The organism is Archangium sp., assembly GCF_057119385.1.
Genome location: NZ_DBNGVP010000028.1, coordinates 113668 through 171338, shown reverse-complemented (window position 1 = coordinate 171338; position 57671 = coordinate 113668). Strand labels below are relative to the sequence as shown.

Sequence of the window (57671 nt, the reverse complement as noted above, 5' to 3'; positions counted from 1 at the left end):
GCCCGGTGCTGGAGCCGAGCGCGGGCCGGGAGCCGGTGCCGGGGGGCGCCACCATCTCCCCCGTTGCGCCGGTGGGAACGCGCGTCGCGTTGCCCGAGCCCGTGCCCGAGACGCTCGGATGCGAGCCGGTGGAGCCCGCCGAAGCGTTGTTCGTGGTGGGCCCGAACTCGGCGAGCCGGTCTCCCAGGGTGGCCTTGAAGAACTGGGCCACCGCCGCCGGCGACGAGTTGAGCCGGTGGTGGGCCATCACCGCTTCGATCTCCTCGCGCATGGCGGCGGCGGAGGGCGTGCGGCGCGCCGGATCCTTCACCAGGGCGCGGAGGATGAGATCCGACACATCCTGGGGGATGTTCGGCTTGAGCTGGGAGGGCACGGGCGCCGGCTCGCGCACGATGGCGTTGAGCGTGGCGGCGTCGTGGTCCCGCTTGAAGGGCAGCGTGCCGGTGAGCAGCTCGAAGAGCACCACGCCCAGGGCGAACACGTCGTTGCGCGCGTCCAGGGCGCGGCCCGCGGCGGCCTCGGGGGAGATATAGGAGATCTTCCCCTTGAGCACGCCGGCCTGGGTGTTCTCCTCGCCCTGCACCTTGGCGATGCCGAAGTCGCTCAGCTTGATGGCGCCATCCAGCGAGATGAGGACGTTGTGGGGGCTGACGTCGCGGTGCACCACCGGGTGGGGCACGCCGGCCGGGTCCACGTAGCTGTGCGCGTAGTGCAGGCCCGCGGCCGTCTCGGCGACGATGCGCAGCGCGTGCTCCAGCGGCAGGGCCAGGCCCTTGCGCCGCAGCTCGTTCATCAACTTCTTGAGATCCGGGCCGCGCACGTACTCCATGAGGATGTACGCCACGCCGTCGTTCATGCCCACGTCGAACGTCTGCACGACGTTGGGGTGCGTGAGGCGCGCGTTGGCCCGCGCCTCGGCGAAGAGCATGTCGACGAACTCGGCATTCTCCGCGAACTGCGGGAGAATCTTCTTCATCACCACGAACTTCTCGAACCCCTTCACGCCCACCTGCTTGGCGAGGAACACCTCGGCCATGCCGCCCTGGCCCAGCCGGCGGATGATCTGCAGCTTGGTGGCGCTGATGGAGTTGCTGATGTCCGAGCCGCCGCCCTTGTTGGCGTTCGGATCCACGTTGGTGGAGCCGAAGAGGTACTGGCTGAGGGCGCGGGGCTCGAGCGCCTCGATGTCGTCCAGCGGCTTGTCCACCAGCGACGAGCGGCTGAGCAGCGGCACGAGCTGGGGGATGGCGGGAAGGCGCGCGGAGCCGCCGCAGATGGGGCACTCGCGCTCGGGGCTGGCGTTGGCGCGCAGCTTGGCGAGGTACTCGGAGGCCAGGGCGCGCTGCTGGTGCTCATGGCCGCAGTTGCGGCACTCGCAGGGCAGCCACAGGGTGCCGATCTGCGCGGTGAGCTGCCTGGTGAAGCGGTTGAGCGCTTGGAGCACCGGCGGGGGCACGCGGCACAGCACCACCTTGGCGCCCTGCGCGGCCGTGGCCAGCACCTGCTCCAGCTTCGCGACGGCCTCGGGCTCCACCTTGCTGACGTGGGAGAAGTCGAAGGCGACGCGCCCCTCCAGGCCCGAGGCCAGCCGGCGCACGTTCAGGTCCGCCTTCAGCTCGCTGGCCAGGGAAACGTACGTGATGTCGTCCTGGACGATCTTCAGGTGCGTGGTGAGCGCGCTGGGGGCGCTGGGCGTGGTGGCGCGCAGGTAGCGCATCACCACCGGATCCACCGTGCCGAACTGCTGGCGCTGCGCGTAGTCGAAGAACTCGCTCGGCAGATCCGCGAACTCCAGCTTGCCGGCGCACACCGGGCAGGAGTGCTCGGGGGCGCGGCCCTCGGCGATGATGGGCGCTTCCGACTGCAGGTCCACCAGGCGCAGCCGGTCCTCTCCGCAGGCGCGGCACGTGTAGGGCGCCAGCACGGACAGCACCCGCGCCACGCCGGAGAAGCCCTCCACCATGTTGAGCTGGTCCACCATCACCGGTGGCGCGTTGACCACGTACAGCGCGATGCCGCCCGCGGGCAGCTTGCTGGCGAACTCGATCCACCGCCGCACGCCGAAGGAGCTGATGCGCTCCACCTGGCCGAGGTCGACGATGAGCAGCCCGCCCATGTCGGGGGACGAGGACGTCAGCGGGAACGTCTCGTCGATGATGCCGGCGATGCGGACGTGGTGGATGGTACCCACGCGCACGCGGCTGATAGTGGCATTGGAACCCTGCGTCTCCACCGTCCCGCTCCTCATTCCGACTGGAAGTACAGCAACGACTTGGGAAGCGCGGCCCGGCGGCGCGCCTCGCCCAACCCGACCACGCCCAGCATCCGCGTCTCCTTGCCGGGAGCCACGCGGACGGCGATCAAATCACACGCCTCCAGGATGCGCCGCATGCCCAGGCCCGCCCCACCGCCCGAGGCATTCACCTGCATGCGCCCACCCAGCGAGGCCAGTGCCCGCGCGATGGGCCCGGGCGTCAGCCGCCCGAAGAGATCCACCGCCTCCAGGAAGATGCCGCCCTCCCCCACCGCCAGGGACACCTGGCACACGTGCTCGGGCGCCACCGCCTGCACCGACTCGCGCCGGTGGGCGTACAGCGGCGTGCCCCGGGCATCCACGGGCGCGTCCAACAGCGCGTTGGCGGCCAGCTCGTGCATCACCTCGGCCGCGAGGTTCGCCGCGCTCCGGCTGCCCTTGGAGGCCTCCACCAGCGCGGCGGCCTCGGACGAGGCGCCCTTCAAGTCCACCACCCGCTCCAGCCACAGCTTCGCGACCGCGGCCCCCGGGGGCATCAACGGCTCACCCCGCAGGAGCGAGCCCAGCACCCGCATCTCCCACGCGGACGGGAGGCCACCCGGCTCGCGCGTGGCCAGCAGCAGCGCTGGAGGCTGACGCTCCAGCATCGCCGCGTGGGCAGGCCCCAGACGGCCGTCGAAGAGGACCAGCTCGCGGGCCGGGGCTCGCGCGGTGCCCCCTCGCGCCACCACCGGCAGGCCACTGCGCACGAGCGCGGGGGTGGCCTGCTCCAACGTGGCGGGAGCCAGGGAGGCATCTGCGATGAGATGGAGGCCAGTGGTGGCCCCCGCGTGGTGGGCGGCTCTCACGATGACGGCTCAGTACTGGAACTTGATCTCGCTGAAGAGGCTCAGCGGAGGCGCGGGGAAGCCAAAGGACTCGTCGTACTTCGCGTTGAAGAGGTTGGAGCCGACCACGGACACCGTGAGGCCCTTGGTGACGTTGGCCCCCACGCGCGCGGTGGCGGTGAAGTAGCCCGGCAGCTTCACCTGCTCGAACTTTCCGGTGGCCGGGTTCTCCAGGGAGCCCGAGTCGAGACGCTCGCCCACGTACAGCGCGTAGAGCTCGGCGAAGCCGAACTTGCCGAAGTTCGTCCGGCCGCGCGCGTAGATGCGGTGCTGGGGCGCGTAGTCGAGCGGCCGCTCCGGCCGGTTCTCGAAGGCGAGCGCCCGCGCGTCCAGGAACTGGTACGACACGTCGAAGGAGGAGTTGATGGCCGCCACCTGCGCCGCCGCCTCCGCCTCGAAGCCCAGCACGCGCGCATCCCCCACGTTCTTGAACTGCGAGGTGGCGCCGAAGAGGAGCTCCTGGTTGATGAAGTTCCTGGCCAGGTTGTAGAAGCCCGTGCCCGTCAGGCGCACCGTGCGATCGAAGGGCCAGAAGTCCACCGAGGCCTCGACGGTGTCCAGCGTCTCGGCGCGCAGGGTGCTGTTGCCCAGCAGCGTGGACGCGTACATCTGCTGGTTGATGGCCAGCTCCGCCAGCGTGGGCGCGCGGAAGGCGCGGCCGTAGTTGGCGCGGAAGGTCAGCTCGGGACGGGCGTGGAACACCACGCTGGCGCGCGGGGAGATCTGATCCGTGCGCGTCTGCCAGACCTTCTCCGGGATCATGTACTTGTCGTAGCGGGCGCCCGCGCTCAGCACGAGCTGGCTGAAGGGCCGGTACTCCGCGTCGAGGAAGCCGCCGAGGATGTCCTGGGTGGTGTCCTCCATGGTCAGGCCGGGGAGGATGTTGGGGTTGTTGACCAGGTCGTTCTTGTAGTCACCGCCGAAGGTGACGGTGAGATCGCCGAGGGTGAGCAGGCCGCGGGCCTCACCGCCGATCCGGCGGCGCTTGCCCAGGGGCATCTGGGGGCTCTCCTCGTCGAAGGCGTTCTCCATCTCCACCTGGCGGCGCTTGAAGAAGGTGTACGCCTGGGCGAACACGCGCAGGTTGTCCGTCACCTGCTGGTCCAGCTGCGCGCTCGCGTTGAAGTTCTGCACGCGCTCCACGTCGTTGGGCGTGTAGTGGCACTTGCCGCAGTTGCCCACGGTGGCGAGCTGGTGGCCTCCGGGGCGGCCGATCTCTCCGCTGGTGAAGCTGGCATCCAGCGTCACGCTCTTGATGTTCACCCGGCCGGTCACCTGGTGCACCAGCGAGTCCTCGTTGGTGTCCACGCGGCCGATCTTCGGATCATTGAAGAGCTGGGGGCCGTCCGAGCCGAAGCCGTAGTAGCTGACGAGCGCCTCCACCGGGCCGCCGCGTCCGGCCGCGGTGGCCTGCGCGCGCCACGTCCGGTCCTGGCCCAGCAGCAGCCGCATGTCCGAGCCCCAGTCACGCCCGTCCTGCATCAGGTCCTTGGGCTGGCGGGAGATCATGTTGATGACGCCGCTGAAGGCGTTGGAGCCGTACAGCGTGGAGCCGGGGCCCCGGATGACTTCGATCTGCTTGAGGTTGGTGAGCGGCGTGGTCTCGTCCGCGTAGAACTGGCCCGTCCAGGGGTCGGTCAGCGGGCGGCCGTCCTGCAGCAGCAGGAGCCGGTTGGAGAGGTAGTTGGAGCCCAGGCCGCGCGCGCTCACCGCCGCCTTGCGCATGGCGCCCCGGCGGCACTCCATGCCGGGGAAGTACTGGATGGCCTCGCACAGGGAGAACTGGCCGGTGCCCTCCAGCTCCTCGGCGGGAATCCAGGAGATGGTCATCGGCACGTCGGCGATGCGCTGGCTGCGCTTGGAGGCCGTGGACACCACCGCCTCGCTCAGCAGCTGCTGCACGGAGTCCTCCAGCGAGGAGGCCTCGGGCGTGGCGAGCGGATCCGGGATGTCCACACCGGCCAGGGCCGAGGGCGGAGGCAGCGGCCGCGAGGCCGCCGGGCCGGTGAAGGGCGCGCGCTGCGGCACGTTGGAGGACGAAGCGGGCGGAGGCAGCGGCAGCGGCTTGCGCGCCTTGGGGGCATCCGAGGCCGTCGTGCCAGTGCCCGTGCCAGCGCTGGTGCCAGTGCTGGTGGTGCTGCTGGGCGCCGGCAGGGTGGACTTCGTCTGCGGCGTTCCAGCGTGGGCGGTGAGGCCGCACATGAGCCCGACGAGCGCCGGGAGCCAAGCCATTCGAGTCGAGTGCATCGTTCTCTACGTCCCGCGATTTGGAGAAGGAGTGTAGCGGTTCCAGGAGGAGAAAGTCGCCCCCGCTCTGTCAGTCATCCGGCTGCTCGGCGGACACATCCAGTGCGTCCGCGAAGGACGGGAGCACCGGCTGGAGGACGGCGGGCTCCAGGAAGGCCCGGGTGTCCACGCGCAGTGCGGGTACCTCCACCAGCACGGGCTGGCGGCGGGGAGGGCCGCTCTGCAGCAGCTTGCGCAGGTCCTCCAGCTCCTTGCCCTGGATGGCGACGAAGGCACCGAAGGGAGCCACCGGCTCGAGCTTCTTGAGGTTCTCCGTCAGGTCATCCGCGTCGCCGCGCATGCCCACCAGGACGGCGCCGGGCACCTTGCTGCTGCGGTAGAGGACGCGCACGCCTTCGGGCACGTGGGCCAGCGGCACCAGCGCGGCCTCGGCGCCCTTGGCCTCCAGCATCTTCAGGGCGGACTCCACGTTGGGCACCGGGGTGAGCTTGAAGTGCTTCCTGGCGTCCAGGTCACCGGCGAGCACCACGTTGGTGACGAACTTGGGGTCCGCCGCGCCCGCGCCCTTGACGATGGCGAGCCGCTTGCCCGCCAGGTCCTTCACGGAGCCGCGCGAGGTGGAGACGATGGCCCAGCGCTGGGCCGTCTCACCGGACAGCGGCGCGAGCGCCACCGGGGTGGCCTTGTTGCCGAGCTGCACGGCGGCCCAGGAGTCCAGGACGGCGAAGTCGACGATGCCCTCGCCCACGGCCTTCGAGAAGTCCTCGTAGCGGGCGAAGCTCTTGGCGGCGGTGGGCCGGCCGGTGGCCGCGGTCAGCTTCGCGGCGAGCGCCTCGGCGTACTGGAAGCGCTGCTGGCCATCGGTGAGCGTGGTGGGCAGGAAGACGCCCAGGGTGGCCTTCTTGGGGGCGGCCGCGCCGGCGGCGGGCACCCACGCGCACAGCAGCGCGAGGCCCAGGAGGAGCGAGCGGGGGGAAATCATGGCGTGGTATCCGAAGCGGTGGCGCTGGAGGGCTCGGGGTTGGAGGTCGGGGCGGTGGCGGGCTCGGCCAGGCCGTAGATCATCTGCAGGCGATCCTTCCACTCGCGGACGGCGGCGGCGCGAGGCGCGGCGCCCGAGGCGAGGTAGCGGCGGTAGGAGTCGACGGCCTGAGACATGTCGCGGCGGCGCTCCTGGGCGTCGATGCCGAGGTTGAGCGAGGCCTGGGGCACGGTGCCCTCGAGCTTCTTCCAGGTGGCCACGGCGTCGTTGGCCTTCTTGCCGCGCCAGGCCACGCAGGCGAGGTTGTGCTGCAGGGCGGCGCTGTCCGGCGCGAGGGCGAGGGCGGCCTTGAAGGACTTCTCGGCGGCGCGCATGTTGCCGGAGGTGTAGGCGCGCTCGGCCTCGCGGCGGTGGAGGGCGCTGGTGAAGGTGGCGGTGAACGGGGCCTGCTCGGGGATGGGCCGTTTGGCGGCGGCGGTGAGCGCCTTGCGCGCCTGGGCCAGCTTGTCGTTGCGGTAGAGCAGGAAGGCGTCCACGAGCTGGCGGGTGTTGGGACGGGCCCAGCCAGGCGTCGGGGTGAGCGCGCGCTTGAAGAGGTTGCCCGCGTCACCGAAGCGGCCCTCCTCCACCTGGGCGAGCCCCTTGGCGAAGGCGGACAGGCGGGCCAGCTCGGACTGGTTGCCACCGAGGCCGGCGCGCTCGGCGGACTCCACGTCCTGGCGGGCGCCCGCGCCGTCTCCAGACTCCAGGCGGGAGAAGGCGCGGCGCAGGTAGACGCGCGAGAGGTTGGCGCGCGTCACCTCGAGGGCGCGCTTGGAGGTGCCCGGGTCGGTCAGCCGCTCGAGGGCGGCATCCACCTGGCCCAGCTCCATCTCCGCGAGCGCCGAGCCGGCGGACACGTCCGACACGGCGGCGAGGTCCGGGGCCATCTGCCCGGCCTTCTCGAAGGCCTCGAGCGCCTCCTTGGGAGCGCCGGAGCCCAGCCGCGCGTAGCCGAGCACCAGGTGCTCGCGCCAGGCGGCCTCGGGCAGCTGCACGCCCAGCTCCATCACCTTGCGGGCCTCGGCGTGGGAGCCCTGCTGGAGCAGGACGGCGCCCAGGCGGCGGGCCATGGCCGAGGTGCGCTCCAGGTCGAAGGCACGGCGCAGATCGCGCACGGCGTCGTCCACGCGGCCGTTGCTGGCACGGTCCCGGGCGCGGTGGGCCAGCGCGCGGGCCAGCCACTTCTTCGCGTCGGCGTGCTCCGGCTCCAGCTTGAGGGCCTGGGTGTAGTCCTCGATGGTCAGGTCCCACTGGCCGGTGGCGAAGTGGTCCGCGCCCAGCAGCACGTGGCCCAGGGCCTGCTTGGGGGACATCTCCACCACGCGCCGGTGCACCTCGACGGCGCGCGCGTAGCGGCCGGCGCGGCGGTTGACGCTGCCCAGGGTGGACCACAGCTCCAGGCTGTCGGCGCCCGACTGCACGGCGCCCTCCAGGAAGGAGATGGCCTCCTCGTTGCGGCCCTGCTTCTGCAGCGCCATGCCCACGGCGATCTGCGCGGCCACGTCGCCGGGGGCCAGCTCCAGCACCTTGCGGTACTCCGTCTCCGCCTCGGCGGGCCGGGCCTGGGCCATGCGCACGTCACCCAGCAGCATGTGCGCGGCCGGCGTGGCTCCCAGCTTCACCAGGGCGAGCGCCTGCACCTCGGCGCGCGGCACGTCGTTGGACTCCAGCAGCAGCCGGCCCAGACGCTCCTTGGCCTCGGGCACCTGCGGGAAGCGCACGGTCAGGCCCTCGAGCAGGGCCATGGCCTCCGCCATCTTCCCTTCCATCTCCAGCACCGCGCCCAGGCCCATCTGGATGGAGACGGACTCGGTGCGGCCCACCTGGGCGCGCTCGAAGGACAGGCGCGCCGCCGCCGCGTCGTTGCGCAGCAGGTGGCCGCGGCCGAGCAGCTCGTGGATTTGATAGTCGTTGCCGGCGAGCTTGTCCGGGCGCTGGGCCAGGTAGGCCTGGAGCTCGGCCACGGTGGCCTCGCCGTCCTGGAGCACGAGGGCGTAGTAGTTGCCCAGGTAGTAGTGGACGAGCAGGTGCTCGGGCTGGTTGGCCACGGACACCTGCTGGAGCACGGGGAGGGCCTCCTCGTAGCGCTTGAGCTTGAAGAGCGAGATGCCCAGCGGGTAGGCCAGCTCCAGCGACTGGGGGTTGGCGGCGTAGACGGGGGCCAGGCGGGTGGCCACGCGCTCATGCTCCTGGAGGGCCAGGCCCACGGCGCCCAGGCCGGCGGCGGCGGGCACGGAGGTGGCCTCGGCGTCGAGCGCCTTCTCGAAGAGCTCCAGGGCCTTGCGGTACTTCGTCTCGGCGCGCTTCTTGTCACCGGAGGTGGCCGCGGTGCTGGCATCCACCTGGGCCGTCTCACCCTCGCGGACGAGCCGCTGGGACTCCGTCATGGGAGGTGGACGGTACTGGGCGAACGCGGCCGTGCCGCTGAGCGAATGGGCGAGGACGAGGGCCGCGACGAGGCGGCGGACGGGAGGACGGGGAGAGCGCATGCGACTCATGGGGAGGCGGGGCTGAACTCGGCGACGACCACGGTGATGTCATCCTGCGCCGGGAGGCCGGCGCTGAAGGCGCGCGCATCGGCCAGGATGGCGTCACGCAGCGCTTCGGCGGACAGGTGGGCGTTGGCCTGGATGGCGGCGGCGAGACGCTGGGTGCCGTACTGCTTCTGGCTGGCGTCGCGGGACTCGGTGACGCCGTCGGTGTACCAGACGATGAGATCTCCAGGCCGCAGCTGGGCCTGGCGCGAGGCGTACTGGGAGGACGCGGAGGCGCCGAGCAGCGCGCCACGGGCGGGCAGCGAGGCCACCTGACGGGTCGAGCGGCTGTAGACGATGGGGCTGGGGTGGCCGCCGCTCGCGTAGTCGATGACGCCCGTCTGCGTGTCGAGCACGGCCAGCGCGCTGGACATCTGGTGCTCGCCGCGGCCCACGTGGGCCATGGTGAGGTTGAGCGAGGAGATGAGGAGCTGGGCGTTGATCTCCTCGGGCGGGCGCATCGTCATCGCGGCGGTGAAGCCGCTGGTGGCGCTGGTGGCCACCAGGGCGGTGGCGAGGCCGTGGCCGGTGACGTCGCCGATGCCCACCACCACGCGGCGCTCGTCCAGGGCGGCGCGCATCCACCAGTCGCCGCCGCACGCGTCCGCGGTGACGACGAGGCCGGCGATGCGCAGCGGGCCCGCCTGGAAGCCCTCGCGGCCGGGCAGCAGCGTCTCCTGCACGGTGCGCGCGAGCGACACGTCGCGCTCCAGCTGGGCCTTGGCGCGCACGTCCTCGAGCAGCACGTTGATGCGCTCGGCCATGTGGTTGAACACCACCCCGAGCGTGGTCACCTCGCGGCCGGCGCCCCGCACCTCCTCGGCGCGGGCGTTGAGGTCTCCCGCGGCCAGCTGCATCACCTTGCCGGTGAGCACGCCCAGGGGCCGGGTGATGCGGCGGCTCTGGATGGCCACCAGCACGCCGGCCAGCACCAGGAAGCCCAGACCCAGGCCCGCCATGGTGGTGGCGTTGCGGCGCAGCGACTCGCGCTTGGCGGCCTCCAGCTCGTGCAGCTGCTTCTGCAGCCCCTCGAGCGAGTAGCTGATGAGCACCACGCCCTTGCCGCTCTGGGAGCCATAGTCGATGGGCTCCTGGTACTCGATGATGGGCTTGCCCTGGTAGAGGGCCGTCACCCAGCGGCGCTCCGGCTTGCGCTCGGTGGTGGTGCCCAGCTTCGCGTCCTCCGCCGAATCCGCGGCGAGCTGGCTGTCCGCGTCATATATCTGCACGCGGAGGATGTTGGGGTTGTCGGAGATGATGGAGCGCGCCACCTCGCTGAGGAAGGCGTAGTTATTGTCGCGCAGGGAGGTGGCCGAGGTGAGCGACAGGGTGTGGCTGAGCGTCTGGCCCAGCTCGATGGCCTGGTTGCGCACGTGCTCGTTGAAGCGGGTGGACGTCTCCTCGAACTGGGCCCGGGCGGAGACCCACGCCACGGAGGCCAGCAGGCCCACGACGATCGCCAGCAGCACGCCGGTGGTGACGAAGAGGAGCTGATCCAACCGCATGCCGCGGATGGCGGCCACATCGGGCAGCTCACCGGCCTCCAGCGGGGCGACGATGGTGCCCGTCATCTCCGGATGGAACGGAGAGAGCCTCGTGGAGGTATTGCCCGCCGCACGGGTGGCGGTCCCGGTGAGGGTGGGCTCCTGGTGCTCGAACGACCCGTCGGGAGGGGGCTGGGAAGGCAGGGGGGCGTTGGACAAGGCGGGACTCTGAATCGGCGCTGGGGAGGCGCGACGGCTATCGGATTCTTGGAAGCCGGACGACTCTAGCGCAGTTTTCCGCTTATGCGAGTCCCCCCTGCCGCGGGGGGCCCCACCCCTCAGGCCCTCCCGAGTAGGATTTCGCTGACAGTGCGGTGGGTGCTCACGTCGGGCGTCCGCCCGGGGGGGCGGAGCGCGGCAACCGGACCGTGAAGGTCGTCCCCGACGTGGCGGTGGAGGGCGGTGGGCGCCTGCATGAACACCGCATGCAGCGAGGCCCGCTGGCGCTCGACCTCCGCCTGGGAGCGGGCGGCCAGGGCGAGCGACTCGTCGCGGAGCCGCACCGCCTCGCGCAGTTCCGTGTTGGTGGCCTGGAGGAAGGACTGGCCCCGCCGCAGGGCGTCCTGCTCCATGTCCGGGCCCTGCTCGCCCCGGAGGGACAGGCGCACGAAGTCCGTCACGTCCTCCGTGCGGTGGACGAGGTAGCGCAGCTCGCCCTCGGCGGAGAACACGGGGGTGTTGAGGGTGATTCAATACCGCTCGTCGAAACCACCGCCCTCGGACTGGGGACGCGGGATGCCGTACTTGAGCACGGGCATGGAGTCCGGCGCGCGCGTGGCCATGGCCCGCTCGAGCGAGGCGCGCACGGTGCGCGTGCTGGTGGCCTTCGGATCCGCCGGGTTGTCGGGGAACACCTCGAAGAGCGGGCGGCCGAGGAGGCGCTCGCGCGTCGTCCGGGTGACCCGCAGGTAGGCGTCGCTCACCGCCACGATGGTGAAGTCCGCGTCCGGCGCGAGGACGAGGAGGGAGCCCGGACTCCGCTCGAAGAGCAGCTGGAAGTCTGGAAGTGACGGTGGAGACATGGCGGAGACGTGTGTACTCAATGTCCGATAAAAGTGTTCCGTGCTCCTGCCCCGGCACGTCCTGAAGGAGGCGGTTGACGCACGGCCGCTCGCCCACCGGGCAAGGGGCTTCAATGGGATTGGGCGCTGAGTAAACACACCCATGGCTGACTGGAATGGTCGCGCCCACACTCGAAACCCGGCGCACAGACAGGCGGCCCTTGAGGCGTGCACGCCTGGCGGCACTGGAACAAGAAACAAGCCGTTCCCTCGGGGCAAGGTGGGTCCTCCGTGCCGCCACAGTCGCGCAGGCACTCCATCGCGATTCTTCCCGGGCTCCGCACGGAAGGAACACGACTACAGGAGAGTCCCTGGGGGCAGGGCGTCCGCTCGCAATCCTGGCCGTACACCTTCATACACATGGACCCGATGCCACCGAGCAACCCCATGATGCACCTCTGCCCTTCCGGGCAAGCACGGCCCTCGCACGAGGGAACGCACGCGGGCCCATCTTCATCCGCCTTGCAATTGAAGCCCTCGGGACAACTGGAGGGCTCACCCAAGCGGCACGGCCGGCCGCAAAACCCCGTACAAATCAGCCCCCTCTCACAGCCCTCCTCGGGAATGGATGGAAAACTTTCGCAAATCTCCCCTTCCTTGCGCACTCCGATACGTGAGCACCTTCGCATCCAAGCATTGCCACTGAAGGAGCTTTCGAGCCGACAGACGTATTCCTCGGGGCAATCACTGTCCGTATTGCACCCGCTGTCAATGCAGTAGAGGTGCCCGACTTCATCCTCGTTGCAGCGGAGATGAGGTCCACAGTCCGCATCGCTCTGGCAATCCTGCCCGTAGGTGGAAAGGGCCCCGCGCTGCTCCGGCAAGAGCATGGGAACGACGAATCTGCCCTGAATCACGGACGTGTTCACGCCGTCCCCCTGCATGGCGAGACGAAACAGCCACATCAGGGGCAACGGCAGGAGCACGACGAGCAAGGCGACAGGCACGATACGCCACTTCATGGATGAACCCACATTCACCATCGTTCTCTAGATGGCCGGCACTCTTTTGGGCATTGCTTCTTCTCGGCATCGGGCTTGCTCCAGAAGTTCTTGCCACATACCGCCATCCAGTATTCCTTTTCCATCCAGCACCCCGGCCTGCGCCAGGAGTCTTCAATCTGTTTGCGCACGGCCATGTCGATGGTACCGCCCCTACCGAAAGCATGCGGGCATCCCGTCTCCACGGCGAGCAACAGCACCAGCATCAGCAACCGTCCCGCATCAGTCACTTCCCTCCCGGACACGACGGTACCACCGGCCACCGGACCAACTAGCGCGGTGAATCCCACGGGAAGGTCATGCCGCCCAGGGGCTCCAACAGGGCTGTCTCCACCACGACCCAGCACCACTTCAACCGCTCTCCGCTCCGCGGGTCCGCCGGCAACGGCCGTGAAGCCGCGTGCTCCCACCGGCACCTCCAAGAACCGCTCGCGTGACCGCACCTCCGCACCTCCACACCGTCCGGTAGCTGGGCGGAGTCGAAGACGAACAGGCCCCCCGAGTCCTGGAGCATGCACGGCCTGGTGAACCTGCTAAGTTGAGGTTCCACGAGGTAGGCTCCGCATGTCCACACCCGCTCCTTCCCCCCTGCCCCACCCTCCCGTTCCCCCGTACGCAGGGGGCGCCCCGAACCCATGGGACGCGCCGCCACTGCCCGTGGGCACCCGGATTGGCGGGGACGTGGTGGAGGGGGTACTGGGCCGCGGCGGCTTCGCCACGGTGTACCGGGTGCGCAGCCCCGAAGGCTACGTGTCCGCCCTCAAGCTGCTGCCCCTGGACGAGGGCCCCGAGCGCGCCGCACGGGCCTGGCGCGAGGTGTCGCTGGGCACGCGTCTGTGCCATCCCAACCTGGCGCGCCAGCTGGGCGCCGGCCAGTGGCCTCACGACAAGCCACGCTTCGTCTGGGTGAAGTTCGAGCGGGTGGACGGCCCCACCCTGGAGGAGTGGGTGCCGGGACGCCGCCTGGACGAGGTGGTGGAGCGGGTGCTGGAGGTGGCGCGCGGCCTGGCGGTGTCACACGAGGCGGGCGTGGTGCACCGCGACGTGAAGGAGGCCAACATCCTGGTGAGCGCGAGCACCGGGCAGGCGGTGCTGGTGGACTTCGGGGTGGGCTGGCACCCGGCCTGCCCCACGCTGACGAAGGGGATGTTTCCCCCGGGCACGCTGCCCTACCGGGCCCCCGAGGCGTGGGCCTATGGCCGTGCACACGCGGGCGAGCCGGGCGCGCACTACCGGGCCGGGCCGGGAGATGACCTGTACGCGCTGGGGGTGGTGCTCTACCGCTCGCTGACGGGCCGCTTCCCCTTCTTGCCGGCCGAGCACGGGGGTGAGGACGTGGAGGCGGTGCTGCACCGCGAGCCGCTGCCGCCCCACCTCGTCAACCCGCGGGTACCGCTGGCGGTGGAGGCGGTGTGTCTGCGGTTGCTGGCCAAGACGCCCGAGGCGCGCTACCCGGGCGCCGTGGTGTTGTGCCGGGTGCTGGAGGAGTTGCGGGCCCGGACGGACGTGGACTGGACGCAGGTGCCGCGCCCGCGGCGGCGGCCCGCCGGGAAGTCGTGGCCAGGCAGGGCCAGGGTGCTGGCGGTGGGGGCGGTGGGGTTGGCCGCGGCGCTGGGGGCCTGGTGGCTCACTCCTGGCCAGGAAGTGGCGCCGGGCGGGCGCGCGCCGGAACCTGTGCGAGCCGTGGCCGCGCCTCCTTCCGGGGCGCCTCCTGCCCCGTCCACGGCGCCCCGAAAGGACAGTGCCCCCATGAAGCAGCCGCAGACGTCTGGCTCCCCGCCCGAAACCGCCTCCAAGCGCCGGGCCGCCGTGCGCAATGCGTGCCTGGGCCTCACCGGTGCCGCCCTCCAGGCCTGCCTGGGCGCCCCGCGGCAGGTGCCGCCCGACAGCCCCGCCCCGCCGCCCCAGGCCTGCCCCGCCGGGGCCGTGGAGACCATGACGCGCACGCTGGGCTTCCGCCTGGGGGAAACGACGAGCGTGGAGTGGTCCAGTGTGCGCGGCAGGCCCGTGCACGTGCAGGAGGACACTCCCGTGTACGTGGCTGGCAACTGGAACGCGGGATCGGATCGCTTCGGCGTGGGAGGCCGCTTCGCGCTGCCGGGTGACACCCGGCTCTCCGGGCGGCTCTACGTCAAGCAGGGGCGGGTGTACGGGCGCTTCACCGAGGCGCGCACGCCCGAGGGAGTGGTGTACCCGGTGTGCCTGGAGTTGTTTGATATTGGCTCCAGCACAAGCGTCGGGCTTCCCCTGGAGCCCGGCAGCGCACCGGGGAAGATGCTGGTCTCTCCCGTCGTGGGGGTGCGGGTGGTGGACCACTTCCCATAGGAGCGTCCCGGAGGCGGGACGGTGGCGGGCCGGACACGACCGGGCAGGAGCTGTGGTAGAGCCCCACTTCTCCGGTCCCGTCGACATTGCCGGGAGACTCCCGCCCCATGCCCCTGCTCCCCTCCGCCACCCTGTTGAGACTCGTATGGCTCGCTTCTCCCCTGGAGGCCGCCGTGCCGTCCACGCCGCCGGGCTGTGAGGCGGGGACGCGCCACCTGGAGCTGACGGAGGACACACCCCGCGAGGCGCTCGCGGTGTGCGTCCACCCGGGACTCCCCACCAACTTCTTCTTCGACACGAAACCGCGGCGTGTGGAGTTGGCCGGGCGGGAGTGGTTCCGGGTGATGGAGGCCGAGACGGGCCTGGTGCTCGTGCCCACGGTGGCACTGGGAGACGGGGAGCGCGTGCCGTTGACGGTGTATTTCCAGGATGGCATGGCCCCGGCGAGCGCCCGTTTCGTCCTGGTCGTGCACCCGTCCGAGGCCGCGCGCCTGGTGGAGGTGACACGCCAGCCGCGCACGCTCGCCTCCTACCGGGAGGGCGAGCGACAGGCCCTGGCGGAAGCACGGCAATGCCGGGAGGACAAGGCGAGGCTGGAGACGCGGTGCGGCGGGCAGGTGGGGCTCCTGGGCCTGGTCGCCCAGGGAATGCTGGGCGAAGGCGGTATCAGCAGCAAGGACATCACCAGGAGCGTCACCTCGCGCCCGGGCAACACGCTCACCAGCACCCAGGCACTCAGCTACCGCTCCGCTACCACGCGCAGGGAGGACGGACGCAAGCGGGTGCGGTTGGTGGTGGAGCAGGAATTGCGGAACACCGGGAGCACGCCCTGGACGCTGGCGGGGGCGGTGCTGGTGGGGCCCCAGGGCGTGGAGTGGGAGGTGCTTGGCGTGTGGCAGCCGGAGCCCATTGCCCCGGGAGAAAAACGCTTCATCGGGGTGGAACTGGAGATGGAGGAGGCGGCGGCGCGCGGCACCTTCACCCTGAAGCTGTGGGGCCAGGAGGCGGGTGGTGGAGGCCAGTTCTTCGACGGCGTGAGCTTTCCGTGAATCGGCCAGGCGCTCGCTCCCGGAGGAGCGGGGAAACCATCACCTGCGCCAGGCACCGGTCATCAACCCCTGCTATTCGGACCGGGAAGTCGGCAGGCACACCCAGGGTTGGCTCGAGTGCCTGCGACCACAGGCGAAGCCCGGGGCACAGACCGGTGGCCCTCCGGGGTCGCAGGCCTTGCGGCACCGGAACAGATAGCAGGCGGTCCCCTCGGGACAAGGAGCGTCCTCCGTGCCACCACAATCGCGCAGGCACTCCATCCACACCTGATCGGCGGGCGGGAGGTCGCCATAGACTTCGCATTGCTGGCCTTCGGGGCAGGGGGTCCGCTCGCAATCCGGGCCATGGATCCTGGCGCAAATCGAGACATCCGCTGCAATCCCCACACATCGCTGCCCTTCAGGGCAGACAAGTCCCTCGCAGTTCGGCAGGCAAGAGGGTCCATCGGGGCCGTCAGCACAAAAGAAACCCGTGGGGCAACTCGCGGGGTCCTCCAACCGGCAAGGGCGGCCACATCGGGTTTGACACAACAGGCCGCGCTCGCAACCCTGCTCGCGCGTGTTGGGGAGCCTCTGGCACGACTCTCCTTCTTTTCGGACTCCCACCAGTGCGCAGCCACGAATCCGGTCCTTCCCATTACCCACATCAAAGGTGCGGCAGGCGAATTCCTCGGAGCACTGGAGATCCGTCATGCACCTGCTGTCGGCACAGAAGCTTCGTCCAACGCGCTCATTGAAGAAGCAGCGAAGAACCGGGTCGCAGTCCTCGTCCGTGTTGCAGTCACGTTCGTAGGTAGGCAACCCGTGGCGCTCCTCACGCGTGAGCATGGGAACGAGGCTCTTTGCTTTGGCTGGTAGGGGGCCCTTCACGGAAATCATCATGGGAGCCGTGAGCAGCCACACGAGCGGCAAGGGAATGAGCAACCCCAGCACAAGGGCCAGGAGCGTGCGCCATTTCATGACCTGCACATGACCTCCCCATCACCCAGGTTTTCACTCAACAGGTTGGCACGCCTTTGGGCACCGGAGTCTTTCTTCGCGCGTCTTGTCTTTGAAGTCCCTACACTTCTCGTTCCACTCCTGAAGATCCATCCGACAGGATGACTTCCATGCGCCGGCGCCCTCCCACATGTTCTTCTCTATCTCCCCGGGTCCTGAAGCGGCACCGCCACGGCCACACGCACCACCTTCTCACCGTCCTCCTTGCGTCAAAGGTACCGGAGCAGGCCCGGGACGCCATGCTCCCGCCAGGAGCCCCACGGCCAGCACCAGGCCCCCCACCAGGAGCGCCACCACCGCCGCGCGGCGCAGCACTTCCGGCAACGGGCGCCCCATGGGAAACAGGGCCCGCGTGGTGGTGGCGGTATCCATCGAGCGCGGCCTGGCCGCCGCCGGCCGGCCCGCCTCCTCCAGTCCGCTGGCATGCAGCGGTACCCGCCAGGAGTCTCCCGCGCCGGCCATCAACCGCTTCAGCTCCTCGCAGAACGCCTCGGCGCTGGCGGGGCGTGCCTCCGGCGTCTTCTCCAGCAGCTTCATGCACAGGGCCGCCAGGTCCCGGGGCACGCGGGGGTTGAGGATCCGCGGTGGCAGGGGCTGGCGGTGGATGACGGCCTGGACGAAGTCCTCCCCTTCCTCGTGCTCGAAGGGATGGCGGCGCGTGAGCTGCCGGTAGAGCATCACCCCCACCGCGTACAGGTCATCCCCCACGCCCGCCCGGTAGCTCGCCCCCTTCTGGTGGCCATGCGCCCGGGCGTGGCGCCAGGCCTCGGGACTGCGGTAGGCGGGCGTGCCCGGGGGAAACACGTCCCGGGTGGCGGAGGGAGCGTGGGGGTAATCGGCCGCGCCGAAGTCCAGCAGCACCGCCTCCCCATCGCTGTCGCGGATCATCACGTTGGAGTCCTTGACGTCGCGGTGCAGCACTCCGGCCGCGTGGGACACCGCCAGCGCACGCCCCACGCCCAGCAGCTTGTCCCCGAGTCCCAGGGCGTCCACGTCGTCGCGCCGGCCCCACATGTCCAGCGGCTTGCCCTGGATGAAGGACAGCTTCAGCCACAGCCACTCGTGTCCGTCCTCCCGCCAGTGGCCCGAGCCCCACAGCTCCACCACGTTGGGGTGATGCGGCCCCATGCGAGCCAGGGCCCCGAGCTCACGCCAGCCCCACTCCGCGGTGGGCTCCAGCGAGATGAACTTGAGGGCGAAGCAGCGGCCGCTCCGCGCATCCCGCGCCCGATACACCACGCCGTAGCCCCCCGCGCCCACGAGCTCCTCCACCACCAGCCCGCCCACCTCCGCGCGCGGCGGCAGCTCGGGCATCCTCCACTCCTCCATGACGACTCCTCCGCGAGTCCGCGAGTCCGCGGCGCTCGTGCGAGCGGGGCGGACGCGGCGCTCAACCTATCAGGTCATCGCGCCACTCCCACCGGCGAGGTGGGGCACGAGCCGTCCGTCCCGCCAGGCCATCCCCGCGAGATGGGGGGCTCGGGACGCATCACTCGTTGACGTCAACGAGCGGAATCACACATGAACACACCTATTCACACGGCACTCATTGACGTCAACGAGTGCGGGCGATGTGCCATCGGGTACGAGCGAAGACGGTTATAACGGCCCCCCCGGGCGCCAGTCCGCGAGGGCCATCCTTGGGAGACGAGTGGTGAGTCTGGACAAGCGCGCACGTTCCTTCGGCCAGTGGCTCGTGCTCGGCTCCGTGGTAGGCGCGGTGTGCGGCGTGGCATCGGCGGTGTTCCTCTACCTGCTGGACGTGGCCACGGACGTCCGCACCCGGCACGAGGTGCTCGTCTACACCCTGCCCCTGGCGGGCCTGGCCATTGGAGCGCTGTACGGCCGGTGGGGCACACCCATCCGGGGCGGCAACAACCTCGTCATCGACACGGTGCACGAGGGCGACAAGCAGATTCCCCTGCGCATGGCGCCCATGGTGTTGCTGGGCACGGTGCTCACGCATCTCTTCGGAGGCAGCGCGGGGCGCGAGGGCACCGCCGTGCAGATGGGGGCGAGCCTCGCCGATGCCGTGGCCCACCGCTTCCGCGTGTCACCCGCCACGCGCCGCGAGCTGCTCGCCGCCGGCATCGCCGGGGGGTTCGGCTCCGTCTTCGGCACGCCCATCGCGGGCACCGTCTTCGGGCTCGAGGTCGTCTGCGTGGGGCGCATGAGCTACGAGGCGCTCGTGCCCGCGCTGGTGGCCGCGGTGGTGGGAGATCTCGTCACGCGCGCGCTCGGCATCCACCACACGCTCTACCCCACCCCGGCGGCACTGCCCCTCTCGCCGCAGGTGCTCGGCAAGTGGCTCGTCTTCGGCGCCGTGGTGGCGCTGGTGGCCGTGGTGTTCGTGGAGGGCGTGCACTTCCTCAAGAAGCGGCTGGAGAAGTCCGTACCGTCGCTGCCCCTGCGCATGGCGCTCGGCGGGGCCATGGTGGTGGTCCTGTGGAAGCTGGTGGGCACGAGCGCGTACCTCGGCCTGGGGGTGCCCACCATCGAGCGGGCCTTCGTGGACCCTACCCTGCCCTCCAGCGCCTTCGCCCTCAAGCTGCTCTTCACCGCCGTCACGCTGGGCGCGGGCTTCCTCGGCGGCGAGGTGACTCCCCTCTTCTTCGTGGGCGCGGCGCTCGGCAACGTGCTGGCGCGGGTGCTCGGCCTGCCGTTGGACCTGGCCGCGGGCGTGGGGCTCGCCGCGCTCTTCGGGGCCGCGGCCAACACCCCGCTGGCGCTGTCCCTCATGGCGGTGGAGCTGCTCGGCGCGGGCGTGCTGCCCCACGTCGTCATCGTCACCGTCACCGCCTACCTCCTCACGGGACAGCGGAGCATCTACCCGTCGCAGCGGATTGCCCGCCTCAAGCACGGCGGGCCCCTGCTCTCGCGGCTGGTGCCCCTGCGGGACGTGGAGTCTCCTCCAGACAGGTCGCCACCCGGCACCCCGCCGGAGGAGTGAGCCGGCCCTGGCTGCGTTCGCTCCCCACCGCCGTGGGCGATTCCACCTGGTGGGAAGCCTGCTTCCGCACCTCGGGAGCGCCCTTCCCTGGCTCGTCCCGCCCCCTGCGCCGCCCTCATCCCCCAGGGCAGTTGCGCATCCAGAAGGCCTCACTCCACCTGGGCACATCCGGTGCACGCCCTCACGCAACCTCTTGGGTGAAAGGCGTGGCATGCGGCGGAGACTCGGGTGGAGCGGGCGATGGGCAATGGGACTGGTGGGGCTGACGCTGCTGACCCACTGTGGCGGTGCTCCGGAGGTGGAGGAGCGGACCACCGGAGAGCCCGCGCGAGGGGCCTCCACCCAGACCCAGGGCCTCTCCACGACACTCACCTTCGGGGCGAGCGCGGATGCCCGGGTGGAGGCGGACTCGCCCGCGAGGAACTTCGGGAGCTCGAGCAGCCTGGGCGCGGACCTCTCGCCAGACGTGATGGAGAGCTACCTGCGCTTCCGCCTCAGCGGGGTGACGGGGACGGTGACGCGGGCGGCGCTGCGGCTGTACGCCTTCGACGGCACCCCGGACGGGCCGCGGGTGTTCCGCTCCGGGGGGAGCTGGACGGAGGGCGGCCTCACCTGGAACAACCGCCCCGCCCCGCTGGAGGGCCCGCTGGATGACAAGGGCGCCATCTCCAGTGGCACCTGGGTGGAATTCGACGTCACGCGGGCCGTGCGCGGCGATGGCGAGGTGAACCTGGCCGTCATCGCCACCTCGGGCAACGGGACGGACTTCTCCTCCCGGGAGAGCAGCCGGACGCAGCTGCGGCCGCGGCTCGTCGTCACCGTGGAGCCCACTCCCCAGGTGCCGCCCGAGTGCCTGCCGCGCCTGGACACCTTCCTGTTCGGCGCCAGCCCCATGGAGGACGGCTTCGTCTCCAGGAACGAGCCGGACCGGAGCTTCGGCGACGAGCCGGAGCTGCTGGTGGATGGCTCGCCCCGGCTGGAGTCCTACCTCGAGTTCTCCGTCACCACCGAGGGCCTGCGCGTGCGGGAGGCGAGGCTGGAGCTCTCCGCCTTCGACTTCACGCCGGATGGGCCGGTGCTCTACCGCGCCAGCAACGGGTGGAACGAGGACCTCACCTGGAACACGCGGCCGGGCCTCCTGGAGGGCCCGCTCGGCGACCTGGGGGAGATCAACGCCGGCACCCGGGTGGCGTACGACGTGACGGGGGTGGTGGACGCCGACGGCACCTACAGCTTCGGCCTCCTGCCCGGGTCGGGCAACGGCGTGGACTTCTACTCGCGGGAGGAGCCCCGGAGCGAGCTGCGCCCGAGGCTGAGCCTCACCCTGGAGACGCCCCTCTTCTGCTCCTACCGCGGAGCGGGAGGCGGCAGCACCCGGTGGGTGCGTCACTACGGGGGCCAGGGCAACGAGCGCCTCCATGCGCTGGCCACCGCGCCGGAGGGGGGCTTCGCCGCGGCGGGCCTCTTTGGAGGGTCGCCCTTCCCGGATTGAGAGGGCCTCGCGCTCGCTCTTGTTCGCGGGCCGGGCGAGCCCCCGGACGGACCTCGGAGATGGCGCCCTCGGCGAGAACGCCCCGTTCATCGCGAAGTACAGCCCCTCGGGGAGCCTGCTGTGGAAGCGGGTATTCAGCGGCGCCGGGGGCGCCATCTCCGGGGTGCGGCCCCAGGGCGCGGACCGGGTTGTCTTCGCTGGCAACCTCGCGGGCACCTTCACCTTCGCGGGGGAGAGCTTCTCCAGTCCCCCGTCCCAGCCCGGTGGCTTCCTGGGTGCACTCACCCAGACGGGAGCGGACCTCTGGATAGGGGACCTGGGGATGGACGTGCGGCTGCGCGAGCTCGCCGTGGGGGCAGACGGAGCGCTCACGGTCCGGGGCCTGGGCCTGGAGGAGTTCGATGCCGGAGGGGGTCCGCTGGGCGTCGGCCAGAGGGTCAGCCTGCTGCCCTTCGTGGCGCGCTACTCGCCGGAGGGCGAGCACCGCTGGTCCCGAGCCTTCGACCGGGGGCTCTCACCCCACCTGGGGCTGCATCCGGAGGGAGCCGTGCTGCTGGGCAGCGACTTTTCGTTTTGGTCCTTTCTTGGTCCCCTTGGACCCCTCGCCGGGCGAAAAGTGGCGAGTCCTTCGCCCCTCGTTCTGTAGTGTCAAGTGGGTCTTTCCAATGGAACCACCTCCTGGAGTCGTTGCATGCCATGCCGGTTGGCGCTGCTGACATGCCTGTTGCTCGTGGGGTGTGGCGGCGCCACGCAAGCAGTCCGCCCCGCCACCGTCCAGAAGAGGTTCTGCGTCTACCTACCGCACCGGGGTGCCGCGACGGCATTCGATGAAGGTGACGGCAACCAGACCGCCACGCTCGCGCCGGAAATGCACGGGGTGGGCTCACCGACGGTGCCGCTCACCCCACCGCCGCCCCCGCCGCTACAAGGACTCGCTGGCGAGGGCCTGGGCAGTGGCATACCCCGCGGCGCTCTCCGGCTGGTGCCACAAGGGGGTATCGCTACCGCAGAGGCGGGAACCGGCGCCGTGGCGGGAGAGGCGCTCGTGACGGGGGGCGCGGCCCTCGCCGCCGCCGGCAGTGTGCTCCTGGTCTGCTTGACGGTCACGGCGGCTGTGAACGGGACGGAGACCCCCATCGACATCGCGGACAATTTCTACGGGACGCACTTCGGCGATGCTTTGGGATGGTTACAGGGCCGGTATACGGCCAGGGACACCGGGCCTGCTCGAGCCATTGAGCTCCATATCTCCATCAACCGCGCCACTGACGGCACCGTGACGGTGGAAACCCATGCGCCCGAGCCCCAAGCCGCCCCCGCGCCCACCTCCCGTGTTGCGCCCACGGTCTGGCCAGATTCGCGACGCGGCAAGGAAGACAAAGGGAAACGCGGCCGTCTGTACGTGACCTACAGGAAAATCAACAAGACAACCAACCGCTACTACTCAGGGCGAACCAGCATGGTCGTCGACCTCAACGCGCCCCTCGAAGTCCAGGCAAATCTGGCCGTCAGGCTCCGGAACATGAATCATCACATCGACGAGACCGGGGAACCGCGAGCTGTTCAATCCAATCCCGCGCAGCTTGACGAGTTCGACGTTGGAACCGCCATCGACTACGAACAGAGATATGACGATCCAGCCTACTGGCGGATTCGCGGAAGAGAGCAGCAGATGATTGATTTCCACGGGGGGGCCCAGTCCGACACTGGCAGACCCTATCGGACCGAAAATGTCGTCCGAGCTGTGGCGAAAGACAACCCGCGCGGTCGACGGTTCCACGATGCCGCCACCACACGTTGGGGTCAGCTCCACCCCTACACAGGACACTAGGAGATGAGGTCAAAATATAAGCCAGGCTCGTTTTTGAGGATTCCCCTCGCCGATGGCTCATTCGGCTATGCGAGGACGCTCGAACCACCGTTTGATGCCTTTTACGAGTATAGAACCGCAGAGCCGGACGCGGATCTGGACCGAATCGCATCCAAGCCGACCCTCTTCAGAGTTGTCGTTAGCCTCCCCTATTCGGATTCATGGAAGCTCATTGGGTGGAGAAAGCTTGAAGAGCATTTTTCTCAACCCATCGTCCAATACAGGCAAGCAGTGGGCCCCTTCGGCCGCTGCACGGTTTTCGACAATCTTGGAATGGTGCGGCAGGCGGAGCCTCACGAGTGTCTCGGACTCGAGCCCTCGGCTGTCTGGGACCCGCATTCTGTCGAGGAGCGTCTGCTGGACACATTCATGGGGCGGCCCAACGAGGCGTTGGAGCACATGAAAGCAGAGCTGCGAAACAGGATACCGAAGTGAAAGGAGTGGCCCTGCTCGGACTGGCCTCAGCGCCCAAGGGTGAGACCCACCTCGCCTCCCGGGTTCACCTGGATTCTCTCGCTGATCGACAGCCCGTTGGCACCGATGGGGTCCGCCTGGAAGCTGACCCAGTTGGTCGAGATGTACGGCGCCCCCACGCGCCACACGGAGGACTTCGAGGAGCGCGGGTTCGTGCTCGTGGACCGCTACACGAAAACCCAAGACAACATTCGGGGACTCGACGTGATCAGCGGGACCTGCCTCGTCCTGTTGATGGAGGGAAGGCTGGCCGAGCTCGAGCGATCGGGCATCATCTATACGGAGATGGACGGAGAGTGGACCGCGACGATGCGATTCACGACCCCGGAAGAGGCGGTGACCCGATGTGGCCTCGAATCCTGCATGGCGGCTCCGTGAGCGCGGCCAGCCGAGACCCCGAGACCCTGAAGAGTGGAAGCGGCGGGAATCGAAGCCGCCGCCGGAGGTGTCCGACGCAAGCTGGCCCTGGGATGGTGGTGACGGCGGACGCGGCGGGCGGCACGTTCAACCGGTGCGCGGCAGGGAGCCCAGCTCCCGCACGCAGTGCCTCACCCATGGCGGAAACGGCGCGGCGCATGTCGTCGGGCGTCACGGCGCCGATGCAACCGACACGGAAGATAAGCTCCACCGTGTCGTAGAGAAGCGTGCTCGCCAGTGCCGGGGACGCAGTGGCGCCGAGGTTGCCCTCGGCCCTCTCTGCGGCGCCGCCCCGCTCGCCGCCCCATCAGCCGGTCTGTTGGTTGCCAGCAGCCTTCCCGGCGCGGGTGCGGGCCCACTCACGCGGTGCGTGAAGAGCCCGTGCCGCGGCCTCCGCCTGTGCCGCAGCGCGGCAATGCCGGAGGCCATGAACACGCCCCGGGGTGCTTGAGCTTCCGGGCCGCCTTTGGGGTATAGGGGGCCCGTTCTTCACCCCTGACTAGAGAGACGCGCGTGCCAAAACCCCGCCTCCTCAACCGCGAAGAAGAGTCGCTCCCGCTCGAGCGGGAATTGCTGGTCCGGATGCACGACCTGATGGTGAAGGCGCGCGTCCTCGAAGAGCGCCTCATCCAGATGTACAAGCAGGGCCACGGGTACTTCTGGATCGGCGGCCCGGGCGAGGAGGCCTTCAACGTGCCCCTCGGCCTGCTGATGAAGAAGGGCCAGGGCCCGGCCTACGACTACCTGCACGGGCACTACCGCCAGTCCGCCACGATGATGGCGCTGGGCGAGGAGCCCATCGGCGCGATGCGGCAGATGAAGAACGTGGCGACGGACCCCTACTCGGGCGGCCGCAACTTCGCGGGCCACTTCTCCAAGCGCGAGTGGAACATCGCCCCCGTGTCCTCCCCCATCGAGATTCAGTACGTGATGGCCCCGGGCACCGCGCTGATGCAGAAGCGCCACGGCGGCGACGGCATCACCATCGTCACCGGCGGTGACGCGGGCACGGCCGAGGGCGATTTCGCCTCGTGCCTGGTGTGGAGCTCGCGCAAGGGCAACGAGCTGCCCGTGCTCATCATCGTCACCAACAACAAGTGGGGCATCTCCACGTCGGCCGAGGGCCAGCACGGCGAGACGAACGTGGCGGATCGCGGCAAGGCCTTCAACATGCGCACCAAGACGATCGATGGGAACGATCCCATCAACGCGTACCTGGAGCTGCAGGAGGCCTTCGAGTACGTGCGCAAGGAGCGCAAGCCCTTCCTGATGGAGGCGATCGTCTCGCGCCTCTACGGCCACTCCTCCGCGTCCGGCGCCAACATGGTGGGCAACGAGCAGGACTGCCTGACCGCGTTCGAGGCCCGGCTCGAGAAGCACGGCATCCTCACGCGCAAGGAGATGGACGAGGTGCGCATCCGCTACACCGAGGAGATGGCCGCCATGGCCCGTCAGGTCATCGAGGAGCCCATGCCCGGCCCCGAGACCATCTGGAACCACATCTACGCGGAGAGGAAGTAACCCATGGCCAACATGGCACAGGCCGTTCGCATGGCCCTGCACTACGCCGAGGAGCACCTCGGCGTCACCGACATCTTCGGCGAGGACGTGGGCCCTCCCCTGGGTGGCGTCTTCACCGCCACGCAGGGCCTCAAGACGGCGTGGAACACGCCCCTGGACGAGCGCGGCATCATCGGCATGGCCATCGGTCTGGCCATGGCCGGCGGCAAGCCCGTCGCGGAAATCCAGTTCGTCGACTACATCTTCAACACCATCGATCTGCTGAAGGTCGCCGGCAACACGTGCTGGGCCACCCACGGGGACTGGAACATCCCCATGGTGGTGAAGACGCCGGTGGGCAGCGGCATCCGCGGCTCGCTCTACCACTCGCACTCCTTCGACGCGACGGCCACGCATATTCCCGGCTGGAAGATCGTCATCCCCTCCAACCCGCTGGATGCGTATGGCCTGATGATCTCCGCCTGCCAGGAGCTCAACCCGGTCATGTACCTGGAGCCCAAGGCGCTGTTGCGCATCAAGGGCGAGGAGCGGATTCCGGGCGAGCCGGACAACGACAAGCTGCTGTCGAAGATGATCGACGCGCCGCTGGGAGACCGCTCGCAGTGGAAGCCGCAGTGGCCGGAGGGGCTGGAGGCATACGCGGTGCCCATCGGCAAGGGCAAGGTGGTGCGCGCGGGCTCGCAGGTGACGGTGGTGAGCTACGGCCGCACGCTGCCCCTGTGCAAGAAGGCCGCGGACGACCTGGCCGCCGAGGGCGTGGACGCCGAGGTCATCGACATGCGCACCCTGTGGCCGTACGACTGGGAGCTCATCAAGGGCTCGGTGGAGAAGACGGGCCGCGTGCTGTACGTGAACGAGGACACCGAGGTGACCAACTTCGGTGAGCACCTGGTGCGCCGCACGGTGGAGGAGCTCTTCTACAAGCTGATGGCGCCTCCCCGCCTGCTGGCCGGCAAGTTCATCCCGGGCATCGGCCTGGCGGACGCGCTGGAGATGGCCTCGGTGCCGCAGCAGGGGGACATCACCGCCGCCATCCGCTCGCTGGCGGGCGAGCAGCCCTGATTCTCGTACCTGGAGAAACGATGTAGGCACGTGAGGGTGGCCCGGAGAAAAGTCCGGAGCCGCCCTCTGCCTTTGCGAGGTTGCCCGCGCCTTGAGTAGAGTGTGTGGGCCGTGCAACCGACGCCAACCAGAACCCCTGCCCCGGACGCTCCCCCCTTCCGTATCCGCCGCGCGCGCCGCGGTGACGCCGAGAGCCTGGCCTCGCTCCTGCGCGAGATGGGCTACGCCCATGGCTCGGACGCGCAGACGGTCCACTGGGTCATCAGCCATCCCGAGATTGAAATCTTCGTGGCGGCGGACACGCAGGATCGCCCGGTGGGCATGGTGTCGCTGTCGCACCGGCCGCAGCTGCGGCTGCGCGGGCGCATCGCCACGGTGGACGAGCTGGTGGTGACGGAGAGCTGGCGGCGCCGGGGCGTGGGCCGGGCGCTCATGCAGCAGGTGCTGGAGCGGTGTGGCGCGCGGGCCCTGAGCGTGAAGCGGCTCGAGGTGAGCGCCTACGCGCTGGAGGAGCTGCGCACCTTCTACGTCTCCTGCGGCTTCGTGCAGGTGGACAACCTGGTGATGCGCCACGCGGACCTGGAGCGTCAGCACGGGCAGTAGCGCACCACCCGGCGGGGCCCTCGCAGGCCCCGCCCCGATTCAGCTCAACGCTTGAAGCTGGCCACCACGCGCTGCAGGCGGACCTGGTCCGCCTCGGAGACGCCGACGAAGCGCACGCCAATGGCCTCGGCGTCATCGCGCACCCACGAGATGATGCCCTCGAGGTCGAAGTCCTCGCCGCTCACCGTCATCTGCAGGCGGACGTGAGAGCCGACGTCGTAGGAGCGGCGCGTGCGCAGGCACAGGCCTCCCGCCGACAGGTTGAGGGAGTAGGCGCGCAGGGCGCGCGCGGCGTCCTCCGTGTCCTGGAAGCGGACATCGAACGTGGCCGTCACCCGCTCGTGGGCCCTCCGGTTGGCCCCCGCCACCGCCGACATCTCCGCAGCCTCGGCCGTTTTCATGGTCATGCGCACTGATTCCCTCGGGCGTGTTTCGGATGGAAGCCCCGGGTGCGGAAAACCGCCGCTCCAGGACTTCGTCAGGTCGCCAAGTGTCCGCTGTCCCCCACGTCTTGTTCAAGGGGGGCCCGTTTCTCCCGGGACGTCTTATTAGTCCCGTTCGTCACTCCAGCAGGGGCCAGGAATGCGGGCGAACGTGATTCTGTTGAGCGGTGTCCTCGTGGTGGGACTGATGGCCGGTGGCTGCCGCAACGGCAGTGGAGGCCCGGGGAGCGACGCGGGGGTGGTGGATGCCGGGAACGGGGGTGGCGGGGACGGAGGGACGCCGGGCCCGGATGGAGGGACGGCCACGGCCTGTGACGTGGCGGGGCAGCAGGGCTGTGAGGCGGGTGCGATCTGCCTGCGAGGCGTGCTGGAGGATGGCGGACAGGGGAATCGCTGCTTTCCTGGTGAGTGTGACCCGGTGGCGCAGGGCTGCCCGGCGGGGAACAAGTGCACCTACATACGCCAGGGGAGCGTGACGAGCCGCCGCTGCGTGCCGGACGGGACGGTGGCGGAGGGCGGGGCCTGCACCAGCACCGCGACGCCCGAGGGCGACTTCTACGACACGTGCAAGGCGGGGCTGTACTGCACGGATCACGCGGAGCCGGACGGAGGCACCGCGTTCACGTGCGAGAAGTTCTGCCGCACCGGTGAGCAGTGCACGGCGCCGAAGGATTGCACCGAGGTGCTGCGCTTCACGGGCTCGGACGAGCTGCCGAGGGTGTGCGGGGAAGCGGTGTCTGCATGCGATCTGCTGGCGCAGGGCTGCGCAAGCGCGCTGGGGTGCTACCCCTCGCTGGAGAGCGGGCCGGTATGCGTGACGGCGGGGACGGTGGAGGACGGAGCGGCGTGCACGTACTCGAATGACTGCCGGCCGGGGAGCGCGTGCGTGACGAACGGAGCGGGACGCGCGTGCCGCGAGCTGTGCCGATCACCCTCGGGAGAACCAGGCTGCACGTCGGGACACTGCGAGCCCCTGCAGGACTTCGCGGGAGTGGGAGCCTGCGTGCCGTAATTTCCCCTCTCCCCCCCGGAGAGGGACGGGGTGAGGGTATCGGGTGGGCGTGGCGGGCGCTGTCGCCGCGCCGCTCGCGGGCCGCTACGCCGACACGCGCGGAGACCGGCGCGTCAATGCGCTCGCCATTGGCATCCTGCTGCTGTCCTTCGGGGTTCTCGGTGTGGTGGGGCAGTCGCTGTGGGGACTCGCGCTCGGAGTCGTGCTCCTCGACCTGGGCGCACAGGCCAACCACATCTCCAACCAGGCCCGTGTCTACGCGCTGCGACCCGAGGCCCGGAACCGGCTCAACACCGTCTACATGGTGACGTACTTCGCCGGGGGTGCCTCGGGCGCGTGGTGGGGGAGCATGGCCTGGAGCCGCTGGGGTTGGCCCGGCGTCTGTGCCGTGGGCGGGGCCATGGCGCTCGCGGGATTGGTGGCCCTGGGATTCGCGGGGTCGAGACGTACGGCGGGGTGACCGGGCAGCGGAACGGGGACAGATACCCTCACCCCGACCCTCTCCCGAGGGGAGAGGGAGGAGGTGTTCGGGTCCGTTCACGGCAGCTTCACTTCACCCCGTGTTGCGCATGCCCGCGGCGATGCCGGCCAGGGTGAGCAGCAGGGGGCGATCCACGTTCGCCGCCCCCGCCCTCTTGCGCCGCAGCAGCTCCACCTGGAGGAAGGACATGGGGTCCACGTACGGGTTGCGCAGGGCGATGCTGTCACGCAACTGCCGGTTGCTCTCCAGGATGCGCGCCTCGCCCGTCACGCGCATCACCCAGCGGCGGGTGCGTGCGTATTCGGCGCGGATGCGCTCCCACAGCGGACGCGTCGACTCCGGTGCCAGCGCCGCGTAGCGCGACGCGATGGCCATGTCCGACTTCGCGAGCACCATCGCCACGTTGTCGATCACCGTGTGGAAGAAGGGCCACTGGCGGTACATGCGCTTGAGCTGCGCGAGGCCCTCGGGCCGCGAGCCGTACTCCTCCAGCGCCGTGCCCACGCCGTACCACCCCGGCAGGATCGCCCGGTTCTGCGTCCAGGCGAACACCCACGGAATGGCGCGCAGGGACTCCAGTCCTCCCGCGGCGCGCTTGCTCGGCCGCGAGCCGATGGGCAGCGCGGCGATCTCCTCAATGGGCGTGGCCGCCTGGAAGAACGGCACGAAGTTCGGGTCCTCCCACACGAGCCCCCGGTAGGCGCGGCGGCCCAGCTCGGCCAGCTCGTCGAAGGCGGCGCGGAACGGGGCCTCCTCCTGGGCCGCCACGCGCGGCTGCGCGTCCAGCGAGTGCAGCAGCACTCCGCTCAGCACCAGCTCCAGGGTGCGCCGGGCCAGCTCGGGCCGGGCGTACTTGTGATCCAACGCCTCGCCCTGCTCGGTGGCCTTGTACGTGCCCGCGACACTCCCGGGCGGGAGCGCCAGGATGGCCTCGTGCGCGGGGCCGCCGCCGCGGGCCACCGTCTCACCGCGTCCGTGGAAGAGCCGCAGCTGCACACCCGCCTCGTGCGCCACCTGGGTGAGCGCCGTCTGGGCCCGGTAGAGCGCCGCGCTGGCGGCCAGCAACCCCACCTCCTTGCCCGAGTCGCTGTACCCCACCATCACCTCCTGCACGCCACGGGCCTGCAGGTGCTTGCGGTACTCGGGGTGGGCGAACAGCTCGCGCAGGACCTTGGGCCCGTCATCGAGCGCGCCGAGCTGCTCGAACAGCGGCACCACGTCCACGGTGGCGCACCCGCGGGCCTCGTCCCACAGGCCGGACTTGCGCGCGCACGTGAAGGCCGCGAGCACGTCCTCGGCGGTGGAGGCCATCGACAGGATGAGCGTCCGGCAGCACCCCTCACCGGACTCGGCCTGGGCCTCGCGAATCCGTTGCAGCACGGCCAGCAGCCGCGCGCCGCCCACGGTGGGCGTGGGTCCTCCGTCCAACGACGCGGCGGCGCTCCGGGCGTCCTCGGCGGGCGCGCGCGCCTCCAGCTCGGCCAGGTGGAAGCCCATGACCCGCACCCGGGCGATGAGCCGGCGCACCTGCCGCAACCCGGCATGCCTCGACTTCGCGTCGATGAGCGAGCGCTCGAGGAGCTCCAGGTCGCTCAACATCTCCGCGGGCGAGCGGTAGGCGGCGGGAGCCAGGGGCTCGGTCCGGCCGGCGCGGCGGCCCTCGACGTACTCCAGGGCGGCCTGGAGCCGGGCCTCCATGAAGCGCAGCTTGCGGCGCCAGGGCTCGCCCGTGGTGCGCGAGCCATAACGGGCCATCACGTCCGGCAGCTCCGTGGCGTCCTTCTCGAGCGAGGCCCGCAGCTCCTTCGACACATAGGCATGCGGCTCCGCCTGGGTGAGCACCCAGCCCAGCCGGTACACCTCACCCAACAGGGCGCGCAGTCCGCGGGCACGGTGGGCGCGCAGCGTGTCCGCGAGCACCTCGGGCGTCACCAGCGGGTTGCCATCCATGTCTCCGCCCACCCACGAGTGCAGCCGCACCGGGGTCGCGAGCACACCCAGCGGCTCCCCGAAGGCGCGCTCGAAGGACCAGTCGAGCGTCTCCGGCATGAGCGCGAGCTGATCGGCGAGCACCTCCTCCACGTACCAGAGGACGTTCTTCACCTCGTCGCCCACGGTGGGCCGCTCGCGGCGCAGCTCGTCCGTCTGCCAGAGGGCGGTGATCTCCTCGCGCATGGACTCGAGGGTGTCGGCCTTCTCGCGAGGCGTCAGGTGGCCGCGGTCGCGCTCCTCGAGCAGACGCGCCAGGTGGTAGACCTTCTGCAGCATCGTGCGGCGCGCCGCCTGGGTGGGGTGCGCGGTGAGGGTGAGCGTCACCCGCATGGAGACGAGCATCTCCCGGACACGCGAGGCGGGGATGCCCGCCTGCTTCAGCGCCTGCATCACCGCGTCGAGCGAGCCGCGCTGGGGGCCCTGGGCTCCACCGGAGGCATGCTCGCGGGTGCGGCGGATGCGGTGGTGCTGCTCGGCGAGGTTGGCCAGGCGGAAGTAGGTGGAGAAGGCGCGGAGCACGGGCTCGGCGCGCTCCAGGGGCATCTCCCGGAAGAGCGCGGCGAGCTCCGCGGCGGCGGCGCGGCGCTCGGTCTTCGGCCCGCGGCGGCGCTGGATGGAGAGGCGCCGGACGCGCTCCTCCAGGTCGAAGAGGGCCTGGCCCTCCTGCTCGATGAGGACTTCGCCGAGCAGCCGGCCCAGGAGCCGGACGTCCCGGCGCAGCTGCGGATCCACGTGACGGATGGGAGGCATACGGGGCGCGACCCTAGTGCCACTTCCGCCCCCGGTCCACGGCGGTGAGAGAACACGCCCTCCAGTCGCACCCGGCGTCGGCGGGACGACAACGGCGGGCCGCCCACGCGCTCCACGCTTGGCGGGCAGCGGGGAGATGCACACGGTGCGAGGCCACCTTCCGCGAGAGGACGGAGGAAGGTGGGGGGAATGAGCGGACATGGCGCATGCAGCGGACGCCCCCACGCCCTGGCAGCGGCTGCGGGCGGTGATGGCCCCGGAGCGGGGTGACCTGTGGGTGGTGCTCCTCTATGGCATCGCCGTGGGCGTCCTGTCGCTGGTGGTGCCCATCGCCGCGCAGTCGCTCGTCAACACCGCGGCCTTCGGGACGTTGTTGCAGCCGGTGGTGGTGCTCGCGCTGGTGGTGTTCGGAATGCTGGTGCTGGCCGGTGGGCTCCGGGGCATCCAGGTGGCCGTGACCGAGCGGCTCCAGCAACGGCTCTTCGCGCGCATGGCCATCGACGTGGCCTGGCGGCTGGCGCGCACACGGCAGGAGGCCTGGGACGCGCACCGGGGCACGGAGCTGGTCAACCGCTTCCTGGACGTGATGACCATCCAGAAGGCCACCGCGCTCATCCTCCTGGACGGCTTCGCGCTGGTGCTGCAGTCGGTCATCGGGATGGTGCTGCTGGCCCTCTACAGCCCCTTCCTGCTCGGCTTCGACGTGCTGCTGCTGGCGGGCATGGCCTTCGTCATCCTCGGCCTGGGGCGGGGCGCGGTGCGCACCAGCGTGGAGGAGTCCTACCGGAAGTACGAGGTGGTGGCCTGGCTGGAGGAGCTCGCCCGGGTGCCCATGGCCTTCACCGGGCCCCACGGCGCCGCGCTCGCGCTGCGGCGGGCGGATGATGTCACCGTGGCCTATCTCGAGGCGCGCCAGGGCCACTTCCGGGTGCTGCTGCGGCAGGTGCTCGGCTCCCTGGCGCTACAGGCGCTCGCGAGCTCGCTGTTGTTGGGGCTCGGCGGGTGGCTGGTGGTGCGCCAGCAGCTCACCCTGGGCCAGCTGGTGGCCGCCGAGCTGGTGGTGACGCCCGTGGTCTCCAGCTTCGCGAAGATCGGCAAGTACCTGGAGAGCCTCTACGACTTGCTGGCCGCGGTGGACAAGGTGGGGCACCTGTTCGACCTGCCGCTGGAGCGCGAGGGCGGCGAGCCCCTGCCCGGCAAACAGACCCCTGAAGAGGCGCATCCGGCGTCCCTGCGCCTGCAGGACGTGACGCTGGCCGCGACGGGAGCGGAACGCCCCGTGCTGAAGGGGGTGACGCTCGAGGTGGCTCCGGGCAGCCGGGTGGCGGTGATGGGGCGGCACGGCGCGGGAAAGAGCCAGCTGACGAGTCTGGCGCTCGGCCTGCGCACGCCCACGCAGGGGGCGGTGGAGCTGGATGGGGTGGACCTGCGGGAGGTGCGGTTGGAGGACATGCGCTCGCAGGTGGCGCTGGTGCGGGGCATCGCCCTGTTCGATGGGACACTGCTGGACAACGTGCGGATGGGCCGGGAGGAGCTGTCGCTGCACCAGGTGCGTGAGGCGCTGGCGGCGGTGCGTCTGCTGGAGGAGGTGGCCGTACTGCCCGAGGGCCTTCAGACGTGGCTGAGCGGAGGCCACCTGCCCCTGTCCACCGGACAGGTCCAGCGGTTGATGTTGGCCCGCGCGCTGGTGGGGCGGCCCCGGCTGCTGGTGCTGGACGAGGCGCTCGACAGCCTCGAGGCGTCCGTGCGCACGCAGGTGCTGGACACGGTACTGGCGCCCGGGGCGCCCTGGACGGTGCTGCTCACCACGCACATCCCCGAGCTGGCCGCGCGCTGCGATCGGGTCCTGCGGCTGGAGGACGGGCGGCTGGAAGAGGTGCGGCCTTGAGCATGAAATACCGGGTGCCCCTGGAGGATCCGCGCGTGCGTGCCTTCGAGCGGGTGCGGCCCCTGGGCTTCGCCCGGAGGCTGGCGCGCTGGCTGGGCGTGCTCTTCCTGCTGCTCGCCGTGGCGCTGGCCTTCATCCCCTGGCAGCAGACGGCCCATGGCGAAGGCCACGTGGTGGCGTACTCGCCCACGGAGCGGCAGCAGCGCGTGGACGCCCCCGTGGCGGGGTGGCTCGAGGAGTGGTTCGTCCAGGAGGGCACGCACGTGCGGCAGGGAGATCCCATCGCGCGCATCGCGGACAATGATCCGAAGCTGATGGAGCGCCTGCGGGCGGAGCAGCAGGCGGCCCAGGCCGCGGAGGCCGCCGCCGGACAGGCGCTGGAGACGGCACGCCGCGACGTGACCCGCCAGCGCCGGCTGCTCGAGCAGGGGCTCTCCGCGCGCAAGCAGCTCGAGGAGGCACAGCTCAAGGAGGCGAGCATGCTCAAGGATCTCACCGACGCCCGGGCGGCGCGGGCGCGCATCAACACGCGCCTGGCCCAGCAGGGACGCCAGCAGGTGACGGCTCCGCGTGACGGCACCATCCTCCGCCGCACCGCCGGCGCGGACACCATCTACATCAAGCAGGGCGAGGAGCTCGCCATCCTCGTGCCGGACACCCGCTCTCAGGCGGTGGAGCTGTGGATGGACGGCAACCACCTGCCGTTGCTCGCGAGCGGCCAGGAGGTGCGCCTGCAATTCGAGGGGTGGCCCGCCCTGCAGTTCAGCGGTTGGCCCTCGGCGGCGGTGGGGACGTTCGGCGGGCAGGTGGCCATCATCGACGCGGGCACGGAGCGCCCCGGCCAGTTCCGTCTCCTCGCCGTTCCCTCCCCCGGAGCGGACTGGCCGGACAGCCGCTGGTTGCGCCAGGGCGTGCGCGTCCACGGCTGGGTGATGCTGGGCCAGGTCCCGCTCGGCTACGAGCTGTGGCGGCGCTTCAATGACTTCCCGCCCACGCTCCCCACCCCTCCGAGCAAGGAGGCCAGGGGTGGGAAGGAGGCGGAGAAGGACACCGCGGCGCCAGACGAGGGCGCCGGAAAGAAGTGAGGCCGCGTCAGGTCCCGATGCGGCGCAGGGTGAGCAACGGACCGTCGTCCACCTTGCGTCCGGTGAGATCGATCACGCAGTCGAGCATCCAGTCGGCATGGCCCTCGGGGTCGAGGATCCGCTGCTGGGCCTCCCACTGCCGCTCTCCCGTCTCCTTGAGGAAGGTGTGGGCCGGCCGGCGCGCCTGCGGGGTGAGCACCACGCTCTTGTACTCCTCGAAGTAGGGCGTCATCGCCTCCCCGAGCTTCGTCACCGTCCACTGCTCCCCGCCCTCCTCCTGCCGCAGCAGCGCCAGCGCGTCCGGGTAGCGCCGGTAGGCGAGCGCCCGCAGCAGCCGGTGCAGCTCGTTGCGCACGTGCGCCGCGAAGGCCCGCGGATCGTCCGTGAGATCCTGCGGCTTGCGGTCCGGAGCCTCGGCCCGGCGCACCACCACCTCGCCGGGGTTCTTCATCCGCTCCCACTCCTCCAGGAGGCTCTGGTCCACGTAGCGGATCATCGCGCGCAGCCACTCGATGATCTCGTTGACCTCCTGGTTGCGGTAGCGCTCGGGCACCGTCTGGGTGAGCGCCTTGTAGACGTCACCCAGGTAGCGCAGCAGCACGCCCTCGCTGCGCTGCAGGCCGTACTCGCGCACGTAGTCGTGGAAGGACAGGTAGCGCTCGAACATGTCGCGGACGATGGACTTGGGCCGGATGTTCTCCGCGCCCACCCACGGGTGCTTCTCCGCGAAGGCGTTGAAGGTGGTGTAGATGAAGTCCCGGTTGGGCTTGGGCCACTCGAGCTTCTCCAGCTCCTCCATCCGCTGGTCGTACTCCATGCCCTGGGCCTTCAGCTCGTTGATCTTGTTGCCCTTGAGCTCGTGCAGCTGGGCGTAGAGCACCACCTCCGGGTTCTCGCAGATGGACTCCACCAGCGTCACCACGTCCAGCGCGTACGTCTCCGCCTCGTGGTCCAGCTTGTTGAGCGTGTCCAGCAGGTAGAGCGACAGCGTCTGGTTGAGCGAGAAGTCCCGCTGCAGCCCCGGCGCCACCGCCACCGTCGCGCCCGAGCCGCCCTCCCCCTTCTGCACGAGCACCAGGCCCGCGTTGCGCAGGGTCCGGAAGCACGCCGCGGCCTCCTTCAGGTTGCGGCGCTTGATGTACTCCGAGCCGTGCGAGCGGAAGATGAGCCGCACCAGCCGCTGGTACCCCTCGGCGCCGCCCACCATCTCGCTCTGCAGCAGGTTGAGCAGGAAGCCGTGCGTCACCTCGAAGCGCGACTCGAGCGCCTCGGGGATACCGCCCTGCAGACGCTCGAAGGTGTTCTTGTCGTAGTTGACGAAGCCCTTCTGCGGCGGAGGCTTGCGCGGCAGGCGCTTGCCACCCTTGGCCTCCTTCTGGGCGATCTTCACGTTCTCGATGACGTGCTCGGGGGCCTGCGCCACCACGCTGCCCTGCGTGTCGAAGCCCTTGCGGCCCGCGCGGCCGGCGATCTGCTGGAAGTCGCGCACGCTCAGCGTGGCCAGCTTGTCGCCGTTGAACTTGAAGAGCTGCGTGAAGAGCACCGTGCGGATGGGGATGTTCACCCCCACGCCCAGCGTGTCCGTGCCGCTGATGACCTTGAGCAGGCCCGTCTGCGCCAGCCGCTCCACCAACAGCCGGTACTTGGGCAGGAGGCCCGCGTGGTGCATTCCAATCCCGTGGCGCAGGAAGCGCTGGAAGTCCTTGCCGTAGGGCGTGTCGAAGGGAGCCTCCATCAGCGCCTGCCGGATGGCCTCCTTGTCCTCCTTGGTGGAGAAGTCCACGCTCATCAGGTTCTGCGCCTGCTCGGCCGCGGCCCGCTGCGAGAAGTTCACCAGGTAGATGGGCGCCTTGTTCTGCCGGATGAGGTCCTGGAGGGTCTCGTGCAGCGGCGTCTCGCGGTACTCGAAGTCCAGCGGCACCGGGCGCTGCGCGCTGCGCACACTGGCCACCTCGCGGCCGGTGAACTCCTGCAGCCGCTCCTCGATGAGGTGCGTGTCCCCGAGCGTCGCCGACATCATCAGGAACGTGGTGCGCGGCAGGGTGATGAGCGGAATCTGCCAGGCGATGCCGCGCTCCTTGTCCGCGTAGTAGTGGAACTCGTCCATCACCACGTAGTCCGCGCTCAGCGTGGCGTCGCGCAGGGCCAGGTTGGCGAGGATTTCGGCCGTGCAGCAGAGGATGGGCGCCTCGCGGTTGATGGCCGCGTCGCCGGTGAGCAGGCCCACGTTCTCCGGTCCGAAGGCCTCGCACAGCGCGAAGAACTTCTCGTTGACCAGCGCCTTGATGGGACAGGTGTAGTAGGACACCTTACCTTCGGCCATGGCCTTGAAATGGAGGGCCATGGCGACGAGCGACTTGCCCGAGCCCGTGGGGGTCTTGAGGAACAGGTGCTTGCCGCCGAGGAGCTCGAGGATGGCCTCCTCCTGCGCCGGGTAGAGGGACAGGCCGGTGGACTCGACCCAGCCGACGAAGCGGCTGAGGATCTCATCGGAATCCAGGGGACCCTTCGAGCGGTCGGGCAGCAGCGCCGCGAGCGGCGCACGGGAGGTTTCGATCGTCACCATTGGTCAGGACTCTAGGCGGGAGGGCAGGCCGCCATCCGGGAAAAGTGCATGACGGCGTCCGAGGCCATCCCTGGTCAACGAAAGGAGTCCGACCCCCATTCCGGCCCCATCAGGGCTCTTCATCCCCGGCGAGGAGCTCTCCGGGGAAACGGCGATGGCCCTCGAAAACCGTGAGGATTTCAATCGTCTGCTCCCGGACGCGGTAGACGACCCGGTACGCCTTCCGGAACACCTCCCGCACCTCCTCGCGCCGCAGCTCTGGAACGACACGCCCGGCGAAGGGCGTGGCCGCGGCGGACTCGGCGGTGGCGATGAGCAGGCCCACCCATCGCTCCGCGGCCATGGGGTTGTCCGCGGCGATGTAGTCGCCAATCGCCCGCAGATCGTTCAGGGCGCGCTCCGTCCAGACCACGTCACGCGAAGGGCACTCCTCCGGCGCTGGTGGTGGCTTGCGCTGGCTCACCTGGGCTCGGACTTCCGGTACCGCTGCTTCATCTCGGCCACGACGGCTTCATGTGAATGGACCCGTCCGGACTCCGCGTCTTCGAGCCCCTCCTCCACGGCCGCGACGAAACGAGCCCGCTCCATCAAGCTGTCGAACGATTGGGGCGAGAGCAGGACACCAGCGGGCTTGCCGTTCTGGGTGATGACCAGCGGCTGCCCGGACTCCCCGATGCGCCGCAGCCATTCGGATGCCTGAGCCTTGAAGTCGCTGACCGGAACGATGTCATCGGACACACGAAGTGGACGCATGGATGAACCTCCTGATGGTCTAAACGTTAGTCCGAATCCGGTCCGTTAACAGTCCCCCTGACACACTCCCACACCCCCGCACCTGTGCCACCCGTCAAACCGGAGCGCACGGGGTGTTCCAGGCTCACGCCGAACCCACGGTTTTTGTTCACTTCACGTGCATAAGTGCACGCAGCCTGAACAGGCATGTAGCGTGGACGGCCGCCGACCGGATATACCAGGGGGCCTATGACCGGCGACAAGCTCGTCTATGCAGGGACCGTCGAGGCGCTTTTCCTCAAGGCACTCGAGAACCGACTCACGCCCGCGTGCCGTCTGCGCCTGCGTGAGGCGGGCCTCGACCTGGAGCAGAAGCTAACCCCCACCTACACGCTCGAGCAGTGGAAGCACTTCCTCCGCATCGCGGCGGACCACATCTACGCGGGCATGCCCGCCGAGGCGGCGTACTACTCCCTCGGTGAGCGCTTCATGGATGGCTACTTCTCCACCCTCTTCGGGCGGGCGCTGCTGGGCGTGGCCCGGCTGCTCGGTCCCCGGAGGGCGCTGACGCAGGCCCGGCTCTGTTTCCGGACCAGCACCAATTGCAGTGAGGTGCGAATCGTGGAGCGGGGGCCGACCGAGGTGGAGTTCTGGCTGACGGATATCGGCGCGGATCAGCCGACCTTCGTGGCCGGAGCCCTGGCCCGCGCGGCCGAGCTGTCCGGCGGCCAGCGCGTCGCCGTCGTCCCCGAGGGCTTCGACGGCCAGTCCGCCACCTACCACGTGCGCTGGTCCGAGCAGGCCGACGCCGCCGTCTCGCCCGAGCTCGCCGCGCGCGGCTCCGCGGCGGGTCAGGCCTCGACCCGGCCTCCGGCGTAGTCCCGAAGCACCTCCAGGGGCGGGGCACCTTCCGGTGGCTCGCCCCGAGGCGCTCAGCCCACGCGCCACTGCGGATGGGCGAGCACCCGCGCCTCGAGCTCCGGCGTGAGGGGCTCCCCATGGGGCGCGCGGGACGAGGAGCGGCGCCACCGCTCCAGCCAGCGCTCTCCCAACGGCAGAGCCAGGGACTCGCGGCGCGTGGCTCCCACCGTCGTCTCCCCCTTGGTTCCCGTGGACACGCCCGCCCCCACGTAGAAGCCCGCCAGCAGCAGCGTGACGCGCGTGGGAGTCGCCGCGCTGTACGTCAGCAGCAGCGCCCCCTCCCCGTCCTCCCGGCAGCACGCCCTCACCTGGGTCAGCACCCGGGTCGTCCACATCTCCGGGTTGGACGCCGGGGAGAACGGATCGAAGAACACCAGGTCCGCCTTCGGCAGCCCCGCGTCGATCAGCCCCTGCGCATCCCCCAGGTGCAGCCGCCAGCGCAGGCCCTCGGCCTCCCAGACGCCATCGCGCATGAGGGCCTCGGCCGCCTCGCGGAAGGGTTGCAGGAAGGGGAAGCCCGCCGCGTCCGCCAGCGCCAGCCGCAGCGGCGCCAGGTCCACCTCGAAGCTCACCAGCTCCAGGGCCCGCCGGCGCTCGGCGCCCAGCTCGCGCGCACAGGTGAGCGCCGCCACCGCGTTGGTGGCCGCTCCCAGCCCCACGTCGTGGATGACGAGCGGCTCGCCCGGGGTCCGCAGGCGCTCGGCCAGCCGCGGCTGATCCACGTAGAGGCGCAGCGCCTCCTGCCACGGGCCCACCGAGGGGTGCATCACCTCCCCGTGTCCGAGGTGCCGCACCGCCCGCGAGCCATTGCGCAACGTCACCAGCTCGAAGTCACCATCCCGAGGGTTCTGGGAGTCCACGCGCTCAGCCCACTTCCTTCAGGGTGACGGCACCGGCGCCCGCCTCGAGCTTCGCGTCCTTGAGATCCTTGGGCGTGGCGACGAGCTGCTTCAGCTCGCGGTAGGCCTGCGCGTAGGAGCCCCGGAGGATGGCATCGCGCATCTTCCAGGTGAGCTGCTGGTAGTGGTGCACGTTGTGCACGGACAGCATGCGCGAGCCGATGTGGTGCTTGCCGCTCATGAGGTGCTGCAGGTAGCCGCGGCTGAAGCGCTTGCACACGGGGCAGTCGCACGTCGGGTCCAACGGCTCGTCCGACAGCCGGAACACCTGACGGGTAATCCGCACGAGCCCCTGGAAGGTATAGGCGTAGCCCTGCTGCGCCATCTTCGTGGGGATGATGCAGTCGAACATGTCCACGCCGCGCAGCACGGCCTCGAGCAGATCCGTGGGGGTGCCCACGCCCATGAGGTAGCGAGGCTTGTCCTGGGGCAGCGACGCGGCGGCGCGGGCCGTCATGGCCTTGCGCTCCTCGTTCGTCTCGCCCACCGCGAGGCCGCCGATGGCGAAGCCGTCGAAGGGGTGCTGGGTGAGGAAGGCGGCGCTCTCGTCGCGCAGGTTCGGGTGCACGCCGCCCTGGACGATGGCGAAGAGGGCCTGGCCCGTGTCCACCTGGTTCCTGGCCGCGAGGCTGCGCAGGGCCCAGCGGTGGGTGCGCTCCATGGCCTCACGGGTGCCGGCCTCGTCCGTGCGCGAGTCGATGCACACGTCCAGCACCATCATGATCTCCGAGTTGATCGCCTGCTGCATGGCGATGCTGGACTCGGGGCTGAGGAGCTGGCGGCTGTTGTCGTGGAAGCTGCGGAAGTGCGCGCCCTTCTCGGTGATGAGCCGATCCTCGGGCAGCGAGAAGATCTGGAAGCCACCCGAGTCGGTGAGCACCGCCCCATCCCACTGCATGAAGGGGTGGATGCCGCCGAAGCGCTTGAACACGTCGATGCCCGGCTTGAGCATCAGGTGGTACGTGTTGGACAGGATGATCTTCGCGCCGGTGGCCTTCACCTCCTCCATGCCGAGGTGGCGGAAGGAGGCGTGGGTGCCCACGGGCATGAAGACGGGCGTGGGGATGGAGCCACGCCGGGTGTGCAGCACCCCGGCACGGGCCCCGGTAGGGTCGGTGGTGACGAGCTCGAAACGGACGGCCATTGGCGCCGCCTTATACCCGCGACGGGCGCGGGACATGCCCGCTATCTGCTCGGCGGCCCTCCGGCCCGGGTTTCAACCGTGTGGCCCCCCGCTTCCCGGACTCGGAGGCGGGTGCCGGACATGTCCCTAGGGCGTCTTCGGGGTGTTGAACTCCGGGATGAGCTCGCCCGTGAGGCGGAGGCTCTTCATGACCTTCTCGTGCGAGATGGGGGCCACCTGGTGGAAGGACATGAGGGCGTCGATGCCGAGCGCCTCGTAGCGCTCGAGCCGCTTGCGCACCTGGTCCTTCGTTCCGACGATCAGGGACTCCTGCTCGCTCAGCACCTCCCAGACCTCCTGGTCCGGGATGTCCTCGCCCTGCAGGATCCGGCCGATGACGCGCTGCGCCCGGGAGTGAGGTGCGTTCGGGTCCTTCTTCCGCAGGTACTGGCCGGTCAGCCCGCCCCCGGCCGGATCCTTCGCCATGGCCTCGAGCTCGGCGGCCGTCTTGATGAACGCGTCCTTCGCCTCGAAGAAGGTGAAGGAGCCGCTGGTGTACCGGGCCGCCGCCCTCGCCGCGCCGTTCTCCATCGCCTCCTGCTCGCTGTCCGCGCAGTGCACGAAGGTGAAGAAGGCGACCTGGTCGTTCACGTACTGGCCCACGGGCTTGCAGTGCTTGCGGATGGCCTCGCGGTAGATGTGGATCATCTCCGCCACCTCCTCCAGGGAGGCCCACAGCGTCACCCCGAGCGCCCCCACGCCATTGCGCCCGGCCTGCTCGAACGAGGCCGGACTGGAGCACGCCTGCCAGAGCGGCGGGTGCGGCTTGCGGTAGGGCTTCGGCACGATGTTGAGGTTCTTGATCTGGAAGTCGCGGCTCTCCCAGGAGAACGACTCCTGGGTCCACATCTTCGGGAGCATCTCGAAGGCCTCCTGCATCTGCCCCCGGGTGGAGTCGGGGTCGATGTTGAAGGTCCTCCACTCGGGGAGGGTGCTCCGGGCCAGGCCGAGCTGGAAGCGGCCCCCGCTCAGGTGATCGATGAAGGCGGCGCGCTCGGCGACGCGGATGGGGTGGTTGAAGCGCGCGGGAGCCAGCACGGACGAGTGACCGACGTGCAGCCTCTTCGTGCTCATGGCGATCGCCGTCAGCATGCACTCGGGCGCCGAGCTGTAGCTGAACTCCCCCGCCCCGTGATGCTCGACCTGCCACCACACGCCGTACCCCATCTCGTCGGCCAGCCTCGCCTGCGCCAGCGTCTCCTGGAACAGGCGGTGCTCATGGTTGGCCTCACCCCAGCGCTCCTTGGGGTGCTGCATCTCCGAGAAGACATCGAGTCTCATGTCCGTTCCTCCCACCCCAGGATTTCACACACGCCCACCGCCCGGCACACCGGACGATGGGCCTGTGCGTGCCCATCGAGTCGCTTACGGCGCCTCACCCACCTGGGCCGTCCCCTCGAAGTAGGCGCGGGTGCGGGGCCAGACGAAGTCCGCCACCCGGCGCCCCAGCTCCAGCCCCATCACGTTGTCCGCCTGGATGTGGTAGCCGCCGAGCACGCGGGAGATGCCGGCCATCTCCGCCGTCGCGCTGAAGGTGGGCAGGTGCAGCGCCACCTGGCAGTCCGCTTCCGTGTCCTTGGAGAGCTTGCCCTTGCGCTGCTGCATGACGTTGCACGGGAAGCCCGGCTCCGTGAGGGCACCCGCCGTGAGGTACTCCGTCTTGCCGAAGGTGTCGCTGCCGGTGAACAGCTCCAGCATCCGGCCGCTCGCGGCGCTCACCGCGCTGTGCCCCGACACATAGCCGGGGAACGGCGGGGTGATGAACGTGGACGGCGAGTACGGATGCCACTGCTCGGCGGCGATGCGATCGACCCCCTGCCCCGGACCGGCCCAGCCCCACAGCTCCTTGCCGGCCTCGTAGTAGCGCACCAGCGTCCACGGGCGGGAGGTGTCATAGAAGCGCTTGGCCTCCCAGGCGGCGATGAAGGCGTCCATGGCCACGTTGGACACGGCGAAGAAGAGCTTCACGTCCTGGTCCAACCCGTAGCCGTCCCGCCGCGACACGTCCTGGGCGAAGCGCAGCCAGTGGCCCGACTGGCCCGTGGAGCGCGGGCCGTCGCGCATGAACTCGACGAGCGCCTTCTCCTCGGGAGTGAGGGAGGCGTTGAAGTCGATGTTCTCCTTCACCTCGCGGCGCAGCTGCGACGAGCCCACCCGGGGCGGAGGCGGCGGGCGGAACTGGCTGCTGGACTCGATCGCGAAGGGCGTCACCCGGTACCAGTGCGGCGTGAGGAAGCCGGGCGTCACCTTGCCACCGTGCCCGTCATCGAACGTGATGGGCTGCCAGCGGTTGGGGTCGAGGATGCGGTCCGGCGGATTCACGGGCGCGTAGCCGGTGTAGTCGGAGTAGGGAGCGCCGTTGGAGCCCGGCTCGTCGCCGAACTGGTTGGAGCCGTCATGGCGCCGGTACGCGAGGACCGCGGCGGCGGCGAGGTTGCCCACCCCCTGCGGCGTGGACGGATCCGTGGACAGGTCGTCCGGGTCGAAGCCGCGCTGACGCATCTGCTCCGCGCAATAGTCCCGCCCGTCCGGGTAGACGTCCACCAGGGCGCGGTAGGCGGCGTAGGCGATGGCCTTCTCCTTGTTGGCCAGGGTGTGCTCGGCCACGGGACGGCGCAGCGAGCCGCCCAGGCGCGTGCCCACCGCGCGCGGGTCATAGGCGGCCCAGGCGTCGTACATGGCCGTCAGCGCGATGGCCAACGTGCGCGACAGCACCGTGGGGCGTGCCCCCCGGCGATCCACCTCGCGCGCCGTGAGCTCCAGGGAGATGTCCAGCCACTGGTAGGCGGCGGAGGGAGTGGACGCGGGTGCGGCGGGCACCTCGGCGCTCGCGGGGCTCCCCACGAGCAGGAGGAGGACGCCTGTGATCAGGACGCGGAGTGTATGCATGTCAGCCTTCAGGATGAGCCCTCGCGGGCGTTGTGCCCCGAGGTCCCCGGGACGCTCGCAGAGACACGCGGCGCGGGGCAACCCCATCGGGACTTGTCGCGAAAGAAGGGCGCTGGATCAGAGGCGGGTGCCGCAGAACTTGCAGTGCACCGCGTCCACGTCATGACCCTCCGCGCTACAGCCGGGACAGGCCTCGGGGTTGAGGCCTGGACGGGAGGCGGCCGCGAGTTCCACCGACACGATGCCCGTGGGGACCGCGATGATGCCGTAGCCCAGGATCATCAGCACCGACGCGATGAACTGCCCGGGCACCGTCTTGGGGGTGATGTCACCGAAGCCCACCGTGGTCATGGTGACGATGGCCCAGTACATGCCACGCGGGATGCTGTCGAATCCGTTCGCCTCGCCCTCCACCATGTACATCACCGAGCCCATGATGACGACCGTGCTCAGCACCGCCCCGAGGAAGACGGTGATCTTCGGCCGGCTCGCGCGCAGGGCGGTGAGGAGCACCTCGGCCTCCCCGAGGAAGTTCACCAGCTTGAGCACCCGGAAGACGCGCAGCAGGCGCAGCACACGGAGCACCAGCAGCGACTGCGCCCCGGGCATCATCAGGCTCACGTAGCTGGGCAGGATGGCCAGCAGGTCCACCAGCCCGAAGAAGCTGCGCGCGTAGAGCCCGGGGCGGCTCACCGAGACGAGCCGCAGCACGTACTCCAGGGTGAAGAGGACGGTGAAGACCCACTCCGCGATGCGGATGACCGGCCCGTACCTCGCACGGATGGGGCCCACGCTCTCCAGCATCACCGCGAGCACGCTGAGGAGGATGGCCCACAGCAGCGCCACGTCGAACGCCTTCCCCGCCGGGGTGTCCGACTCGAAGATGATCTCGTGGAGTCTGGCGCGGATTCCTGGAGGAGGACTCTGCTCGGAGGGGCGCGTCACGCGGCCAGTGTAGACGACGCCCTGTCCCCCGAGGGGCGCTTCGTGTCAGAGCGCCAGCAGTGTCTGTTCGATGGGCCGCTCGAGGCCCTCGGCGTAGTAGCGCACGCGCAGGTTCCCGTCGGAATCCCACCCGTCCTTCCCGCTCGAGCCCAGGTCCAGCACGGCGAAGTTCCTGCGGAAGAGCAGCCGCCCATCCGGGTTGCCCGGCAGCTCCAGCAGCCTCCCGCAGAAGAGGTCCTGGTACATGTCCACCGAGTCCGAGCCGAATGAGCTTGACCGACACAACCGGAGCAAGCCCACCACGTCGTTCCTCTCAGGGGTCGGATACGAGAGATTTCGGCCAGATCTGCTGTGCGAACTCTGCCAGTTTTTCTTGCCGTGCCTCGATTTCCGCAGCCCCCCACGTTGCTACATTCTTGAAATACTCATTCAGCTTCAAAACACTCTTCGAATAGTACTCGCTCTTCTTTTTGTTGAAATCTTTGTTACTCGCACCGCTGTTTAGCTTTTGAGCCAGCAATGTCAGGTTGCCAAGCCGGTCCACATAATCCGCATGGTGCTCCCATTTCGTAGTGGGCTGCTGGGGGTAGATATGCTCCAAATGAACTTTCTTTGCCTGAGCGACAAAAGTCTCCTCGCTGGGAGAAAGACGGGCTTCCAGCCTCCTGAGGAGGTGCTGCGCAATTGTTGCCTGCTGTTTCTTGAAAGAAACCTTTGCAAACAACGCGGAAAACTCTTGCTCATCCGGAGACAGGGCTCGCAGCCTCTCCAGCGCAGAGGCCAGCCCCTTCTTCGAAGAGATGTTGACTGCCGCTTCATATACGGCGGTCTCGAATTCAGAACGGTCCCGAGCACAAATGATGTTGTGTCGCACAATGAGAGATTCGAGCGCACGCGTCAGTACACGCACCTCGGCGTCTTGAAGCTCGCGCATCGCCGCCAGGAGAGTGGCATGTGCCGCAGTTGCCTTCGCACTCATAAAAAATCGCCACAGCTCGGCAGTCTCAAGATCCTCATGCTCTGCGCTTACGAGTTGCTCATAATTCTTTGCGTCGTCCCGAATCCGACGAGAAAAATCGAGACAAACCTCAGAGAGCGCTGTCCCTGATTTGTCCGCCTCACCCTCAAGGGTGAACTTCACCGTTCGGTATAGACTGCGGGCTTTGACATCACCATGCGTCGAAACCCATGAGCGGCGAATCAGGTCACCAGCACCGCGGCCTTGGCCTGCATCGGCTTCGGCCTTGTTCCAGAAGTCCAAAGCGTCAGCGCGTTGTTCCTCATCAACCTTGGAGAGCACCCAGCTACGCAAGAGGTCGTTAACGCTTAGACCGATGCCACGATCATTGAGGGTCTCAAAGATCGAGGCAGCACTGTCTTCATCAGTAGCTGTCACCGCAACAAGAGCCATGTTTTCCGTCAAGGCCTGTAGCAGACCTCCAATCCAACTAATGTCGTCCTCTTTCGATCGGGCTTTGATCCAGCCTTGCTCTAGTCGATCGCGAAATATTTTGTAGGCCTTTGCGATCCGATGGTGCGAACGCGGAGCCGTCTTCTTTGGAGCAACGGGCGGAGCGTCGCTGAACTCTTGGATATGCTGGCGGAAAAAATCCCTGTCGCTATCATTCATCAAAAGCTTCGGATTCTTTTTGCCCTTGAAGTAATCCTCACGCAGCAAATACTGGTTCTGAACTTGATCAGCAGCAGCACGATTTGCATTGCGGATGACATCACGCATCGCCGCGAGAAGTATGGTAGCTGTCGACAACCTCTGCTGGCCATCCAGGATTAGATACTCACTCCCAGTGTTGACCAACACTGCCGCACCAAGAAAATAGAACTTTTTCTGAATGGCTTCTCCGGGATGGCGCCCTCGAAAGGCAACCAAGTCGTCCCAGAAGCTCTTCACCTGCTCATCCTCCCAACTATAATGCCGCTGATAAGGGGGCACCCGCAGAACCTGCGGTTCTGCGAAGCTGAGAATTGTACCGAGAGTTTTTCTCGTGGGCTCGAATGACTCTGGAATTATTTGAGGCGTATTCATCGAAAAGTCCTGTGTCGGATTGGCAAGTCGAAACAGCATCTACTTTTGCTCGAACTAGCCGTTTATGGTGATCCTTGAGATTTAGGTTTCGAAGCGACACTGTTGGATGTCACGCACCATACTTCAGATGGTCGGGCCTTAGGGTGGTTTACAGGCGCCTAGAGCGCCAGCAGCGTCTGTTCGATGGGGCGCTCCAGGCCCTCGGCGTAGTAGCGCACGCGCAGGTTCCCGTCGGAATCCCACCCGTCCTTCCCAGTCGATCCCAGGTCCAGCACGGCGAAGTTCCGCCGGAAGAGCAGCCGCCCATCCGGGTTGCCCGGCAGCTCCAGCAGCCTCCCGCAGAAGAGGTCCTGGTACATGTCCACCGCGTCCGAGCCGATGCCGAACTCCACCACCTTGCGGAGGAGGCCGGTGGGCGGCTCGGAGCCGATGCCACTGGAGACCACCTGGGTGATCTCCGGCTGATCGGAGTCATTGCGCTTGTGGGAGGGCATCTGGGAGCGCAGGCGGGCCGTCGTGCCCACGTGCACGTCTCCGCCCACCAACGTCACCTCGGTGCCGGGCGCGCGCTTGCGGAAGTCGAAGAGCCGGTTGAGCAGCTTGCGCAGCTCCTCGGCGTTGTTGGGCTCCATCCACGAGTCCCGCACGTCCCCGAGGAACGAGGTGAGCCCGAGCTTCTCCAGGATCTTGCTGGCCGCGGCCACCTTCGCATGCAGCGGGGGCACGCCCGTGACGACGAAGAGCCGCTTGAGCCCCGCGTTCAGCTGGGCCTCCAGCCACGCATCGGTCTCGGCCCACTGCTTGCGGCCGATGATCGTCTGCTCCCGCCAGTTGCGGTGCGAGCGCCCATCGAGCACCAGCACGCCGAGGCCATTGCTCACCCACCCGAAGCCGAACGAGTCGCTGAAGCCCGGAGGGTTCAGGCGCTGCTGGAACTCCGAGAAGGCCATCCGCGCGGCCTCGAAGAAGGCGCGGTCCGCGGGAGACACCTCGTCGTGGGAGCCCCATCCGTCGAAGATGTCGTGGTCGTCCCACATCATCATCGAGGGCACCGAGCCGAGCACCGCGGCGATCTCCGGCCGCTGCCACGTCTCGCAATACACGGCGCGGAAGGACTCGCGCAGCCGCTGCATCAGCTCCTCGTTCTGGGGCGTCAGGCAGTCATCGTGGCCGGCGCGCTGCCACGCCTCGCGGATGTGGTCCGCGTAGATTTGATCTCCCAGGTGGATGAGCAGGTCCACCTCCCCCGCCGCGACCACCTCGCCGAGCCGCTTCCACATGGCATGGCGCCGGGAGGGCTCGGTCACCGTGTGGCAGCCATTGCAGCTCACCAGGCCGATGCGCAGCGGCTGGCCGGGCGGAGGCAGCAGCCGGAAGCGGGAGAGGCCGCTCGCGCACGAGAGCTCCTGGAGCGAGGGAAGCCCCTCCTCCGAGGACGAGACGGCCACCGCGTACTCGACCGTGGAGGACACGGCGAGCCCCTCCAGCTCGAACGAGCCGTGGAGGAAGGAGGAGCCCTCGGGCCGGCACAGGCGCAGGGTGCGCTCCTGGAGGGCGCCCTCCCCCGAGCGGAACGCGAGCCGGGCATGGGAGAGGCCATTCTTCGCGGTGATGGCGATGCGGGCGGTGGTGCTGGTGCAGCAACCCACGGTGGTGATCAGCGGCCTCGACATGCCCCCATCATTCCACGGCCCGGGCCGCAGCACACAGTAAGCACCGGGCAGCCAGCCGGGCGTGTTCCGAGCCACGGAGCCGCACCCATCCAAACGCGGGCCGGGCGCGTAACCCCTCTGAACGAAACGCAGTCAGGAGGGATACGGACATGAGGACGATGAACAAGAACCAGGCGTCCCGGCGCGGTGCGGAGGTGCTCTCGCGGCTCCCCGAGCTCACCGAGGGCGAGGCGCGGGCGGTGACTGGCGGAACCGCGAACATCTATTACGACGTCTCGACGGGGACCTACATCCTGCGCCCGGCGGGCACCGTCTACGTCGGCCCCGGGGTCCTCGTCGGCCACACCTGAGCAAGAGCGCACGGAACCTGACTGTCAGACCTTCCCTGTAATCCAGGAGTGAAGTCCCGAGCTCCTATCGCTTCCAGGGAAGAGGTCCGACATGCCTCCGCGTTCCGGCACCTGGCCGCTCCAGTCCTCCCGGGGCCCGCGCCCCTGTCTTCATCGCGCGGGGACATGGGCTCTGGTGCTGGCAGCGTGGGTACTCTCCGTCGGGTGTGCCTCGCGGAGGCCCCTGCGGCCACCTGTGGGGGGCCTGCTCGCCCACTCCAGGTACCGCCCGCTCACGCCCTCGTTCCTGGATGAAACGAGCGCCAGGGACGAAGCGTGGCACGCCGGAGAGGCGCGGGAGGGGGAACGGGCACCGGCGGGCCCCTCCACCGGTTTCGCGCCCATGAGGCAGGGGACCCTGCGGCTCATGGCCCATCCGTCCGGCCATGCGGATGTCCCCGCACCGAAGCCCGTGTTCCGGCCGGGCCCTCCACCACCGGGCCTGGATGCGCCGGGCGAGCCCTCGTCTCCGCCCCGCATCGCGCCGAGCCCCCAGCCGCGGCCTCCCATCCCATCACCGACGCCGAGCCCCACGGCCGTGCAGTCACCGCCAGACAGGGCGCCCCAGCCCATCGCACTCCCCATGCCCTTCTGGGTCCGGGTCGCCGCGCTCGTCCTCCTCCCGGGCACGGCCCACGCGCCCGGCCAGGTCTCGGAATGCGAGAAGGCCCGCTCGCACAAGAACGAGCACATGGCGGGCCAGAAACATCCGGTGACGGGGGTTCTCTACAACAGCGGTGGCTACCCGGTCTTCGAACCCATCGTGGAGATCATCATCCCCGAGGAACTCCGCGGCCCCGAGGTGAGCGACACCCGCCAGTTCACGGAGGCTTCACGCCAACTCCGGGAAACACTGGAGCAAAAACCAGTGATGAAAGCCATTTTTACCCCAGAGCAACTCGAGGCCATCAACAAGGGCTGGCCGCGCATTCCGGGGCTGACCTGGCATCACCATGAAGACGGATTGACGCTCCAACTGGTTGATCGTGACACGCATGCTCGTACGGGCCATTCTGGAGGCCGGGAGAATTCCGGTGGACGTCCCCGGTAAAGAGAGGAAGAAACGTGCGTTGCACCATCTACAGCCCGGTCATTGATCATCAGGCTGTCCATTCCGTGCGGGATGTGCTTCCCGGGTGGTTGCTGCACTGGGAGGGCGAACCCGAGCAATGGAGTTCCGCGATCTTCAAGAGTGCCCAGGGAACGCTCACGTTCAACTCCTTGGTGTTCACGGGACCGATGGATCAGTTCGGCAAGATCATCCTCGGTAGCTACAGTTATTTTGGACGCCGCGAGGATCTTCCCAAACCCGTCAGGGAGGAGTTGCAGGACTTCGTGGCACATACCAAGTGGCTGGTCGGCGTCGTGGGAACCTCGGAGGTCCTCTCCGAAGACGTCTTCCTGAAGGCCGCGCTGGAGCTGGCGCGCCGCCTGAACGGAAGGGTCTTCGTCAACGGCATGGACCTCATCTCCCCCGAGCCACGAGTCTAGGCTCGAACTGGGACGGTCCCCTGTCACCTGGTAGACGGGGACATCCGGTGAGCGTCCCAGGTAAGAGAGGAAGGCAGCGTGCGGTGCACCATCTACAGCCCGGTCGTTGATCACCAAGCCATCGAGGCTGTGCGGGATGTGCTTCCCGGGTGGTTGTTGCACTGGGAGGGTGAACCCGAGCGATGGAACTCCGCCAGTTTCAAGAGCGCCCAGGGAACGCTCACGTTCAATTCCCTGGAGTACACCGGACCGCTGGATCCGTTCAGCAGGATCATCCTGGGTACCAGCGGTCACTTCTGGCGACGTGAGGACCTCCCTGAACCCGCCAAGACCGAATTGCTTCGCTTCGTGGGTGGAACCAAGTGGCTGGTCGGCGTCGTGGGAACCTCTGAAGTCTTCTCCGAGGACGTCTTCCTGAAGGCCGCGCTGGAACTGGCGCGCCGTCTGAATGGACGGGTCTTCAACGGCATGGACCTCATCTCCCCGGAACCCCCGGGCCAGGCGGCCACCGTGCCCCCTCGCCCCTAGTCCACCAGCCGGGCAGCCAGGGGCCTGGGGGTTATCCCACATTGCCGCCTGCCCCTGGCGCCTCGCCGGTGCCTTCCGGGGGCATAGAAAGCCCAGCGAGTGGGGTTACAAGGGGTCTTCACCGCCGGTCCCGGCGAATTCAACGTGTCGCGCGCCTTTCGGCCGCCTACCCCTTCCGCTAGAAAGCGCCCCCCATGTTCACCATCGTCAACGTCTCCAAGGCCTACGGGCCCAAGAAGCTCTTCGAGGAGGTCAACGTCGCCTTCTCGCCCGGCCGCCGCTACGGCCTCACCGGCCCCAACGGGGCGGGCAAGTCCACGTTCATGAAGATCCTCGCCGGAGACGAGGAAGCCGACATGGGGACCATCTCCCGGCCCAAGAAGCTGGGAATCCTCCGCCAGGACCACTTCCGCTACGAGGACAACCGCGTCCTCGACGTCGTCCTCATGGGCAACAAGGCCCTCTGGGACGCCATGAAGGAGAAGGACACCATCCTCGCCAGGTCCGACATCTCCGACGACGATGGCAACCGCCTCGGCGATCTCGAGATGGTCATCGCCGAGGAGGACGGCTACAGCGCCGAGTCCGAGGCCGCCTCGCTCCTCGAGGGTCTCGGCATCCCCGCGGCCTCCCACGAGGGCCCCATGAAGCAGCTCACCGGCGGCCTCAAGCTGCGCGTGCTGCTCGCCCAGGCCCTCTTCGGCAAGCCCCAGGGCCTGCTGCTCGACGAGCCCACCAACAACCTGGACATCGACTCCATCCGCTGGCTGGAGACGTTCCTCATGGCCTTCGAGGGCGTGCTCATCACCATCAGCCACGACCGGCACTTCCTCAACTCCATCTGCACGCACATCGCGGACATCGATTACGAGACCATCATCCAGTACAACGGTGGCTACGACGACATGGTGCGCCAGAAGGCCCAGTTGCGCAGCCGCGTCGAGTCCGAGGTCTCCGAGAAGAAGAAGAAGATCGCCCAGCTGCAGGACTTCGTCGCCCGCTTCCACGCCGGTACGCGCGCCTCCCAGGTGCAGAGCCGCATCAAGCAGATCGACAAGCTGAAGACGGATGATCTCAAGCGCTCGAACATCGCGCGGCCCTTCATCCGCTTCGATGTGAAGCAGGCCAGCGGCAAGCAGACGCTGCAGTTCGACGGGCTCACCAAGAGCTACGACGGCCAGACGGTCATCAAGCCCTTCAGCGGCCTCATCTGCAAGGGCGAGAAGATCTGCGTCATCGGCCGCAACGGCGTGGGCAAGTCCACCCTGGTGAAGATGCTCGCCGGGCAGATCGAGGCGGACGCGGGGAAGCTCACCTGGGGCCACCAGGCCGCCATGGGCTACCTGCCGCAGGACCACCACGGCACCATCCGCAAGGGCACCACCGCCTTCGAGTGGCTGCGCGACATCAACACCAAGCTCACCAACGAGGAGATCTCCGGGGTGCTCGGCCGCATGCTCTTCTCCGGCGAGGAGCGCATGAAGCCCACCGACACCCTGTCCGGTGGTGAGACGGTGCGCCTGCTGCTCTGCAAGCTGATGCTCAACATGGACAACATGTTGATCTTCGACGAGCCCACCAACCACCTGGACCTGGAGTCCATCAGCGCGCTCGCCGAGGGTCTGCAGAAGTACGAGGGCACGGCCATCATCGTGACGCACGACCAGGAGCTCATCTCCGAGGTGGCCACCCGCATCTGGAGCCTGGAGGAGGGCAAGCCGGTCAGCGACTTCAACGGCACCTTCGCCGAGTTCCTCGAGAAGAACCCGTACCACGCCGCCCAGCGTCGCTAGCCAGGCGGCGGGCCGAGGCGCTCGCGGCGCGTCCGCGAGGGCCGTTACCGGTTGCCGCGGCGCAAGAGGAACAACCCCAGCCCGAAGCCCGTGGCCCAGGTGGTCGCCGCCCCCAGCGGCGTCATCCGGGCCGGCGCGGGCCGCGGCGGAGGCGAGGGACGCAGGCGCTCCTCCAGCTCCTTCTGCTCCTGCTCCCGCTTCTCTCCCTTGGTCATGCGGGGGCCGCCCTGGCCCGGCCGCTTCTGGCCCGGAGACTTGCCCTCGGGCGACTTGTGCTCGAGCACGGCGTTGATCTCCGCGCCCAGCAGGATGACCTGCGAGGAGATCCACATCCACAGCAGCATGACGATGACACCGCCGAGCGCGCCGTAGTTCGCGTCGTAGCTGCCGAAGTTGCGCACGTACAGCGAGAAGCCCCAGGACGCGATCAACCAGACGACGACGCCCAGCACCGAGCCGGGCGTGATGAACTTGAAGGACTGCTTCACGTCCGGCAGCAGGTAGTAGACGAGCGCCAGGATGAACATCATGAGCAGGCCGGCGAAGGGCAGGCGCAGCCACATGACGAGGGTGCCGAGCGGCTCCCCGAGGAACTTCGCCACGGCCGGCGTGGCCACCATGGCCAACGAGGCGAGGATGGAGAGCACCGCGCCGCCCAGCGTCATCAGGATGGCGATGCCCCGCACCTTCCAGAAGGGCCGCGATTCCTCCACGTCATAGACGGTGTTGAGCGCGTCCATCATCGCCACCACGCCGCCCGAGGCCGCCCACACCGCGCCCAACGCACCCACCGTCAGCAGGCCCACGTTGTTGCCCGCCGCCAGGTCGTGCAGGCGCTGGCCCACGATCTGCGTCACCGCCTCCGGTGCCACCCGGCCCAGCTCCTGGATGAGCACCTCGGCCTGGGCGGGATCGATGACGAGGCTCGCGAGCGCCACGAGGAACAGCAGGAACGGGAACAGCGCCAGCACGGCGAAGAACGTGACCGAGCCGGCCACGTTGCTGATCTTGTCGTTCTTGTATTCGTTCTTCACCTCGGTGAAGAACTCCTTCCAACTCATTCCCTTGCCCGGGAGCACCATCGCGCCTCCTCCTAGGTGACAGTCCAAGGATGCGCATTCCGCTCCCCTGCCCCACCCGGTCTCCCGGCCACTTGAGGCCGTCTGCCCGCCTCCTCCCGGAGCACCCGGGGGATGAGGTATAGAGCCCGCCCATGAGCAAGCATCCTCGGCCACGGGTGAAGGGAGCGAGCGCCCGCCTGCCCGTCCGCGCCCTGGATGCTGGAGCAGCCAATCCATGAAGCAAGACATCCCGTTGGTGACGGTCATCATCCCCGTGAAGAACGGGGGCGGGCTGCTGCGCGAGTGCCTCGCCGCGGTCTTCTCCCAGCAGACGGACTTCCCCTATGAGGTCCTCTGCGTGGACAGCGGCTCCCGGGACGGCTCCCTGGACATCATCCGCTCGTTCCCCGCGCGGCTGCTGTGCATCGAGCCCGCGGACTTCGGCCACGGCCGCACCCGCAACCTGGCCATCCAGAACAGCCCCACCCCCTTCGTGGCGCTCCTCACGCAGGATGCCGTGCCGGATGACACCGCGTGGCTGCGGGAGCTGATCGCCCCCCTGCGCGAAAACGAGGAGGTGGCCGGCGTCTTCGGGCGCCACAAGCCGCACCCCGGCTGCATCCCCTCCGAGTCCTTCATGCTGGAGCGGCACTTCGCCCGGTTCGGCGCGGACACCACCCTCTTCCGCATCCGCCCGGGCCCCGAGGGCTGGGCGCACTACGAGGCCCACAAGGGCCACTACCGCTTCTTCTCCGACAACAACGCCGCCCTCCGCCGCTCGGTCTGGGCCCGCATCCCCTACCGGGACGTGGAGTTCATGGAGGATCAGCTCTGGGGCGCGGACATCCTCGAGGCGGGCTACATCAAGGCCTACGCGCCCCGGGCCGTGGTGCGGCACAGCCACAACTACTCGCCGCTGACCCAGGCCCGCCGCGCCTTCGACGAGGCGCGCTTCCACCGCGAGTACTTCGACCCACCGCACCTGCCCGGCATCCGCGCGCTGATGCGCGACAAGCTCCGTCAGTCCGTCCAGGACGTGCGCCGGGCCCACTTCTCCCAGGCGGTGCTCACGCTCGGCCGCGACGTGGGCCAGGGGCTGGGCTGGTTCCTCGGGGACCGGTACGAGCTGCTGCCGGAGGGGCTCGTGCGCCGCATCTCCCAGCATCATGAGCTCAAGGGGGACGCCGGACAGCGGCATGGCCGCTCCTCGCTGCTGGAGGACGTGAAGCAGACCTGCGCGCAAGCGATGGACGAGCACGGCAAGCTCGGGACGGCGTTCCAGCTCGTCCGCAAGACGGTGGCCGGCTACCGGCAATACAAGCACCAGGGCATCAGCTCGACGCTCCTCGACATCCGGCGCGCCCTGCGGTCCACCCACGCGCCCGAACGGGGGTGGTGGGAGGCCAGCCACTACCGCTTCATCGAGCCTCCCCGCCCGAGCGCTCCGCCCCCGGTGGCCGGGCGGCGGCAGGTGGATCCCGAGCACCTGGTCATCAACTGGGTGGTGCCGGGCTTCGGCCGGGGCGGCGGCGGGCACATGACCATCTTCCGCACCATCCAATGGCTGGAGCGGATGGGCCATCGGTGCCGGGTGTACCTGGTGGACAGCGGCAACATGGCGCGTCAGCCGATGCGGCTGCAGGCGCAGGTGCACGAGTGGTACACGCCCATCGCCGCACCGGTGTGCCACCTCGAGGGGGAGATGGAGCCGGCGGACATCGTGATGGCCACGGCGTGGCAGACGGCCTACGTGGTGCGGGCCAGCACCTGCGCTCCGGTGAAGGCGTACTTCATCCAGGACTACGAGCCGGCCTTCTTCCCCATGGGCGCCGAGTGGCAGCTCGCGGAGGACACCTACCGCTTCGGCTTCTACGGGCTGACGGCGGGCACCTGGCTCGAGCGGCGGATGCGCGAGAAGTACGGCATGGTCACCCGGAGCTTCCCGCTGGCGGTGGACCACGCCATCTACTACCCGGAGCCGGTCCGCGAGGGAGGGGCGCGCCGCGTCTTCGCGTACATGCGGCCGCACACCACGCGCCGGGGCTTCCAGATCGTCGCGCTCGCCCTGAAGAAGGTGAAGGAGCGCTTCCCGGACGTGGAGCTCCACATCGCCGGGGCGGGAGTGGAGCCCTCGGACCTGCCCGTCCCCTTCGTGGGGCATGGCGTGCTGGACTTCGCGCAGCTGCGGCGGCTGTTCTCCAGCTGCGACGTGGGCGTGTGCCTGTCCTTCACCAACTACAGCCTGCTGCCGCAGGAGATGGCGGCGTGTGGCTGCCCGGTGGTGGAGGTGGACGTGGAGAGCACCCGCGCCGCCTACCCGGAGGGAGCCGTGGTGCTGGCCCCTCCCAACGTGACGAGCATCGCCGACGCGGTGTGCCGGCTGCTCGAGGACGAGCCGTACCGGCAGCGGCAGATCGCCGCCGGCTTCGTCTACGTGCGCGAGCTGTCCTGGGACAAGGCCATCCTCCACACGGCCGAGGCGTTGAAGGCGTTCGCCCTTCACGCCACCGGCCGCGAGGAGGGCGGCGCTCAGCCCGCGTAGACGGGCAGCACCGGCGCGTCCTTCAGACGGGGCGCGGCCGCGTCCTTGGGCGACAGCAGCGGCGACGTCACCGGCCAGGGGATGCCCAGGTCCGGGTCATTCCAGGCGATGCCGCGCTCGGTGGTGGGCGAGTAGAAGTCCGTGCACTTGTAGTGGAAGTCCGCGCTCTCGGAGAGGACGCAGAAGCCGTGCGCGAAGCCCGCCGGCACCCACAGCTGGCGCCGGTTGTCCGCGCTCAGCTCCACGCCCACGAACTTCCCGAAGGTGGGCGAGCCGCGGCGGATGTCCACCGCCACGTCGTAGACGGCACCGGCCACCACCTGCACCAGCTTGCCCTGGGCATTGGGCTCCTGGAAGTGCAGGCCGCGGAGGATGCCCTTCGCCGAGCGCGAGAAGTTGTCCTGCACGAAGGGCCCGTGGATGCCGAGCTCCTCGTAGCGCTTCGCATGGAACATCTCCATGAAGAAGCCGCGATCGTCGCCGAAGCGCTTGGGCTCGAGGATGAGGACGCCGGGCAGCTCCGTCTTCACGACGTTCACGTGCGGGCTCCCTTGTTCTCGATGAGATCCAGCAGGTAGCGCCCGTACTCGTTCTTGCGCATGGGGTGGGCCTGCTCGGCCACCTGGGCCGCGGTGATGTAGCCCATGCGGTAGGCGATCTCCTCGGGGCACGCCACCTTGAGGCCCTGGCGGTGCTCGATGATCTGGATGAAGTTGGAGGCCTCCATCAGCGACTCGTGGGTGCCGGTGTCCAGCCACGCGTAGCCGCGGCCCATCAGCTCCACCTGCAGCTGCTGCTGGCGCAGGTAGGCGATGTTGACGTCGGTGATCTCCAGCTCGCCGCGCGCGGAGGGCTTGAGGTTCTTCGCGATGTCCAGCACCTGGTTGTCGTAGAAGTACAGGCCCGTCACCGCGTAGTGGGACTTGGGCTGGGCCGGCTTCTCCTCGAGGCTCAGCGCGCGGTTGTTCGCGTCCAGCTCCACCACGCCGTAGCGCTCGGGATCCTTCACGTAGTAGCCGAACACGGTGGCGCCCGACTCACGCGCCGCCG

General features: G+C 69.0%; 47 protein-coding genes and 1 pseudogene (2 of these 48 only partly in view). 22 read left to right on the top strand and 26 right to left on the bottom strand.

Annotated features, from left to right (window positions below):
- From AC16DP_RS07840 to AC16DP_RS07800, 9 genes are all read right to left on the bottom strand, one after another.
- Positions 1 to 2233: the 5' portion of a protein kinase domain-containing protein gene (locus AC16DP_RS07840; RefSeq protein WP_329728653.1), read on the bottom strand. It extends 1061 nt beyond the left edge of the window; only the first 2233 of its 3294 coding nucleotides appear in the window; it begins with the start codon at positions 2231 to 2233; the stop codon falls past the left edge of the window.
- Positions 2234 to 2244: 11 nt separating this feature from the next.
- Positions 2245 to 3102 (bottom strand): hypothetical protein, encoded by an 858-nt coding sequence (locus AC16DP_RS07835; RefSeq protein WP_329728652.1) that lies wholly within the window; start codon positions 3100 to 3102, stop codon positions 2245 to 2247.
- Positions 3103 to 3111: 9 nt separating this feature from the next.
- A complete protein-coding gene (locus AC16DP_RS07830) occupies positions 3112 to 5373 on the bottom strand; it encodes a TonB-dependent receptor plug domain-containing protein (protein WP_329728651.1) in 2262 nt (753 codons plus the stop codon).
- Positions 5374 to 5458: 85 nt separating this feature from the next.
- Positions 5459 to 6370, bottom strand: a complete 912-nt coding sequence (locus AC16DP_RS07825) for a PhnD/SsuA/transferrin family substrate-binding protein (RefSeq protein WP_329728650.1) — start codon at positions 6368 to 6370, stop codon at positions 5459 to 5461.
- Positions 6367 to 8901 carry a tetratricopeptide repeat protein gene (locus tag AC16DP_RS07820; protein WP_329728649.1) on the bottom strand — a complete coding sequence of 845 codons (2535 nt, stop codon included), beginning with the start codon at positions 8899 to 8901 and terminating at the stop codon, positions 6367 to 6369. Before AC16DP_RS07820 ends, AC16DP_RS07825 begins: the two co-directional genes overlap by 4 nt.
- 5 nt (positions 8902 to 8906) lie before the next feature.
- Positions 8907 to 10517, bottom strand: coding sequence for a SpoIIE family protein phosphatase (locus AC16DP_RS07815; protein ID WP_329728676.1), 1611 nt, complete (start codon positions 10515 to 10517; stop codon positions 8907 to 8909).
- A 251-nt stretch (positions 10518 to 10768) separates the two neighbouring features.
- Entirely contained in the window at positions 10769 to 11161 is a 393-nt protein-coding gene (locus AC16DP_RS07810) for a hypothetical protein (protein ID WP_329728648.1), read from the bottom strand.
- Positions 11162 to 11179: 18 nt separating this feature from the next.
- Positions 11180 to 11512: a PAS domain-containing protein gene (locus AC16DP_RS07805; protein WP_329728647.1), complete on the bottom strand. Its 333-nt coding sequence runs from the start codon at positions 11510 to 11512 to the stop codon at positions 11180 to 11182.
- A gap of 1015 nt (positions 11513 to 12527) precedes the next feature.
- Positions 12528 to 12842: a hypothetical protein gene (locus AC16DP_RS07800; protein ID WP_329728646.1), complete on the bottom strand. Its 315-nt coding sequence runs from the start codon at positions 12840 to 12842 to the stop codon at positions 12528 to 12530.
- Between the two features lie 367 nt (positions 12843 to 13209).
- Here AC16DP_RS07800 and AC16DP_RS07795 point away from each other — a divergent pair, with 367 nt between their 5' ends.
- Positions 13210 to 14877 carry a serine/threonine protein kinase gene (locus AC16DP_RS07795; protein WP_329728645.1) on the top strand — a complete coding sequence of 556 codons (1668 nt, stop codon included), beginning with the start codon at positions 13210 to 13212 and terminating at the stop codon, positions 14875 to 14877.
- 107 nt (positions 14878 to 14984) lie between these two features.
- On the top strand, positions 14985 to 15926 hold the full coding sequence (locus tag AC16DP_RS07790) for a DUF2381 family protein (protein ID WP_329728644.1): 942 nt from the start codon (positions 14985 to 14987) through the stop codon (positions 15924 to 15926).
- Positions 15927 to 17117: 1191 nt separating this feature from the next.
- On the opposite strand, the gene AC16DP_RS07785 is transcribed toward AC16DP_RS07790, so the two are convergent.
- On the bottom strand, positions 17118 to 18254 hold the full coding sequence (locus AC16DP_RS07785; protein WP_329728643.1) for a serine/threonine protein kinase: 1137 nt from the start codon (positions 18252 to 18254) through the stop codon (positions 17118 to 17120).
- Between the two features lie 325 nt (positions 18255 to 18579).
- Here AC16DP_RS07785 and AC16DP_RS07780 point away from each other — a divergent pair, with 325 nt between their 5' ends.
- From AC16DP_RS07780 to AC16DP_RS07740, 9 genes are all read left to right on the top strand, one after another.
- Positions 18580 to 19875, top strand: coding sequence for a chloride channel protein (locus AC16DP_RS07780; RefSeq protein WP_329728642.1), 1296 nt, complete (start codon positions 18580 to 18582; stop codon positions 19873 to 19875).
- 247 nt (positions 19876 to 20122) lie between these two features.
- Positions 20123 to 21367, top strand: coding sequence for a CBM96 family carbohydrate-binding protein (locus tag AC16DP_RS07775; RefSeq protein ID WP_329728641.1), 1245 nt, complete (start codon positions 20123 to 20125; stop codon positions 21365 to 21367).
- Between the two features lie 19 nt (positions 21368 to 21386).
- Positions 21387 to 22013 carry a hypothetical protein gene (locus AC16DP_RS07770; RefSeq protein WP_329728640.1) on the top strand — a complete coding sequence of 209 codons (627 nt, stop codon included), beginning with the start codon at positions 21387 to 21389 and terminating at the stop codon, positions 22011 to 22013.
- 45 nt (positions 22014 to 22058) lie between these two features.
- Positions 22059 to 23198 (top strand): hypothetical protein, encoded by a 1140-nt coding sequence (locus AC16DP_RS07765; protein WP_329728639.1) that lies wholly within the window; start codon positions 22059 to 22061, stop codon positions 23196 to 23198.
- Between the two features lie 3 nt (positions 23199 to 23201).
- Positions 23202 to 23672 carry an Imm26 family immunity protein gene (locus AC16DP_RS07760; protein WP_329728638.1) on the top strand — a complete coding sequence of 157 codons (471 nt, stop codon included), beginning with the start codon at positions 23202 to 23204 and terminating at the stop codon, positions 23670 to 23672.
- Between the two features lie 132 nt (positions 23673 to 23804).
- The gene (locus AC16DP_RS07755; RefSeq protein ID WP_329728637.1) at positions 23805 to 24089 is read left to right on the top strand and encodes a hypothetical protein; all 285 of its coding nucleotides are present in this window, start codon (positions 23805 to 23807) and stop codon (positions 24087 to 24089) included.
- A gap of 552 nt (positions 24090 to 24641) precedes the next feature.
- Entirely contained in the window at positions 24642 to 25649 is a 1008-nt protein-coding gene (locus AC16DP_RS07750; RefSeq protein ID WP_414640709.1) for a thiamine pyrophosphate-dependent dehydrogenase E1 component subunit alpha, read from the top strand.
- 3 nt (positions 25650 to 25652) lie between these two features.
- On the top strand, positions 25653 to 26711 hold the full coding sequence (locus AC16DP_RS07745; protein WP_329728636.1) for an alpha-ketoacid dehydrogenase subunit beta: 1059 nt from the start codon (positions 25653 to 25655) through the stop codon (positions 26709 to 26711).
- A 111-nt stretch (positions 26712 to 26822) separates the two neighbouring features.
- Positions 26823 to 27314, top strand: a complete 492-nt coding sequence (locus tag AC16DP_RS07740; protein WP_329728635.1) for a GNAT family N-acetyltransferase — start codon at positions 26823 to 26825, stop codon at positions 27312 to 27314.
- A 44-nt stretch (positions 27315 to 27358) separates the two neighbouring features.
- On the opposite strand, the gene AC16DP_RS07735 is transcribed toward AC16DP_RS07740, so the two are convergent.
- Positions 27359 to 27721, bottom strand: coding sequence for a TIGR02266 family protein (locus tag AC16DP_RS07735; RefSeq protein ID WP_329728634.1), 363 nt, complete (start codon positions 27719 to 27721; stop codon positions 27359 to 27361).
- 187 nt (positions 27722 to 27908) lie between these two features.
- Between AC16DP_RS07735 and AC16DP_RS07730 the strand changes: the two genes are divergently transcribed.
- On the top strand, positions 27909 to 28769 hold the full coding sequence (locus AC16DP_RS07730; RefSeq protein WP_329728633.1) for a hypothetical protein: 861 nt from the start codon (positions 27909 to 27911) through the stop codon (positions 28767 to 28769).
- A 43-nt stretch (positions 28770 to 28812) separates the two neighbouring features.
- Positions 28813 to 29229, top strand: a pseudogene (locus AC16DP_RS07725) (MFS transporter); the annotation flags it as partial.
- Positions 29230 to 29322: 93 nt separating this feature from the next.
- On the opposite strand, the gene AC16DP_RS07720 reads toward AC16DP_RS07725, so the two are convergent.
- Complete coding sequence (locus tag AC16DP_RS07720; RefSeq protein WP_329728632.1) at positions 29323 to 31992, bottom strand: phosphoenolpyruvate carboxylase; 2670 nt, start codon at positions 31990 to 31992, stop codon at positions 29323 to 29325.
- Positions 31993 to 32191: 199 nt separating this feature from the next.
- On the opposite strand from AC16DP_RS07720, the gene AC16DP_RS07715 reads away from it, so the two are divergent.
- Positions 32192 to 33880 carry a peptidase domain-containing ABC transporter gene (locus tag AC16DP_RS07715; RefSeq protein ID WP_329728631.1) on the top strand — a complete coding sequence of 563 codons (1689 nt, stop codon included), beginning with the start codon at positions 32192 to 32194 and terminating at the stop codon, positions 33878 to 33880.
- A complete protein-coding gene (locus AC16DP_RS07710; protein ID WP_483956664.1) occupies positions 33877 to 34965 on the top strand; it encodes an efflux RND transporter periplasmic adaptor subunit in 1089 nt (362 codons plus the stop codon). The genes AC16DP_RS07715 and AC16DP_RS07710 overlap by 4 nt, the downstream gene beginning before the upstream one ends.
- Positions 34966 to 34972: 7 nt before the next feature.
- On the opposite strand, the gene AC16DP_RS07705 is transcribed toward AC16DP_RS07710, so the two are convergent.
- The 3 genes from AC16DP_RS07705 to AC16DP_RS07695 form a co-directional block, all read right to left on the bottom strand.
- The gene (locus AC16DP_RS07705; protein WP_329728630.1) at positions 34973 to 37531 is read right to left on the bottom strand and encodes a DEAD/DEAH box helicase; all 2559 of its coding nucleotides are present in this window, start codon (positions 37529 to 37531) and stop codon (positions 34973 to 34975) included.
- 109 nt (positions 37532 to 37640) lie between these two features.
- A complete protein-coding gene (locus AC16DP_RS07700; RefSeq protein ID WP_329728629.1) occupies positions 37641 to 37943 on the bottom strand; it encodes a type II toxin-antitoxin system RelE/ParE family toxin in 303 nt (100 codons plus the stop codon).
- Positions 37944 to 37990: 47 nt separating this feature from the next.
- The gene (locus tag AC16DP_RS07695; protein WP_329728628.1) at positions 37991 to 38284 is read right to left on the bottom strand and encodes a type II toxin-antitoxin system Phd/YefM family antitoxin; all 294 of its coding nucleotides are present in this window, start codon (positions 38282 to 38284) and stop codon (positions 37991 to 37993) included.
- A gap of 228 nt (positions 38285 to 38512) precedes the next feature.
- On the opposite strand from AC16DP_RS07695, the gene AC16DP_RS07690 reads away from it, so the two are divergent.
- Positions 38513 to 39142 (top strand): TIGR02265 family protein, encoded by a 630-nt coding sequence (locus tag AC16DP_RS07690; protein WP_329728627.1) that lies wholly within the window; start codon positions 38513 to 38515, stop codon positions 39140 to 39142.
- Between the two features lie 53 nt (positions 39143 to 39195).
- On the opposite strand, the gene AC16DP_RS07685 is transcribed toward AC16DP_RS07690, so the two are convergent.
- The 8 genes from AC16DP_RS07685 to AC16DP_RS07650 all read right to left on the bottom strand — a co-directional run bounded on the left by AC16DP_RS07685 (position 39196) and on the right by AC16DP_RS07650 (position 48817).
- On the bottom strand, positions 39196 to 40044 hold the full coding sequence (locus AC16DP_RS07685; RefSeq protein WP_329728626.1) for an MnmC family methyltransferase: 849 nt from the start codon (positions 40042 to 40044) through the stop codon (positions 39196 to 39198).
- Between the two features lie 4 nt (positions 40045 to 40048).
- Positions 40049 to 41227 carry a tRNA guanosine(34) transglycosylase Tgt gene (gene tgt / locus AC16DP_RS07680; protein ID WP_329728625.1) on the bottom strand — a complete coding sequence of 393 codons (1179 nt, stop codon included), beginning with the start codon at positions 41225 to 41227 and terminating at the stop codon, positions 40049 to 40051.
- Between the two features lie 126 nt (positions 41228 to 41353).
- Positions 41354 to 42547, bottom strand: a complete 1194-nt coding sequence (locus tag AC16DP_RS07675) for an LLM class flavin-dependent oxidoreductase (RefSeq protein WP_329728624.1) — start codon at positions 42545 to 42547, stop codon at positions 41354 to 41356.
- Between the two features lie 84 nt (positions 42548 to 42631).
- Positions 42632 to 44155 carry a vanadium-dependent haloperoxidase gene (locus tag AC16DP_RS07670; protein ID WP_329728623.1) on the bottom strand — a complete coding sequence of 508 codons (1524 nt, stop codon included), beginning with the start codon at positions 44153 to 44155 and terminating at the stop codon, positions 42632 to 42634.
- A 117-nt stretch (positions 44156 to 44272) separates the two neighbouring features.
- A complete protein-coding gene (locus tag AC16DP_RS07665) occupies positions 44273 to 45100 on the bottom strand; it encodes an ion transporter (RefSeq protein WP_329728622.1) in 828 nt (275 codons plus the stop codon).
- A 45-nt stretch (positions 45101 to 45145) separates the two neighbouring features.
- Positions 45146 to 45346, bottom strand: a complete 201-nt coding sequence (locus AC16DP_RS07660; protein WP_329728621.1) for a hypothetical protein — start codon at positions 45344 to 45346, stop codon at positions 45146 to 45148.
- A gap of 67 nt (positions 45347 to 45413) precedes the next feature.
- Complete coding sequence (locus AC16DP_RS07655) at positions 45414 to 47144, bottom strand: DUF262 domain-containing protein (protein WP_483956665.1); 1731 nt, start codon at positions 47142 to 47144, stop codon at positions 45414 to 45416.
- Positions 47145 to 47302: 158 nt separating this feature from the next.
- Positions 47303 to 48817 carry an alkaline phosphatase D family protein gene (locus AC16DP_RS07650; protein ID WP_329728619.1) on the bottom strand — a complete coding sequence of 505 codons (1515 nt, stop codon included), beginning with the start codon at positions 48815 to 48817 and terminating at the stop codon, positions 47303 to 47305.
- A gap of 149 nt (positions 48818 to 48966) precedes the next feature.
- Between AC16DP_RS07650 and AC16DP_RS07645 the strand changes: the two genes are divergently transcribed.
- From AC16DP_RS07645 to AC16DP_RS07625, 5 genes are all read left to right on the top strand, one after another.
- Entirely contained in the window at positions 48967 to 49167 is a 201-nt protein-coding gene (locus AC16DP_RS07645; protein WP_329728618.1) for a hypothetical protein, read from the top strand.
- A gap of 622 nt (positions 49168 to 49789) precedes the next feature.
- Positions 49790 to 50257: an HNH endonuclease gene (locus tag AC16DP_RS07640; RefSeq protein ID WP_329728617.1), complete on the top strand. Its 468-nt coding sequence runs from the start codon at positions 49790 to 49792 to the stop codon at positions 50255 to 50257.
- A 14-nt stretch (positions 50258 to 50271) separates the two neighbouring features.
- Positions 50272 to 50697, top strand: a complete 426-nt coding sequence (locus AC16DP_RS07635; RefSeq protein WP_329728616.1) for a hypothetical protein — start codon at positions 50272 to 50274, stop codon at positions 50695 to 50697.
- 78 nt (positions 50698 to 50775) lie between these two features.
- The gene (locus tag AC16DP_RS07630) at positions 50776 to 51225 is read left to right on the top strand and encodes a hypothetical protein (RefSeq protein ID WP_329728615.1); all 450 of its coding nucleotides are present in this window, start codon (positions 50776 to 50778) and stop codon (positions 51223 to 51225) included.
- Between the two features lie 194 nt (positions 51226 to 51419).
- Positions 51420 to 53018, top strand: coding sequence for an ABC-F family ATP-binding cassette domain-containing protein (locus AC16DP_RS07625; RefSeq protein ID WP_329728614.1), 1599 nt, complete (start codon positions 51420 to 51422; stop codon positions 53016 to 53018).
- Positions 53019 to 53062: 44 nt separating this feature from the next.
- Here AC16DP_RS07625 and AC16DP_RS07620 read toward each other — a convergent pair whose 3' ends face one another.
- The gene (locus AC16DP_RS07620; protein WP_329728613.1) at positions 53063 to 54100 is read right to left on the bottom strand and encodes a YihY/virulence factor BrkB family protein; all 1038 of its coding nucleotides are present in this window, start codon (positions 54098 to 54100) and stop codon (positions 53063 to 53065) included.
- A gap of 214 nt (positions 54101 to 54314) precedes the next feature.
- Between AC16DP_RS07620 and AC16DP_RS07615 the strand changes: the two genes are divergently transcribed.
- A complete protein-coding gene (locus AC16DP_RS07615; RefSeq protein ID WP_329728612.1) occupies positions 54315 to 56621 on the top strand; it encodes a rhamnosyltransferase WsaF family glycosyltransferase in 2307 nt (768 codons plus the stop codon).
- Here the strand turns inward: AC16DP_RS07615 and rfbC are convergent.
- Together rfbC and rfbA are read right to left on the bottom strand one after the other, a co-directional pair.
- Positions 56609 to 57160: a dTDP-4-dehydrorhamnose 3,5-epimerase gene (gene rfbC, locus AC16DP_RS07610; protein WP_329728611.1), complete on the bottom strand. Its 552-nt coding sequence runs from the start codon at positions 57158 to 57160 to the stop codon at positions 56609 to 56611. The genes AC16DP_RS07615 and rfbC overlap by 13 nt on opposite strands.
- On the bottom strand, positions 57157 to 57671 hold the 3' portion of the coding sequence (gene rfbA / locus AC16DP_RS07605; protein WP_329728610.1) for a glucose-1-phosphate thymidylyltransferase RfbA. Its footprint extends 367 nt past the window's final position; only the last 515 of its 882 coding nucleotides appear in the window; its start codon lies beyond the right edge, outside the window; its stop codon occupies positions 57157 to 57159. Before rfbA ends, rfbC begins: the two co-directional genes overlap by 4 nt.

Coding starts and splice junctions, on each gene's coding strand:
- AC16DP_RS07830 (WP_329728651.1), bottom strand. CDS start 5,373: ATGGCTTGGCTCCCGGCGCTCGTCGGGCTCATGTGCGGCCTCACCGCC.
- AC16DP_RS07825 (WP_329728650.1), bottom strand. CDS start 6,370: ATGATTTCCCCCCGCTCGCTCCTCCTGGGCCTCGCGCTGCTGTGCGCG.
- AC16DP_RS07820 (WP_329728649.1), bottom strand. CDS start 8,901: ATGCGCTCTCCCCGTCCTCCCGTCCGCCGCCTCGTCGCGGCCCTCGTC.
- AC16DP_RS07815 (WP_329728676.1), bottom strand. CDS start 10,517: ATGACGGGCACCATCGTCGCCCCGCTGGAGGCCGGTGAGCTGCCCGAT.
- AC16DP_RS07805 (WP_329728647.1), bottom strand. CDS start 11,512: ATGTCTCCACCGTCACTTCCAGACTTCCAGCTGCTCTTCGAGCGGAGT.
- AC16DP_RS07790 (WP_329728644.1), top strand. CDS start 14,985: ATGCCCCTGCTCCCCTCCGCCACCCTGTTGAGACTCGTATGGCTCGCT.
- AC16DP_RS07785 (WP_329728643.1), bottom strand. CDS start 18,254: ATGGAGGAGTGGAGGATGCCCGAGCTGCCGCCGCGCGCGGAGGTGGGC.
- AC16DP_RS07775 (WP_329728641.1), top strand. CDS start 20,123: ATGGGACTGGTGGGGCTGACGCTGCTGACCCACTGTGGCGGTGCTCCG.
- AC16DP_RS07765 (WP_329728639.1), top strand. CDS start 22,059: ATGCCATGCCGGTTGGCGCTGCTGACATGCCTGTTGCTCGTGGGGTGT.
- AC16DP_RS07760 (WP_329728638.1), top strand. CDS start 23,202: ATGAGGTCAAAATATAAGCCAGGCTCGTTTTTGAGGATTCCCCTCGCC.
- AC16DP_RS07745 (WP_329728636.1), top strand. CDS start 25,653: ATGGCCAACATGGCACAGGCCGTTCGCATGGCCCTGCACTACGCCGAG.
- AC16DP_RS07735 (WP_329728634.1), bottom strand. CDS start 27,721: ATGACCATGAAAACGGCCGAGGCTGCGGAGATGTCGGCGGTGGCGGGG.
- AC16DP_RS07720 (WP_329728632.1), bottom strand. CDS start 31,992: ATGCCTCCCATCCGTCACGTGGATCCGCAGCTGCGCCGGGACGTCCGG.
- AC16DP_RS07715 (WP_329728631.1), top strand. CDS start 32,192: ATGGCGCATGCAGCGGACGCCCCCACGCCCTGGCAGCGGCTGCGGGCG.
- AC16DP_RS07705 (WP_329728630.1), bottom strand. CDS start 37,531: ATGGTGACGATCGAAACCTCCCGTGCGCCGCTCGCGGCGCTGCTGCCC.
- AC16DP_RS07695 (WP_329728628.1), bottom strand. CDS start 38,284: ATGCGTCCACTTCGTGTGTCCGATGACATCGTTCCGGTCAGCGACTTC.
- AC16DP_RS07690 (WP_329728627.1), top strand. CDS start 38,513: ATGACCGGCGACAAGCTCGTCTATGCAGGGACCGTCGAGGCGCTTTTC.
- tgt (WP_329728625.1), bottom strand. CDS start 41,227: ATGGCCGTCCGTTTCGAGCTCGTCACCACCGACCCTACCGGGGCCCGT.
- AC16DP_RS07675 (WP_329728624.1), bottom strand. CDS start 42,547: ATGAGACTCGATGTCTTCTCGGAGATGCAGCACCCCAAGGAGCGCTGG.
- AC16DP_RS07670 (WP_329728623.1), bottom strand. CDS start 44,155: ATGCATACACTCCGCGTCCTGATCACAGGCGTCCTCCTCCTGCTCGTG.
- AC16DP_RS07660 (WP_329728621.1), bottom strand. CDS start 45,346: ATGTACCAGGACCTCTTCTGCGGGAGGCTGCTGGAGCTGCCGGGCAAC.
- AC16DP_RS07655 (WP_483956665.1), bottom strand. CDS start 47,144: ATGAATACGCCTCAAATAATTCCAGAGTCATTCGAGCCCACGAGAAAA.
- AC16DP_RS07650 (WP_329728619.1), bottom strand. CDS start 48,817: ATGTCGAGGCCGCTGATCACCACCGTGGGTTGCTGCACCAGCACCACC.
- AC16DP_RS07645 (WP_329728618.1), top strand. CDS start 48,967: ATGAGGACGATGAACAAGAACCAGGCGTCCCGGCGCGGTGCGGAGGTG.
- AC16DP_RS07640 (WP_329728617.1), top strand. CDS start 49,790: ATGCCCTTCTGGGTCCGGGTCGCCGCGCTCGTCCTCCTCCCGGGCACG.
- AC16DP_RS07625 (WP_329728614.1), top strand. CDS start 51,420: ATGTTCACCATCGTCAACGTCTCCAAGGCCTACGGGCCCAAGAAGCTC.
- AC16DP_RS07620 (WP_329728613.1), bottom strand. CDS start 54,100: ATGGTGCTCCCGGGCAAGGGAATGAGTTGGAAGGAGTTCTTCACCGAG.
- AC16DP_RS07615 (WP_329728612.1), top strand. CDS start 54,315: ATGAAGCAAGACATCCCGTTGGTGACGGTCATCATCCCCGTGAAGAAC.